The 54,506-nt window shown below is 73.5% G+C and carries 54 protein-coding genes and 4 pseudogenes (2 of these 58 only partly in view); 25 read left to right on the top strand and 33 right to left on the bottom strand.

Features of this window, described 5'->3' with window-relative positions; genetic code table 11:
• The 4 genes from ACZ4V1_RS09700 to ACZ4V1_RS09715 all read left to right on the top strand — a co-directional run.
• Positions 1 to 341, top strand: partial view of an RNA polymerase sigma factor gene (locus ACZ4V1_RS09700; RefSeq protein WP_468332022.1) — the 3' portion only. Its footprint begins 256 nt before the window's first position; the window shows 341 of its 597 coding nt (coding positions 257-597); its start codon lies beyond the left edge, outside the window; the stop codon is at positions 339 to 341.
• Between the two features lie 53 nt (positions 342 to 394).
• Positions 395 to 1,105: a hypothetical protein gene (locus ACZ4V1_RS09705; protein WP_468332025.1), complete on the top strand. Its 711-nt coding sequence runs from the start codon at positions 395 to 397 to the stop codon at positions 1,103 to 1,105.
• 92 nt (positions 1,106 to 1,197) lie between these two features.
• Positions 1,198 to 2,775, top strand: a complete 1,578-nt coding sequence (locus ACZ4V1_RS09710; protein WP_468332028.1) for an ABC1 kinase family protein — start codon at positions 1,198 to 1,200, stop codon at positions 2,773 to 2,775.
• 43 nt (positions 2,776 to 2,818) lie between these two features.
• Complete coding sequence (locus ACZ4V1_RS09715) at positions 2,819 to 3,697, top strand: SAM-dependent methyltransferase (protein ID WP_468332031.1); 879 nt, start codon at positions 2,819 to 2,821, stop codon at positions 3,695 to 3,697.
• Between the two features lie 58 nt (positions 3,698 to 3,755).
• Here the strand turns inward: ACZ4V1_RS09715 and ACZ4V1_RS09720 are convergent, their stop codons facing one another.
• From ACZ4V1_RS09720 to ACZ4V1_RS09760, 9 genes are all read right to left on the bottom strand, one after another.
• Positions 3,756 to 4,997 (bottom strand): wax ester/triacylglycerol synthase domain-containing protein, encoded by a 1,242-nt coding sequence (locus ACZ4V1_RS09720; protein WP_468332034.1) that lies wholly within the window; start codon positions 4,995 to 4,997, stop codon positions 3,756 to 3,758.
• Between the two features lie 91 nt (positions 4,998 to 5,088).
• Complete coding sequence (locus ACZ4V1_RS09725; protein ID WP_468332037.1) at positions 5,089 to 6,411, bottom strand: NAD(P)/FAD-dependent oxidoreductase; 1,323 nt, start codon at positions 6,409 to 6,411, stop codon at positions 5,089 to 5,091.
• Complete coding sequence (locus ACZ4V1_RS09730) at positions 6,408 to 7,007, bottom strand: flavin reductase family protein (RefSeq protein WP_468332040.1); 600 nt, start codon at positions 7,005 to 7,007, stop codon at positions 6,408 to 6,410. Before ACZ4V1_RS09730 ends, ACZ4V1_RS09725 begins: the two co-directional genes overlap by 4 nt.
• Positions 6,979 to 7,446, bottom strand: a complete 468-nt coding sequence (locus ACZ4V1_RS09735) for an aromatase/cyclase (RefSeq protein WP_468332043.1) — start codon at positions 7,444 to 7,446, stop codon at positions 6,979 to 6,981. The genes ACZ4V1_RS09730 and ACZ4V1_RS09735 overlap by 29 nt, the downstream gene beginning before the upstream one ends.
• A gap of 81 nt (positions 7,447 to 7,527) precedes the next feature.
• Positions 7,528 to 8,931 (bottom strand): aspartate aminotransferase family protein, encoded by a 1,404-nt coding sequence (locus tag ACZ4V1_RS09740; protein WP_468332046.1) that lies wholly within the window; start codon positions 8,929 to 8,931, stop codon positions 7,528 to 7,530.
• Positions 8,928 to 10,049 carry an SDR family oxidoreductase gene (locus ACZ4V1_RS09745; RefSeq protein WP_468332049.1) on the bottom strand — a complete coding sequence of 374 codons (1,122 nt, stop codon included), beginning with the start codon at positions 10,047 to 10,049 and terminating at the stop codon, positions 8,928 to 8,930. Before ACZ4V1_RS09745 ends, ACZ4V1_RS09740 begins: the two co-directional genes overlap by 4 nt.
• Positions 10,050 to 10,105: 56 nt before the next feature.
• A complete protein-coding gene (locus ACZ4V1_RS09750; RefSeq protein ID WP_468332052.1) occupies positions 10,106 to 11,239 on the bottom strand; it encodes an acyl-CoA dehydrogenase in 1,134 nt (377 codons plus the stop codon).
• Between the two features lie 72 nt (positions 11,240 to 11,311).
• Positions 11,312 to 12,274: a bifunctional lysylphosphatidylglycerol flippase/synthetase MprF gene (locus ACZ4V1_RS09755; protein WP_003977544.1), complete on the bottom strand. Its 963-nt coding sequence runs from the start codon at positions 12,272 to 12,274 to the stop codon at positions 11,312 to 11,314.
• A complete protein-coding gene (locus tag ACZ4V1_RS09760) occupies positions 12,258 to 12,764 on the bottom strand; it encodes a hypothetical protein (RefSeq protein WP_403557280.1) in 507 nt (168 codons plus the stop codon). Before ACZ4V1_RS09760 ends, ACZ4V1_RS09755 begins: the two co-directional genes overlap by 17 nt.
• Before the next feature lie 158 nt (positions 12,765 to 12,922).
• Between ACZ4V1_RS09760 and pdxR the strand changes: the two genes are divergently transcribed.
• The 4 genes and pseudogenes from pdxR to ACZ4V1_RS09780 all read left to right on the top strand — a co-directional run bounded on the left by pdxR (position 12,923) and on the right by ACZ4V1_RS09780 (position 18,625).
• Complete coding sequence (pdxR, locus tag ACZ4V1_RS09765) at positions 12,923 to 14,368, top strand: MocR-like pyridoxine biosynthesis transcription factor PdxR (RefSeq protein WP_468332056.1); 1,446 nt, start codon at positions 12,923 to 12,925, stop codon at positions 14,366 to 14,368.
• 206 nt (positions 14,369 to 14,574) lie between these two features.
• Positions 14,575 to 16,161 (top strand): alkaline phosphatase D family protein, encoded by a 1,587-nt coding sequence (locus tag ACZ4V1_RS09770; RefSeq protein WP_468332058.1) that lies wholly within the window; start codon positions 14,575 to 14,577, stop codon positions 16,159 to 16,161.
• 129 nt (positions 16,162 to 16,290) lie between these two features.
• Positions 16,291 to 17,148 (top strand): annotated as a pseudogene (locus tag ACZ4V1_RS09775) (DUF7825 domain-containing protein); the annotation flags it as partial.
• Between the two features lie 139 nt (positions 17,149 to 17,287).
• Positions 17,288 to 18,625, top strand: a complete 1,338-nt coding sequence (locus ACZ4V1_RS09780) for a GNAT family N-acetyltransferase (RefSeq protein ID WP_468332061.1) — start codon at positions 17,288 to 17,290, stop codon at positions 18,623 to 18,625.
• Between the two features lie 92 nt (positions 18,626 to 18,717).
• Here ACZ4V1_RS09780 and ACZ4V1_RS09785 read toward each other — a convergent pair whose 3' ends face one another.
• A complete protein-coding gene (locus ACZ4V1_RS09785; protein WP_468332064.1) occupies positions 18,718 to 19,941 on the bottom strand; it encodes a trans-sulfuration enzyme family protein in 1,224 nt (407 codons plus the stop codon).
• A gap of 60 nt (positions 19,942 to 20,001) precedes the next feature.
• Between ACZ4V1_RS09785 and ACZ4V1_RS09790 the strand changes: the two genes are divergently transcribed.
• Positions 20,002 to 20,493: an Lrp/AsnC family transcriptional regulator gene (locus ACZ4V1_RS09790; RefSeq protein WP_468332067.1), complete on the top strand. Its 492-nt coding sequence runs from the start codon at positions 20,002 to 20,004 to the stop codon at positions 20,491 to 20,493.
• Between the two features lie 78 nt (positions 20,494 to 20,571).
• On the top strand, positions 20,572 to 22,260 hold the full coding sequence (locus ACZ4V1_RS09795; protein WP_468332070.1) for a DUF885 domain-containing protein: 1,689 nt from the start codon (positions 20,572 to 20,574) through the stop codon (positions 22,258 to 22,260).
• A 10-nt stretch (positions 22,261 to 22,270) separates the two neighbouring features.
• Here the strand turns inward: ACZ4V1_RS09795 and ACZ4V1_RS09800 are convergent, their stop codons facing one another.
• The 3 genes from ACZ4V1_RS09800 to ACZ4V1_RS09810 all read right to left on the bottom strand — a co-directional run bounded on the left by ACZ4V1_RS09800 (position 22,271) and on the right by ACZ4V1_RS09810 (position 24,228).
• Positions 22,271 to 23,116, bottom strand: coding sequence for an SDR family oxidoreductase (locus ACZ4V1_RS09800; protein WP_468332073.1), 846 nt, complete (start codon positions 23,114 to 23,116; stop codon positions 22,271 to 22,273).
• Positions 23,117 to 23,196: 80 nt separating this feature from the next.
• Entirely contained in the window at positions 23,197 to 23,715 is a 519-nt protein-coding gene (locus ACZ4V1_RS09805) for an immunity 21 family protein (protein ID WP_468332076.1), read from the bottom strand.
• A gap of 21 nt (positions 23,716 to 23,736) precedes the next feature.
• Positions 23,737 to 24,228 carry a rhodanese-like domain-containing protein gene (locus ACZ4V1_RS09810; RefSeq protein WP_468332079.1) on the bottom strand — a complete coding sequence of 164 codons (492 nt, stop codon included), beginning with the start codon at positions 24,226 to 24,228 and terminating at the stop codon, positions 23,737 to 23,739.
• A gap of 127 nt (positions 24,229 to 24,355) precedes the next feature.
• Between ACZ4V1_RS09810 and ACZ4V1_RS09815 the strand changes: the two genes are divergently transcribed.
• Complete coding sequence (locus tag ACZ4V1_RS09815) at positions 24,356 to 24,802, top strand: Lrp/AsnC family transcriptional regulator (RefSeq protein WP_468332082.1); 447 nt, start codon at positions 24,356 to 24,358, stop codon at positions 24,800 to 24,802.
• Positions 24,803 to 24,810: 8 nt separating this feature from the next.
• Here ACZ4V1_RS09815 and ACZ4V1_RS09820 read toward each other — a convergent pair whose 3' ends face one another.
• The 4 genes from ACZ4V1_RS09820 to ACZ4V1_RS09835 form a co-directional block, all read right to left on the bottom strand.
• Complete coding sequence (locus tag ACZ4V1_RS09820) at positions 24,811 to 27,804, bottom strand: AAA family ATPase (RefSeq protein WP_468332085.1); 2,994 nt, start codon at positions 27,802 to 27,804, stop codon at positions 24,811 to 24,813.
• Positions 27,801 to 28,964 (bottom strand): exonuclease SbcCD subunit D, encoded by a 1,164-nt coding sequence (locus ACZ4V1_RS09825; protein ID WP_468332088.1) that lies wholly within the window; start codon positions 28,962 to 28,964, stop codon positions 27,801 to 27,803. Before ACZ4V1_RS09825 ends, ACZ4V1_RS09820 begins: the two co-directional genes overlap by 4 nt.
• Before the next feature lie 103 nt (positions 28,965 to 29,067).
• Entirely contained in the window at positions 29,068 to 29,694 is a 627-nt protein-coding gene (locus tag ACZ4V1_RS09830; RefSeq protein ID WP_468332091.1) for a YigZ family protein, read from the bottom strand.
• Positions 29,695 to 29,910: 216 nt separating this feature from the next.
• Positions 29,911 to 30,627, bottom strand: a complete 717-nt coding sequence (locus ACZ4V1_RS09835) for a hypothetical protein (protein WP_468332094.1) — start codon at positions 30,625 to 30,627, stop codon at positions 29,911 to 29,913.
• 148 nt (positions 30,628 to 30,775) lie between these two features.
• Here ACZ4V1_RS09835 and ACZ4V1_RS09840 point away from each other — a divergent pair, with 148 nt between their 5' ends.
• Positions 30,776 to 31,183 (top strand): CoA-binding protein, encoded by a 408-nt coding sequence (locus ACZ4V1_RS09840; protein ID WP_468332097.1) that lies wholly within the window; start codon positions 30,776 to 30,778, stop codon positions 31,181 to 31,183.
• 36 nt (positions 31,184 to 31,219) lie between these two features.
• Here the strand turns inward: ACZ4V1_RS09840 and ACZ4V1_RS09845 are convergent.
• Positions 31,220 to 31,400 (bottom strand): annotated as a pseudogene (locus ACZ4V1_RS09845) (DUF2201 family putative metallopeptidase); the annotation flags it as partial.
• Between ACZ4V1_RS09845 and ACZ4V1_RS09850 the strand changes: the two are divergent.
• Positions 31,401 to 31,559, top strand: a pseudogene (locus ACZ4V1_RS09850) (4-hydroxybenzoate 3-monooxygenase); the annotation flags it as partial.
• Positions 31,560 to 31,568: 9 nt separating this feature from the next.
• Here the strand turns inward: ACZ4V1_RS09850 and ACZ4V1_RS09855 are convergent.
• Positions 31,569 to 31,928, bottom strand: coding sequence for an ArsR/SmtB family transcription factor (locus tag ACZ4V1_RS09855; protein WP_468332100.1), 360 nt, complete (start codon positions 31,926 to 31,928; stop codon positions 31,569 to 31,571).
• Positions 31,929 to 32,070: 142 nt separating this feature from the next.
• Between ACZ4V1_RS09855 and ACZ4V1_RS09860 the strand changes: the two genes are divergently transcribed.
• Complete coding sequence (locus ACZ4V1_RS09860; protein ID WP_468332103.1) at positions 32,071 to 33,180, top strand: cation diffusion facilitator family transporter; 1,110 nt, start codon at positions 32,071 to 32,073, stop codon at positions 33,178 to 33,180.
• 4 nt (positions 33,181 to 33,184) lie between these two features.
• Here ACZ4V1_RS09860 and ACZ4V1_RS09865 read toward each other — a convergent pair.
• Both ACZ4V1_RS09865 and ACZ4V1_RS09870 read right to left on the bottom strand, forming a co-directional pair.
• Positions 33,185 to 33,391, bottom strand: a pseudogene (locus ACZ4V1_RS09865) (YbaK/EbsC family protein); the annotation flags it as partial.
• 39 nt (positions 33,392 to 33,430) lie between these two features.
• Complete coding sequence (locus ACZ4V1_RS09870) at positions 33,431 to 34,234, bottom strand: acyltransferase (protein ID WP_468332330.1); 804 nt, start codon at positions 34,232 to 34,234, stop codon at positions 33,431 to 33,433.
• Positions 34,235 to 34,341: 107 nt separating this feature from the next.
• Here ACZ4V1_RS09870 and ACZ4V1_RS09875 point away from each other — a divergent pair, with 107 nt between their 5' ends.
• On the top strand, positions 34,342 to 34,890 hold the full coding sequence (locus ACZ4V1_RS09875) for a gamma carbonic anhydrase family protein (protein WP_468332106.1): 549 nt from the start codon (positions 34,342 to 34,344) through the stop codon (positions 34,888 to 34,890).
• An 85-nt stretch (positions 34,891 to 34,975) separates the two neighbouring features.
• On the opposite strand, the gene ACZ4V1_RS09880 is transcribed toward ACZ4V1_RS09875, so the two are convergent.
• Both ACZ4V1_RS09880 and ACZ4V1_RS09885 read right to left on the bottom strand, forming a co-directional pair.
• A complete protein-coding gene (locus tag ACZ4V1_RS09880; protein ID WP_468332109.1) occupies positions 34,976 to 35,611 on the bottom strand; it encodes a DedA family protein in 636 nt (211 codons plus the stop codon).
• 109 nt (positions 35,612 to 35,720) lie between these two features.
• Positions 35,721 to 36,158 (bottom strand): DUF4442 domain-containing protein, encoded by a 438-nt coding sequence (locus tag ACZ4V1_RS09885; RefSeq protein ID WP_468332333.1) that lies wholly within the window; start codon positions 36,156 to 36,158, stop codon positions 35,721 to 35,723.
• Between the two features lie 85 nt (positions 36,159 to 36,243).
• Between ACZ4V1_RS09885 and ACZ4V1_RS09890 the strand changes: the two genes are divergently transcribed.
• Together ACZ4V1_RS09890 and ACZ4V1_RS09895 are read left to right on the top strand one after the other, a co-directional pair.
• Positions 36,244 to 37,182 (top strand): DUF8017 domain-containing protein, encoded by a 939-nt coding sequence (locus ACZ4V1_RS09890; protein WP_468332112.1) that lies wholly within the window; start codon positions 36,244 to 36,246, stop codon positions 37,180 to 37,182.
• 83 nt (positions 37,183 to 37,265) lie between these two features.
• Positions 37,266 to 38,285 (top strand): DUF8017 domain-containing protein, encoded by a 1,020-nt coding sequence (locus tag ACZ4V1_RS09895; RefSeq protein ID WP_468332115.1) that lies wholly within the window; start codon positions 37,266 to 37,268, stop codon positions 38,283 to 38,285.
• Between the two features lie 37 nt (positions 38,286 to 38,322).
• On the opposite strand, the gene ACZ4V1_RS09900 is transcribed toward ACZ4V1_RS09895, so the two are convergent.
• The 3 genes from ACZ4V1_RS09900 to ACZ4V1_RS09910 all read right to left on the bottom strand — a co-directional run bounded on the left by ACZ4V1_RS09900 (position 38,323) and on the right by ACZ4V1_RS09910 (position 41,406).
• Positions 38,323 to 39,168: a spermidine synthase gene (locus tag ACZ4V1_RS09900; RefSeq protein WP_468332118.1), complete on the bottom strand. Its 846-nt coding sequence runs from the start codon at positions 39,166 to 39,168 to the stop codon at positions 38,323 to 38,325.
• Between the two features lie 73 nt (positions 39,169 to 39,241).
• Entirely contained in the window at positions 39,242 to 40,411 is a 1,170-nt protein-coding gene (tuf, locus tag ACZ4V1_RS09905) for an elongation factor Tu (protein ID WP_468332121.1), read from the bottom strand.
• A gap of 272 nt (positions 40,412 to 40,683) precedes the next feature.
• Positions 40,684 to 41,406, bottom strand: a complete 723-nt coding sequence (locus ACZ4V1_RS09910) for a DNA alkylation repair protein (RefSeq protein WP_468332124.1) — start codon at positions 41,404 to 41,406, stop codon at positions 40,684 to 40,686.
• Between the two features lie 49 nt (positions 41,407 to 41,455).
• On the opposite strand from ACZ4V1_RS09910, the gene ACZ4V1_RS09915 reads away from it, so the two are divergent.
• Complete coding sequence (locus ACZ4V1_RS09915; RefSeq protein WP_468332127.1) at positions 41,456 to 42,244, top strand: TVP38/TMEM64 family protein; 789 nt, start codon at positions 41,456 to 41,458, stop codon at positions 42,242 to 42,244.
• Positions 42,245 to 42,251: 7 nt separating this feature from the next.
• Here ACZ4V1_RS09915 and ACZ4V1_RS09920 read toward each other — a convergent pair whose 3' ends face one another.
• Entirely contained in the window at positions 42,252 to 43,421 is a 1,170-nt protein-coding gene (locus ACZ4V1_RS09920; protein WP_468332130.1) for a thiolase family protein, read from the bottom strand.
• Between the two features lie 143 nt (positions 43,422 to 43,564).
• Here ACZ4V1_RS09920 and ACZ4V1_RS09925 point away from each other — a divergent pair, with 143 nt between their 5' ends.
• The 3 genes from ACZ4V1_RS09925 (at position 43,565) to ACZ4V1_RS09935 (ending at position 45,332) form a co-directional block, all read left to right on the top strand.
• A complete protein-coding gene (locus tag ACZ4V1_RS09925; RefSeq protein ID WP_468332133.1) occupies positions 43,565 to 44,044 on the top strand; it encodes a winged helix-turn-helix transcriptional regulator in 480 nt (159 codons plus the stop codon).
• Positions 44,045 to 44,213: 169 nt separating this feature from the next.
• Positions 44,214 to 45,089, top strand: coding sequence for an undecaprenyl-diphosphate phosphatase (locus tag ACZ4V1_RS09930; protein WP_468332136.1), 876 nt, complete (start codon positions 44,214 to 44,216; stop codon positions 45,087 to 45,089).
• Positions 45,090 to 45,152: 63 nt separating this feature from the next.
• Complete coding sequence (locus ACZ4V1_RS09935; RefSeq protein ID WP_073731417.1) at positions 45,153 to 45,332, top strand: hypothetical protein; 180 nt, start codon at positions 45,153 to 45,155, stop codon at positions 45,330 to 45,332.
• A gap of 13 nt (positions 45,333 to 45,345) precedes the next feature.
• On the opposite strand, the gene ACZ4V1_RS09940 is transcribed toward ACZ4V1_RS09935, so the two are convergent.
• Positions 45,346 to 46,086: an SDR family oxidoreductase gene (locus tag ACZ4V1_RS09940; protein ID WP_468332139.1), complete on the bottom strand. Its 741-nt coding sequence runs from the start codon at positions 46,084 to 46,086 to the stop codon at positions 45,346 to 45,348.
• A 180-nt stretch (positions 46,087 to 46,266) separates the two neighbouring features.
• Here ACZ4V1_RS09940 and lnt point away from each other — a divergent pair, with 180 nt between their 5' ends.
• A complete protein-coding gene (gene lnt, locus ACZ4V1_RS09945; RefSeq protein ID WP_468332142.1) occupies positions 46,267 to 47,844 on the top strand; it encodes an apolipoprotein N-acyltransferase in 1,578 nt (525 codons plus the stop codon).
• Here the strand turns inward: lnt and ACZ4V1_RS09950 are convergent.
• Together ACZ4V1_RS09950 and ACZ4V1_RS09955 are read right to left on the bottom strand one after the other, a co-directional pair.
• Entirely contained in the window at positions 47,768 to 48,673 is a 906-nt protein-coding gene (locus tag ACZ4V1_RS09950; RefSeq protein ID WP_468332145.1) for a Gfo/Idh/MocA family protein, read from the bottom strand. The two genes, lnt and ACZ4V1_RS09950, sit on opposite strands and share 77 nt — an antisense overlap.
• Positions 48,674 to 48,686: 13 nt before the next feature.
• Positions 48,687 to 49,868 carry an FAD-dependent monooxygenase gene (locus tag ACZ4V1_RS09955; RefSeq protein ID WP_468332148.1) on the bottom strand — a complete coding sequence of 394 codons (1,182 nt, stop codon included), beginning with the start codon at positions 49,866 to 49,868 and terminating at the stop codon, positions 48,687 to 48,689.
• Between the two features lie 97 nt (positions 49,869 to 49,965).
• Here ACZ4V1_RS09955 and ACZ4V1_RS09960 point away from each other — a divergent pair, with 97 nt between their 5' ends.
• The 3 genes from ACZ4V1_RS09960 (at position 49,966) to ACZ4V1_RS09970 (ending at position 51,761) form a co-directional block, all read left to right on the top strand.
• On the top strand, positions 49,966 to 50,574 hold the full coding sequence (locus ACZ4V1_RS09960; RefSeq protein ID WP_468332151.1) for a TetR/AcrR family transcriptional regulator: 609 nt from the start codon (positions 49,966 to 49,968) through the stop codon (positions 50,572 to 50,574).
• A gap of 43 nt (positions 50,575 to 50,617) precedes the next feature.
• Positions 50,618 to 51,130, top strand: coding sequence for a DinB family protein (locus ACZ4V1_RS09965; protein WP_468332154.1), 513 nt, complete (start codon positions 50,618 to 50,620; stop codon positions 51,128 to 51,130).
• Positions 51,131 to 51,242: 112 nt separating this feature from the next.
• On the top strand, positions 51,243 to 51,761 hold the full coding sequence (locus ACZ4V1_RS09970) for a hypothetical protein (RefSeq protein WP_468332157.1): 519 nt from the start codon (positions 51,243 to 51,245) through the stop codon (positions 51,759 to 51,761).
• Between the two features lie 71 nt (positions 51,762 to 51,832).
• Here ACZ4V1_RS09970 and ACZ4V1_RS09975 read toward each other — a convergent pair whose 3' ends face one another.
• The 3 genes from ACZ4V1_RS09975 to ACZ4V1_RS09985 all read right to left on the bottom strand — a co-directional run.
• Entirely contained in the window at positions 51,833 to 52,414 is a 582-nt protein-coding gene (locus ACZ4V1_RS09975; protein WP_468332160.1) for a hypothetical protein, read from the bottom strand.
• 118 nt (positions 52,415 to 52,532) lie between these two features.
• The gene (gene ung / locus ACZ4V1_RS09980; RefSeq protein ID WP_468332163.1) at positions 52,533 to 53,216 is read right to left on the bottom strand and encodes a uracil-DNA glycosylase; all 684 of its coding nucleotides are present in this window, start codon (positions 53,214 to 53,216) and stop codon (positions 52,533 to 52,535) included.
• A 92-nt stretch (positions 53,217 to 53,308) separates the two neighbouring features.
• Positions 53,309 to 54,506: the 3' portion of an ABC transporter substrate-binding protein gene (locus ACZ4V1_RS09985; protein ID WP_468332165.1), read on the bottom strand. Its footprint extends 389 nt past the window's final position; only the last 1,198 of its 1,587 coding nucleotides appear in the window; its start codon lies off the right edge, out of view; the stop codon is at positions 53,309 to 53,311.

Genomic DNA, 54,506 nt, shown 5'->3' on the forward strand with positions numbered 1-54,506 from the left:
GTGCCTTTCTGACGTCCGTGGCGCTTCGCCTCTGCATCGACTTCTACCGAGACATGGAGCGTCGCAGCAGACTCCTCCAGCGTGCGGCGCTCGCGGACACTCCGGGTACGACAGAGGAGGACGTCTGCGACGAGGACTTCGGCAGATGGCTTCTGGGCCAGGTACAACACCTGCGGGGGCGTGAGCAGGAAGTCATACTCGCCCGCGCCAAGGGTATTTCCACTGCGGAATTCGCCCGCATACACAACATCTCCGTCAAGGCGGCCGAAGCCGCCTTCACCAGGGGCCGCGCGCGATTGAAGAACGTCTGCGCGAAAGCCTTGGAAGGCTGCGCCCGATAACACCCGAAACCCGCACACCTCCCATCGCAGAGAAACGGAAAGGGACCCCACTCATGGGTAACAGCAAGAACGTCCAGGACATCTTCAAGGATTTGGTCGGTGATATGACCGACAGCTGGAAGGAGGCTTTCGACGACCTCCTGAACCGAGACGACGACGACTCAGGGTCGTCGCGCGGCTCCGGCAACGCCGTCAGCACACTGGCCGGGCTGCCCCCGAACGCCCTCGCCGCACTGGCCGGGGCCGTCAACCCGGCGACCGCGCTCGCGGGTGTCACCAATCCGCTGGCTGCCCTCGGCGCAGCCGGCAACCCGCTCGCCGGCCTCGCCTCGGGGGCCGCGGGCCCGCTGGGGAACGTCGCAGGCGCAGCACAGAACCCCCTGGCCGCGCTCACCGGTGCCGCGGGCGGCGGCAACCCGCTCGCGGCCGCGCTGGGCGGGGCGGGCAACCCCCTGGCCGCGCTGGGCGGGGCGGCCAATCCGCTCGCCGCGGTCGGCGGCGCGGCCGGCGGGCTCGGTCAGCTGGCCGGAGGCCTCGGACACGCGGCGAGCGGGGCGGGCGACCTGATGGCGCTCCCGACCCAGCTCACCCAGCTGCTCCAGGTGCTGCCCAAGCTCCTCGAGGCGGTCCAGAGCCTGCAGAACCTGACCAACCTGCCGGCCCAGACCGGTCAGCAGGGGCTGGCGGCCCTGCAAGGCCTGACCGGTCAGCAGGGGCAGGGCGGAAAGCCGTCCCAGGGCGGACAGTCCTCGACCTCGGGCTGACCGGCCGTGCCACCGTCCCGCCCGGCCGTCTCCGCGATGCACGCCGACCGCCGTTCCGTACCCGGGTCCCGATCTGAGGAGGATCACACACGATGACGTCTGTCGTCGGCGATCGGCTGCGTCTCGTGGTCAGGGTCCTGGGCAGTCTCGTGGCCGACGAGGTGGGACAGGCGACCCGGCTGCGGAGGCGTACGAAGCGGGACACGCGGTCCCCGGCGGAAGGCCTCGTTGGCTCCGCCGGGTCCGCGGCCGAGGCCACCGCCGGGGCGGAGCAGCGCCGCGCCAAGGCGGTACGGCATGCCCTGGAGAGCCTCGGCCCCTTCTATGTGAAACTCGGCCAGGTCCTCTCCACCCGGCCCGACATGGTCCCCCAGTCCATCCGGGACGAACTGCAGAACCTGCACGACGAGGTCGACGTCCAGCCGTTCTCGGAGTTCGAGCCGGTACTGGCCCGGGACCTCGGGCCGAACTGGAAGCTGCGCTTCGACGACATCGAGACCGTCGCCCCGCTGGGGGCGGCGTCCCTCGCCCAGGTCTACCGCGTGACGCTGCCCGGCGGGCGCGCGGCCGTGGTGAAGATCCAGCGCCCCGGCATCCGCGAGGGCGTACTCGCGGACATGGCCCTGATGCGCCGGGCGTCGAAGATCGTGGCCCGCGTCGCTCCCCGGTTCAACGAGGTCATCGACATCGAGGCGATGCTCGGCTCGGTCTTCGACGCCATGGAGCCGGAGCTGGACTTCAACGGCGAGGCCCGCAACATGGACGAGGCACGCGAGCAGGTCCGGTCGTTCCGTTCGCTGGAGGTGCCCCGGGTACTGCACGCCAGCCCCCGGGTCCTCGTCCAGTCGCTGGCCGACGGGAAGTCGGTGCGGCACGTCGACCGCGCCCACTTCACGGACGACGAGCGCGTGGAGATCGGCAAGGACCTGCTGCGGTTCATGTACCACGGGTACTTCGTCCATCGCTTCTTCCACGCAGACCCGCACGCCGGCAACGTCTTCGCCGCTCCCGGCGGACCCGCGACGCTGATCGACTGGGGCATGGTCGGCCGCCTGGACCGCAGGACCAGTCTTCAGCTGCTGCCGCTGTTCATGACCTTGGCGCAGAACGACGGGGCCGGGCTGGCGCAGCACTGGGCGGAGATGGGCCGGATGACGCCGTGGGCCAACATGCCCGCGTTCGCCGCCGACATGGCCGCGTTCGTGCCCAAGGTCTCCCATCTCTCACTGGAGGACATGAACTTCGGCATCGCGCTCACCACCGTGCTGGGCAAGGCGACCAAGCGCGGGATCGGTTCGCCGCCGGCCGTCTCACTGCTGGGCAAGTCCTTCGCGAACCTCGACGGTTCGGTGCGGTGCCTGGCTCCCGAGATCACGCTGCCCGAGGTGTTCCAGGGGGAGGTGCCGAAGATCCTTTTCGCACTGGGCCGCGAGTTCCTCGGCCGCAACCAGTTCGCCCGGAACTCCATGGAGCTTCTGCTGGCCGCCGTCACCAGTCCGGAACAGGTCCGGGGCGTCCTCTCCGACGTGGCCAACCGCCAGTTCGCACTGAACGTCCACGAGCCGCGCACCCCCGCCGCGATGGGCGGCCAGCGGCCCACCCGCCCCTCCGGAAGTCTGCTCGCGCTGGGTGCCGCGGCCTTCCTGCTGGGCCGTCGCCGCTCCGGATGATCCGGGTCCGCACAGCCACCCCGCCCCACCTCAAGGAGATCCCATGCCGGAATCCACCCGTCCGCAGTCACCGTTCGCGCCGGCCGCCGCAACCCCGCACGGCATTCCCCGCGCGGCGCTCTGGACGGCCGCCGCGCACGCGGCGGAGTACCTCCGGCCCGCGCCGCTCGTCCGCGACGCGTGGGCCGCCGACTTCCTCCACGCGGCCGGGTTCGACGGGGGCCCGCCCGGCGACGGACCGATGCAGCGCCTGCTGCCCGACTATCAGGTGGTACGCACCCGCTTCTTCGACGACTACCTCCTCGCCGCGACCCGTTCGGGCTGCCGCCAGGTGGTGCTGCTCGGCGCCGGCCTGGACACCCGTGCCTTCCGGCTCGACTGGCCGACCGGGGTGCACGTCTTCGAGGTGGAGGACACGGCCGTACTGGCCTTCAAGGAACGCGTACTGGACGGGAGCCGGCTCTCCTGCGGACGCCGCACCGCCGTCGGGGCCGACGGCACAGCATCCTGGAAGGAGGAACTCAGGGCGGCGGGATTCGATCCCGGCAGGCCCACCGCATGGCTCTGGGAGGCACCCCTGTACTTCCTTCACCCCCCGGAGGTGGAGGCCGTCGTCGCCGCGATGACCGAACTCTCCGCCCCCGGCAGCATGTTCGGCGCCGAGTGCGTGAACTCCGCCACCACGTCCTCTCCGTTCGTCGCGCCCTTCATGGACGCCCTGTCGACGATCGGACTGGCCTGGAACTGGCAGATTACCGAGCCGGAGCGCTGGTGGGCCGAGCACGGCTGGGACGCGGCGGCCGCCGACCTGTACACGCTGCCGTACGCGGTCCAGCGCCTCTCCCCGTATCTGCCGCTGATCGGCACGGCCGCCGCGGAGAGCGTCTTCCTCACCACCGGAACGCTGCGCGGCACTCCCTGACACGGCACCACGCGCAGGCCCCGAACGGTGCGTCCGGGGCCTGCGCGTGGTGCCGTGGCTACGGCCGCTCCAGCTCCAGCAGCGCCGCGAGCCACAGGTCGGGGAGTTCGTCCGCGGTCGCCAGGGCCTCGTCGTGAACGACGGTCAGGCACACGGTGTCGTGCTGGCTCGTCAGCGTCGTCACACACCGGATGCCTGACGCGACGCCGGCGAAGGCGGCCGCGCGACGGGCCGCGACCCCCTGGTGGACCAGGGCCGTGCCGAAGTTCACGCTGCTCACCGGGCCGGCCACGAACGCCCCGCGGACCAGGCGGGTGCCGACGGTGGCGCCGAGCGTCCGCGGGGCGGCGGACAGCAGCAAGCGCATGGCGTCGCGCCGCCGGCTCTCCCGCAGCCGGCCCGTGCGGGCGACGACCCGGGCCAGGGCCCGCTGGGGTGACTCCTCGTCGCAGGGCAGCAGGAGCCGGGCGGTGACCATGCGGTTGCCCGGGGCGTACTCCTCTCCCGCGGCCCGGACCGACATCGGGATCGACACGGGCAGCGGCGGATGGGCCGAGCCGGTGTCCTTCAGGTACCAGGTGCGGACGGCGTGGGACAGAGCCGCGAGGTAGACGTCCGTGACCGTGCCGCCGTGGGCGCGGGCGATGGCGCGCAGCCGGGCCAGCGGGGTGTCGGCGTGGCAGACGTCGACGCGGCCCGTGGATTCTCCGTCGAACGCGGGTTTCGGGGTGGGCGCGCGGAAGGCGGCCACCACCTCGCCCAGGGCATCCGCGAGGCCGTGGGCGGTGGGCCGGGCGGGATGCTGCGGGGCCGGTCCGCCCTCGGGGTGGTCTCCGAGGAGAGCGCGGGCGGTGTAGGCGGCGCCCATGCCGTCCTGGAAGGTGTGGTCGGTTCGGTAGACCAGGGTGTGGCGGTCCGCCGGGCCGTGGACCAGCCACACGTCCCAGGGCGGCCGGTCGTCCGTGCTCATCGGCCGGGACAGCATCAGGCGGCTGGTCGCCGACCCGTCGGTGTCCTCGGGCAGCCACGCCTCGTGCACATGCCGGTCCACCGCGATCCGGTCCACTCGCCGGAATTTCCTGCGGTCCCGTGCGATGCGGTAGCGCAACGTCGGGACGCGGTGGACGCGTTCGGCGACCCGCGCGCGTACGGAGTCCAGAGTGGGGGCACGGCCTTCGAACCCGAACGAGAACGCGATGGGCACGGGGCTTCCGCCCGTCGCCAGGTGGAAGGCGACATCTACGGTTCCCATGGACAGGGACGGCGGCAGGCGGCCGTCCGTACCGAAGTCGGGTCGCATGGTGGAACCTCCTGGTCGGGTTCTGAGGGTCTGCGGGGCTGCGAGGCTGGGGTCTGCGGGGCTGGGGTACGGATGCGGGCCGCGTCCGCCGTCAGCATGTATGCCGCGCGATTCGCCCCATTGCGTCCACGTACGCCCGCAGCAGGGGCCGGACGGGGCCGCGTGCGGGCAGCCGCGGGGCCCGGGAACGGTGCCACGGGAGCGGTTCGCCGGGGTCCGGCTCACCCAGCAGGGCCGCGGCCACGTGCGCGCCGTGCGCCACGGACAGGGCGAGTCCGTGCCCGCAGCAGCCGCCGATGTACCAGACGTCGTCGAAGCCCGGCACCGGCCCCACCACCGGCAGGTCGTCGCCCGTCATGCCGATGCGGCCGGACCAGCGGTGGGTGACCCGTACCCGGGCGAGGTCCGGATGCAGGGACCGCAGCCACCTCTCCAGCCGGGCCCAGGCACGCTCCCTGACGGCCTGGAGACGGGGAGCGCCGATACCCGCCGGGACCGTGGCGGTACCGCCGCCCGCCACCAGGCCCTGGTCCGGGAGCAGCCGGAAGTACGGCGCCAGCGGGACGGCGTCGACGACGGAGTGTCCGGCGCGCCCGCCCAGGGCCTCGTAGGCCGGGGCGCTCAGCGGTTCGGTGGCGACGGCGTACACCTCGAGCGGCAGGACGGTGCCGACCGGCAGGTCCAGTGCCTGCGCGGCTGAGTTGACGGCCAGCACCGCCTGACCGGCGTAGAGCCTGCCGTGCGGGAGGACCAGCTCGGGGCCGACCAGATCGCCGGGGCGAAGGGCCAGCAGCGGGCTGCGGCCGTAGAACCGCACGCCCTTGTCGGCGCAGGCACGGGCGAGGGCGCAGGTCAGGGCGGCCGGGTCGAGGGTCGCGGCGGGGCGGTGCAGGAGTGCCGCCCGGTAGGGCACGCCGACCCGGTCGCGGATGCCGGCCGGGGTGAGGACGGGGACGTCCAGACCGAGTTCGCGGCAGGCGCGGGCCTGGCGGGCGAGTGCCACCAAGCCCGCGGACGACCGCGTGGCCACCAGCTGCTCGCCGGGCCGCAGCCCGCACGGCACGTCGAGCCGGGCGCACAGGTCGAGGACGTCCCGCACCGCCCGCTCGCTGGCCCGATGCATCCTGCGCGCCGTCTGCGGGCCGAAGCGGCGCACCGCACGGTCGACCGCGGGGCCGGCCCGGGGGCCCAGCAGACCGGTGCCCCGGCCGCTGGCGCCGGCGGCCGGGTACTCGGCGTCCACCACCGCGATGTCAAGCCCCGGGGCGCGTTCCGCCAGGTGGTAGGCGCAGGACAACCCGGCCAGGCCGGCCCCGACGACGGCCACGTCGGCGGTGACCACGCCGTGCAGCTGGGGCTGCGTCGGCAGTTCCGCGGGGTCCCAGTACGGCGTCCCGGCCGATGGCCTGGTCATCCGGCGGCGTCCGGCACCGGCTCGGTCAGCGCACCGAACCGGCGGTCGTGCCACAGCAGCGGGCGTCCGCCGCCCACGTGCACGGCGGCGACCCGGCCGACGACGAGGTGGTGGTCGCCGTAGCGGCGTACGTCCTCGGTCAGGCACACCGACCAGGCGAGCGCGCCGGCCAGCACGGGGACGCCCAGCACCTGCCGGGTGTCGGTACCGGCGAACCGCTCCGCCGCGGTCGTGGTGGGGGACGCGAACCGGCCCGCGAGCTCCCGCTGTTCCTCGCGCAGCAGGTGCACGGCGAAGGCCCGGCGGGCGCGGACGGCGGCGAGGGTGCGGGAGCCGTCGCGCAGACAGGCAAGGAGCAGCGGCGGGCGGGCGGAGAGCGAGGTGACGGCGGACACCGTCATGCCCAGCGGGCCGTCCTCGCCGCGGGCGGTCACGACCGTCACGCCGGCGGCCAGCTTGGCGTACAGGCCGAGACAGCGGGCAGCGCCGGGCCCCGGTTCCTCGTGCAGCGGTTCCTCGCGCGGTGGGTCGGCGGCCGTCGGCGGGGCGCCCGCGACGGCCGCCCGGTCAGTCACGAGCCGCAGCCGCGCGCTCATCGATCACCTCCGCGCCCGCAAGGCCCCGCAGCACGCGGGCCATGTTGGTCCGCACGGCCGACTCGGCCACCGGGTCGAGGATCATGGCCAGGGAAGGGATGCCGAGGTCGAAGGCCGCGGTGAAGACGACGAGCGTGCCGCCGCCCCTCGCTTCGCAGCGCCAGCTCCCCTCGAAGGTCCGGAAGTCGCCGCTGAGCTGTTCGAAGGCGATGGAGTACGTCTCGGGCGAGTAGGTGTCGCGTTCCCGCCACCGCATCAGGCCTCCCCGGAACTTGACGGTCCAGTCCGAGACCGTGGAGCCGTCGGGCAGCGGAGGCGCGACGTGCACCTCACGGAAGGTGTCGCTGTACTCGGGATAGCGGCGGAAGTCGCTGATGCGGTCGTAGACGTCGGCGGGTGCCAGTCCGTCGGCCAGGGCGTGCAGGACCACGTGGCGCATGGTTCGTTCGGTTCCTTCCCGGAGGGTTTCCGGACGCTGGTGTCCGGAGCTGGTGGCTGGCGCCGGCGCCAGGAGCCGGTGTCAGCTGGTCATACGGTCGGCCGTGCTGCGCAGGGCCGCGCCGAGGGTGGTGAGGAACAGGTCGAGCGCGGAGTCCTCGACCACGGCCGGCGGGGTCAGCCGCAGGACCCGGGTGGAGTTGAGGGAGTTGTTGACGAGCACACCGCGGGAGATCAGTTCCAGCAGGAGTTCGCCGACCGCCTGTTCTTCGGCGAACTCGATACCGATCAGCAGACCCCGGCCGCGCACTTCGCGGACCAGTCCGCCCTGGTACGGCGCGCACACGTCCCGTACGGCGGTGAGGATGCGCAGGCCGAGCGCGGCGGCCCGGGCCACGGTGTCCTCCTCCTCCATGGCCCGTACGGTGGCGAGGGCGGCGGCGCAGGCGATCGGCGAGGCGCCGAAGGTGGAGGTGTGCAGGTAGGGGTCGCGGCTGAAGGGGGCGTAGGCCTCCGCGGTGGCGACCATCGCGGCGACCGGTACGACACCGCCGCTGAGTCCCTTGCCGACGAGCAGCACGTCCGGACGAACGCCCTCGGCGTCGGCGCCCCACCAGGTGCCCAGCCGTCCCATGCCGGTCTGGATCTCGTCGACGACCAGAAAGGCGCCGTACGCCTGGCACAGCGCCCGCACCTGGCTGAGGTAGCCGTGGCGGGGGATGCGTACGCCGCCCTCGCCCTGGACGGGTTCGACGATGACGCAGGCCCGGTCGCGGCGGGCGGCCAGCGCCTGTTCGAGGTCGGCCGGGTCGTCGTAGGCCACCTGGGTGACGTCCGGGAGCAGGGGCTTGAAGGGCGTCTGGTACGTGGCGTTGGCGGTGACGCTCAGCGCGCCGAGGGTCTTGCCGTGGAAGCCGCTGCGGGTGGTGATCACCGAGGTGAGTCCGTGGGCGCGGGCCAGTTTCAGGGCCGCCTCGGTGGCCTCGGTGCCGGAGTTGACGAAGTGGACGTAGTCGAGGCCGGGCGGGGTGTGGGCGGCCAGGGCCTGGGCGGCCAGGGCGGCGACGGGTTCGAGGAGGACGCGGCTGGCCAGCGGGTGGGTGTCGATCTGCCGGTGCACCGCTTCGACGACGGCCGGGTGGCGGTGGCCCATGATGAAGACGCCGTAGCCGCCGAAGTCCAGGAAGCGGCGGCCGTCGTCGGTGTGGATCCAGACCCCCTCGGAGCGGACCTCGGCCATGCCGCCCATGACACGGCCCATCACGGCACGGCCGGAGCCGATGTGCTTGAGGTAGAGGTCCACGATGTCGGGCCGGTCGGTCGGCGCGGCGGTCCCGGAGTGCGGGGCGGAGGTTCCGGAGGACGCGGCGGCAACCCCGGAGGACGGCGTCGCGGTCTCAGAGGACGGCGTCGCGGTCTCAGAGGACGGCGTCGCGGTCTCAGAGCGCGGCCCGGCGGGCCCGGTGGACGGGGGCGATACGGTCATGACGCCACCTCCATCGCAGCGGCCGCGGCGGTCCGGTTCCGGGTGAGCAGGTCGGCCCTGTCCCCCGCCCAGCTCTCCGCGTTGCGTACGAGCGCGGCCCTGATGTCGGTCCGGGTCAGGCGGGTGCCGCAGTCGGGTTCGCCGAGGGATGTGTCGAACGGCAACTCCCGCTGGAACACCAGCAGCAGTTCCGCGTAGTACTCCAGCCGCCGCCGGAGGGACGCGGGCAGCGAGGTGCCCTCCAGCATGGGCAGGAGCAGCCGGTGCACGGCATCGACGGGGATGAGCCGGGGCCGCTGGGGCCGGGGGAGGCCGTGGCGTACGGCGACGTCCGCGCAGACGTCGGCGAACTCCCGCAGGTCGATGGCCTCCTTGCCGGCCGTCAGCCAGTATTCGCCGTCGGCCACGCCGCCCCGGACCAGGTCGCCGATGGCCCGCGAGACGTAGTCCTGGGGCACCATGTCGATCCGGGTCTCGAGGGCTCCGGGCAGCACCGGGGCCTGCCCCAGGACCATCGAGCCGATCGTCTTGGTCAGCCCCTGCCGACCGGCGATCCGCCCGCTGACGGAGTCGCCCATGACGACCGAGGGCCGGACGATGGCGCCGGGCACGCCCGCCTCGCGTGTCATCTGTTCGGCCCTGGCCTTGGAGTCGAGGTAGGCGGCTGCACCCGGGAAGCGCCGGCGGTCCTCCTCGGTGGGGGTGTTGGCCACGAACGCGGTACTCACCAGGTACAGCGGGGCGTCGGCCCGGGCCGCCAGGTCGAGCATGTTGTCGGCACCGCGCAGATTGGTGCGCGTGATGTCCTGTGGCGGGGCATGCCAGTTGGTCTCGGCGGCGCAGTGCAGCACCACGTCCACCTCAAGGGCCAGTTCGTGCCAGGCCAGTGGGCTCAGGCCGAGCCGGGGAGCGACCAGGTCGCCCTGGAGCTCGCGCACCCGCGGATCGCGCAACGGTGTGTTGCGGCGCAGGCACAGCAGGTCGAAGTCGGGTGACAGCTCGTCGATCAGGGCACGCCCGAGCACTCCGGAACCGCCGGTGAGCAGCAGGGAGGGGCGGTCGCGCCGTCCCGTACGGCCGACGGGCAGGAGGGCGAGACGCTGGTTGTCTGACGGCATGGGGGGTGTGTTCTCCCAACGGGTCTCGGCCCACCGATGGACGGTGGGGGGCGCGGTCAGGCGATGGCGAGTGGCCGGTCGGCCAGGTACGCGGAGAACGGGGCGGTCATCCGGGAGCGCGACGGCGGGTGCAGGGAGAGTCCGTTGGCGCAGGCGGCCAGGTGGCCCACCTCGTCGGACGTCATGAAGTTGAGGCCGCCGAGGAGTTCGACCGCGCGCGGGACGACCCGGGCGATGGCGTCCTGGACGCCGTAGCGCACGTACAGCGCCTGTGCGAGCGCCGGCTCGTCGAGGTCACCGGCGTCGATACGCCGGGCGACGCCCTCGGCGGTGGCCATGGCGGCCTCGGTCTCGACGAAGAGGCGTACGCGCTCGTGCTCGGGGATGCGGTCGTTCAGCAGCACCCGCTCCACCAGCGCGCTCGCGGCGCCGAGGTAGCTGCCCGTCATCAGCGTCTGGAACCAGATCAGACCGGCCGTCTGAAGTTCGTCGAGCTGTTCACCGGAGGTCGTCCCGGTGCGCAGCAGGAGTTCCGGCGGTACGAGGACGTCGGTGAGCGTGACCTGTTCGCTCTCGGCCCCGGCGAGGAAGGCGCTGGACCAGAAGCCGCTGACGCTCATCCCCTCGCTCTCCGCGGGCACGAGGGCTACGGCGAGTTCGTCGCCCTGCCCGTTCTCGCGCGGGATCAGCACGCTGGCGGTGAGCACGTCCATGGAGTGGGCCAGGCTGCACGGCCGTTTGACGCCGTTGATCCGGACGCCGTCCGCGGTCACCGTGGCGGTCATCGACGGGTCGAGGATGCCCGCGCCGCTGCGGCCCTCGGCGAAGCCGGAGGCGATCACGCGGTTGGACGAGGCCACGCCCTCGATCAGCATCCACTCCAGGCCGTCGCCGAGGCCGCCGATCCCGACCAGGGTGGCCATGGAGAAGTGGTGCATGGTGGTGGCCACGGCCAGGGACGGCGAGCGGCTGCCGATGGCCCGCTGCACGCGCAGGGCATCGAGCGCGGTGGCGCCCCGGCCCTGGTGGGACTCGGGGACGAGCAGTCCTGGCCCACCGCTGTCCCGGAAGTGCCGGATGCCCGGGCTGCCCGGCCGCTCCAGTTCCATCAGCGGGGCCTCGCGCAGGGCGGGGTCCAGTTCGGGCAGCAGCTTCGCGAGGGTGGCGCGTTCACGCTCTAGGAATCTCATGGGCGTGCGGTCCTCCAGGGTGGGATGAATGCGGAATCGGCGCGGCGCTCGCGCGGCCGTGGACGCGGTGGCTCAGAGGGCGTTGGTGGCGCGCAGCAACTGCCAGACCGCGCCGGGGCGGGGCCTGCCGCGGAAGGCGATGTACTCCGGCAGGACCACGTGCGGGGCCCACTTCTGCTTGTACTCGAGCTGGGAGGCCGCCGGGTAGATCACATCGCCGCGCTCGGCCAGGAGACGGGCGAACCGGGTGAACATACGGCTGGCACCGGGTAGTTCGTGCTCCGGGTCGAGCCCGGTGAACGGGGTGAAGCCGAAGTGCAGCCAGCCCGCTCCCTCGGCGGTCAGCCGTTCCATGACGGTGGCGTTGAGCGCCTCCATCACGCCGGGCGGTGCGTCGGGGCGGCGCCGGCTGAGGTCGTGCAGCCAGCCGGAACGGCTGCCGTAGACCGGCGAGTAGTTGATGTAGCCGGCCGTCTCGCCGTCGATCCGGCCGACGAACAGACGGCGGTGCCTCTGCAGGCTCCCGTTGCGCTGGCCGACGAGGAAGCGCAGCTCCTTGACGTGCCGGCCCTTGTCCCGCAGCCAGCACTGGTCGATCCGGTCCAGTTCGGCGCAGTCGTCGCCGGCCATCACCTCGGCGACCTCCAGGCCCGCCCGCCGGGCGCGCGAGATCTTGTTCCGCAGCCGGACGAACCGTGAGCCGCGCAGCGTGAAACGGCTCAGGTCCACCGCGTACGACGCCCCGAGCTGGTTGACCGTGAAGCCGTGCGCCGCGTACAGCTCGGCGTCCGCCCGCTGCAGTTGCACGGCGACCAGACGGCGGCCGGCGTGGGCGGCGAACGCGTCCAGCAGGCGTGCACGGTGTTCCGGCGCGGTGAACGGGCCGCCGAATTGCAGTACGTAGCGGCCCGAGGTGCGATAGGCGCAGGCGCCGTCGAACCCGCCGTCGTGGAAGTACGCGTTCCCGCTGTTGAGGGCGAGAAAGGAACTGGGGTTGTCGCTGTGCGCGGCGAGTGTGTCAAGCACGGACGGCATCGGCGTCCTCCACGGAAGTCCGCACGGCGGCGCTTTCACCGGAATCCGCCGCCGAGTGGTACCGCTGCTCGAACCTGCGGAACTCCGGGGTGGTTTCCGGCTCGAAGGCGACACCGAAGGGTTTGAGGGAGTTCCCGAAGAGGGCCCGGTCGCCCATGAGGTGGATCGGGAGGGCCAGCAGTGCCCATTCCGGCCGGACGAACAGCGCCCACGCCCCGGCCAGGACACCCGCTGTGACCAGGCTGTGCATCGTGTTGTAGGCCACGTAGCAGCCGCGCGGAACGTGTCCGTCCGGGCTGCGCCGGAAGGCGATCGCGCCGGGCAGGTATCCGACGACGTCGATCACCGCGAACAGCAGCACGAAGACGGCCCAGCGGATTTCCGTGAGGTGCTGGAATGCGAGCACGAGCGATACGGTGAGAAAGCCCAGCCATTCGAGTCGGGAGAGAGCGAAGGTGGTCTTCGTCTCGAAACGGTTCTTGGCGTCCACGGGCGCTCCTGGATTGCGCGTACGATTCCGGGGCGCGACCTCGGCCTGCCCCCTCGCTGTGGTCTGTCACTTCGGTTTACGCACCAGTGGGTCCAACCCCTCGTAAAGTGGGGGCGATTGGTGCCTGGAGGAAGACGTGACACACGGGGGAGCTCTTCATGACGCCGTCGACCGGCCCGGGTGGCCGTCCGGGCTCCGCCGACCGCAGCGCCGCCTGGGAGTTGCTGCTGCCCGCCGCCTCGGCACCGGCACGCGCGCGTGGCCGCGCCCTGCGGGAGGCGCTGCGGGACGCGGTCCGCTCGGGCCGGCTCGCGCCGGGCACCCGCCTCCCGTCGAGCCGGGACCTGGCGGCCGACCTCGGGGTGTCGCGGGGGCTGGTGACGGAGGCGTACGAGCAGCTGACGGCCGAGGGCTATCTGCGCAGCGGGCGGGGCGCCGGGACCTGGGTGGGGGACGCGGTGCGGGCCGCCCGTCCGCGCGCGCGTGACCTCGCCCCGCGTTCCCCCGCCGACCGCGTCGACTTCGTACCGGGGACGCCGGACCTGTCGCTCTTCCCCCGCTCGGCGTGGGCCGCCGCGCAGCGGGGCGTGCTGACGGAACTGCCGCACGAGAGCCTCGGTTACCCCGACCCGCGCGGGCTGCCCCGGCTGCGGACCGCGCTGGCCGAGCTGCTCGCGCGGCGCCGGGGCGTGGTGGCCGACCCGGAGCGGATCGTGGTGGTCTCCGGGGTGGCGCAGGCGACGGCGCTGCTCGCGAGCGTGCTCCACGCGCGCGGGATACGCACCGCCGGTGTCGAGGACCCCGGCAGCCCTCAGCACGACGCCCTGTACGCGTCGGCGGGGGTCGGCACCGTGCCGCTGCCCCTGGACGGCCAGGGACTCGCCGTCGGACCGCTGCGCGCCTCGGGGGTACGGGCCGTCGTGACGACTCCGGCACACCAGTTCCCCACCGGGATCGCCTACTCCGCGCGGCGGCGCGCCGAGCTCCTGGACTGGGCGCGCTCCGTGGACGGTCTCGTCCTGGAGGACGACTACGACGGCGACTTCCGATACGACCGTGCCCCCGTGGGCGCACTCCAGGGGCTCGATCCGGAACGCGTCGCCTACACGGGTTCGGTCAGCAAGTCACTCGCCCCGGGACTGCGGCTGGGCTGGCTGCTGGTCCCGGAGTGGCTGGCGGACGACGTGGTCGAGCGCAAACGCACCACCGACCTCGGGCATCCCGCCCTCGACCAGGCACTCTTCGCCCGTTTCGTGGAACGCGGCGACTACGACCGCCAACTGCGCGTCTGTCAGCGCGCCTACCGCGAGCGGCGCGACGCGCTGGTCGCCGCGCTCGAGGAGCACTTCCCCGGCGCCCGGGTCTCCGGCATCGCCGCCGGGCTCCACGCCATCGCCGCACTCCCGGAACGGTACGGCCCCGAGGAGCGCTTCCTCGCGCGCGTGACGAAGGCCGGAGTCGCGGTGCGTTCACTGGCGGAGTACGGGCACGGGGCGGGCGGTGACGAGGCGGCGGCGAAGGAGGTGCGGCTGGTACTGGGGTACGCCCACCTGACGCCGGGGCGGATTCGGGCGGGGGTGGGGATGATGGCGCAGGACGCGTGACGCCCGGGAAACCGGCGGGGGAGACTCCCGACGCGGGGTGGGCGGGCGCGCGGGTCGGCGTCCACGCACGCGGGCGGCCGGTTGTTCACCCGGAATTGGCTTGGCCGCCGCGCCGCACCAGTAGGTCTGGCTCTGCACACTGGCCCGAACGCTGGCCCGAACACTGGCCCGAACACTGGCCGGATCCCGTCCCTGGAGGCGCATCCATGTCACACCGTCCGTTGCCCGGTCGCCGCAGCGTGCTGCGCGGATCCCTCGCCGCGTCGGCGGCCCTCACCCTGCCCACCGCCCTCGGGGCGGCACCGGCGTTCGCCCGTTCCGGGCGGCCGGGAGCGGGCTGGGGCGTGCAGACCGGAGACGTGACCTCCCACTCCGGACTGGTCTGGGTGCGGTCCGACCGGCCGGCCCGGATGGTCGTCGAGACGTCCGCGACCGAGTCGTTCCGCAACCCGCGCAGATGGCGCGGCCCGCTGCTCGGAGCGGACACGGACTTCACCGGCACGACCAGGCTGCGCGGCCTGCCGCCGGGCGAGCAGATCCACTACCGCGTGCTCCTCGCCGACCCGGACGACCCGCGCCGCACCGGCGAGCCGGTCGCCGGCACCTTCCGCACGGTGCCGGTCCGCCGGCGCGAGGGAGTGCGTTTCGTGTGGTCCGGTGACCTGGCGGGCCAGGGCTGGGGCATCAACCCCGACCTCGGCGGCTACCGCATCTACGACGCCATGGGCGCCCTGGACCCGGACTTCTTCCTGTGCAGCGGCGACAGCGTCTACGCCGACGGACCCATCGCGGAGACCGTGGCCCTCCCCGACGGCAGCACCTGGCGGAACATCACCACCGAAGAGAAATCCAAGGTCGCCGAGACCCTCGCCGAGTTCCGCGGCAACTTCCGCTACAACCTGCTCGACGAGAATGTGCGGCGCTTCAACGCCCAGGTCCCCTCGGTCGTCCAGTGGGACGACCACGAGGTGCGCAACAACTGGTACCCGGGCCAGGTGATCGCCGACACGGACGCCCGCTACACCGAGAAGAGCGTGGACGTACTGGTCGCCCGGGCCCGGCGCGCGTTCGGTGAGTACTTCCCGATCTCCACCCTGCGCCCCGGCGCGCGCGAGGGGCGTGTACACCGGGTACTGCGCCAGGGCCCGCTCCTCGACGTGTTCGTGCTGGACATGCGGACGTACCGCAACGCCAACTCCCCGGGCGGTCAGGCCGTGGACCCGCAGGGCATCCTGGGCCGCGAGCAACTGGAGTGGCTCAAGCGGGAGCTGTCGCGGTCCCGTGCGGTGTGGAAGGTGATCGCCGCCGACATGCCGATCGGCCTGGTCGTGCCCGACGGAACCGAGGGCAAGGCGAACATCGAGGGTGTGGCGCAGGGCGATCCCGGCGCGCCGCTGGGGCGCGAACTGCAGATCGCCGAACTGCTGCGCTTCGTCAAGCACCGCCGGATCACCGGCACGGTGTGGCTGACGGCCGACGTGCACCACACCTCGGCCCAGCACTACCAGCCCTCACGGGCCGCGTTCACCGACTTCGAGCCGTTCTGGGAGTTCGTGTCCGGGCCGCTCAACGCGGGTGCCTTCCCGGCCAGCTCCCTCGACGGCACCTTCGGCCCGGAGAGGGTGTTCGTGAAGGCTCCGACCGCTTCGAACGTCTCGCCCGCGGAGGGTTACCAGTTCTTCGGCGAGGTCGACATCGACGGCGGCAGCGCCGAGATGACCGTGCGGCTGCGCGAACAGGACGGCACGGTGCTGTATACGAAGGTGCTCCAGCCGGGCAGGGTCGGCCAGTAGTTCCCGTAGCCTGTCGGGTGTGCCGCGCACCGGCGTCATCCCCTGGTGCGCGGCTCCCGCCCCGCCTGCCTCCACTCGCCTCGCGCCTGCCCCGACTCCCGGCCGTGCGGCACTGTGTCCGCAGTTCGGGCAGGCGCTGCTGCGGGTACGGCGTCGGCGCTGGGCACCGAGGAGGGTGAGCGGCTCGCGCGGTGGCTGACCGCCGAGGGGTCGGGGCTGCCCGCCTCACGGCGGACGGCGAACACCCGCGTCCTGGTGGAGCTCGGCGAGGTGCCGGAGCTGCGGGACGATCTCCCGGCCGCTCTGCGGCCGTTGGGGCAGCCGGTGAGTGCGTACCGGGAGCGCTGGTACTGCCCTCACTGGAACGGCGAGATACGGCAGCACTGGCTCGCCCTGCTGCCCGAGAGGCCGGAGCTGGTGGCGGCGCGCCTGCTGCGTGAGGTGTCCACGGTGGCCGTGGACGACGGCCGGGGCGCCACCGCCGTACTGCCGCGCCTCGCCGAGACGGACGGCGAGGCGGGCGAGGCCGTGCACCTGTGCGTCGCTTACGGGCTCGGGGCCCGGCACGCGGAGGACCGGCTGGCCGCGGTGGACGCCCTGCTGGTGCTGGCGGCGCGCGGCCGGCTCGACACCGACCGGCTGGGGGCGGACCTGGGCCAGTTGGTGCGAGGCGGCGCGGTGAAGCCGGTGCGGCTCGCCGACGCGGTGCGGACCGCGGCGGCGACGGGGGCGAACGCCACCATCTGGGGCGTGCTCCGCCAAGCACTGCCCCTCCTGCTCGCCGATCTCACCACCGGCGCGGCCGGCCCCTCCGCCCGCGGGCTCGGCGAGCTGCTCGCCGTGGCCGCCGAGTGCGCCGAGCGGACGGGGGCCCGTGGCGACCTGCCGCACCTGTCGGTGGCGGCGGACCGGCGCGGTTCGTCCCGGCTGGTGACGCAGGCCCGGCGGCTGCGCGGCGCACTGGCGCGGGAGGGGGACGCGGCCTGAGAGCCCACACTGGCAGGACCCTGACACCGCACTGGTGAAAAGAGCAACAAATGCCCCAGAAGCCTTCTTTACCCATCGGTCACAGAGCGTTCGTGATCACGCAACACCGTTCCTTCACAGTAGCGGCATGAGTCGAGACATGTCTGATGTGACGGGCGCCGCGGCGCACCTCGTGGAGCACGGCTCCGCAGTACCCGCCCTGCTGCTGGCCTCGGTGGCCGCCCTGGTCGTCACGGCGGGCTTCCACGCCTGGTGGTCACGCCGCCACGGACACGCCCCGCCGGCGGACGATACCGGCACCCGGCCCCCGGCCGCCCGGCGGCAGGCCGGGCCGTCCGGCCGGGAGGACGGGGCGGCGGCGGAATCCGGCGCGGCGGCCGGGGACAGCGCGCTGTGGCGGATGCGGACGACCGTACGGGACACGCCGGGGTCGCTGGCCGTGCTGTGCGCGGCCCTCGCCGACCGGCGGGTCGACATCCTGAGCCTGCAGACGCACCCGCTGGCCGAGGGCACGGTGGACGAGTTCCTGCTCCGCGCCCCGGGTGACCTGACGGGTTCCGAGCTGGCCGACGCGGTGTCGGCGGCGGGCGGTGACCGCACCTGGACCGAGCGGGCGGACGCCCACGACCTGGTGGACGCGCCGACCCGGGTGCTGGGCCTGGCCGCCCGTACGGCCCTGGACTCGGCGGAACTCCCGCTGGCGCTGCGGCAGTTGCTGGGCCGTTGCACCATCCGGTCGCTGCCTCCGGCCGCCGGGGCAGACGCCGCGGACGGTGTGCCGCCGGAGGGCGCACTGGAGGACACCGTGCTGCGGCTGCGCGCGCCGGAGGGCGGGGTGATCAGCGTGGAGCGGCCGTATCTGCCGTTCACCCCGGCCGAGTTCGCCCGGGCGCGGGCGCTGGTCGAGCTGGACGCCCGGCTCGGTCCGCGCCTGCCGCACAGCCGGGACGTACTGACGTTGTCCGAGGGGCACGACATCACGGTCCGCCGGGCCGACACCCGCGACGTTCCGGCGGCGAAGGCGATGCACGAGCGGTGCTCGGCGCGGACGCTGAGCATGAGGTACCACGGCCCGGTCGGCGACGCCGACCGGTATCTCAACCACCTCCTCGGCCCCCGCCACGGCCGCACCCTCGCCGTGCAGACCGCCTCGGGCCGGATCGTCGGGCTGGGTCACCTGCTGTGGGACGGGGACGAGACGGAGGTCGCGCTGCTGGTCGAGGACGCGTGGCAGCGGCGTGGCGTCGGCGGCGAACTCCTCGGCCGGCTGGTGGCGATGGCGGCGGAGACGGGCTGCGAGAGCGTGTACGCCGTGACGCAGGCGTCCAACACCGGCATGGTGGCCGCGATGCGCGGCCTGGGCCTCCCCCTCGACTATCAGATCGAGGAGGGGACCCTGGTCGTCACGGCCCGCCTGGACCCGGCGGCCCGGGCGGCGGCGCGGCTTCCGCACGGGGAGCCGGTCGGCAAGGAGTGAGCCGGCGGGCGGGTGCGGCGCGGGCGGGTGCGGCGCGGGCGGCAGGCCGGCCGGCCGGCCGGCCCTCGAGGGTCGGCCGGCCCGCGCGCCGGTCAGTCCGCGCGCGACAGTGCCTCCCGCAGCGGTATCGCCCCGGCCGCCCGCTCCCCCAGCGCCTGGTCCAGGTCGCCCCACAGGTCGTCGACGTCCTCCAGGCCCACGGACAACCGCAGGAGCCGGTCGCCCACCCCGGCCTCCCTGCGGTCGTCGGCGTCGACGATGCGGTGGCTGATGGACGCCGGGTGCTGGATGAGCGTGTCGACGCTGCCGAGGCTCACCGCCGGGGTGATCAGGCGGACGCGGCCGATGACCTCGTGCGGATCGCCGTGGACCTCGAAGGAGACCATCGCGCCACCGATGCGCGGATAGTGGACGCGGGCCACTCTCGGGTCGGCGGCGAGGCGCCGGACGAGTGCGGCGGCGTTCGCGGAGGCGGCCCTGACCCGCACGGGCAGCGTCGACAGCCCGCGCAGCAGGAGGTATCCGGCCAGCGGGTGCAGTACGCCACCGGTGGCGAAGCGGACCTGCCGCAGCCGCCCCGCGAACTCCTCGTCGCAGGCCACCACGCCGGCCAGCACGTCGCCGTGCCCGCCGAGGTACTTGGTGGCGCTGTGCAGCACCAGGCGCGCGCCCTGTTCGGCAGGGCGCTGGAGCACGGGCGTGGCGAAGGTGTTGTCCACGAGCAGCGGCACCGATCCGCAGGCGTGGGCGACGGCCCGCAGGTCGGCCTCGGCCAGCGTGGGGTTGGCCGGAGACTCCACGAGCACCAGGCCGGTGTCCGGGCGCAGCGCGTCCGCGATGCCCGCCGGGTCGGTCCAGGTGACCTCCGACCCGAGCAGTCCGGCGGTCAGCAGGTGGTCACTGCAGCCGTACAGGGGGCGAACGGCCACGACGTGCCGCAGCCCCATCGACCCGCGGACCAGCAGCACGGCGCTCAGCGCGGCCATGCCGCTGGCGAAGGCGACCGCGGCCTCGGTGCCCTCCAGCCTGGCCAGGGCCGTCTCGAAGCGGGCGACGGTGGGGTTGCCGAGACGGCCGTAGACCGGCGGTCCCTCCGGGTCGGCGCCGGTGGTGGCGAACGCGTCGATGCGGGCGGCCTCGCCGCGGCTGTCGTACGACGGGTAGGTCGTGGACAGGTCGATGGGCGGGGCGTGCAGTCCCTGGGCGGCGAGGTCGTCGCGGCCGGCGTGCACGGCCTCGGTGGCCAGCGCCCTGCCCCCGGGTGCGGTGGTGCGTACGTCGTCGGATGGTGACGTGTGCGTGCGCGCAGAGTCCATGACCCGAAGAGTGAACACCGACCGGCGCTTCAGGACGGGAGGCCGTGCTACGTTCGGCCAATGGCCGAATCCGTCGTACTGGATCCGGTGGACCTTCATCTGCTGCGGCTGCTGCAGAACGACGCCCGGGCCACCTACCGCGATCTCGCCGCCCAGGTCGGGGTGGCCCCGTCGACCTGCCTGGACCGGGTGACCCGGCTGCGGCGTGCGGGGGTGATCCTCGGCCATCGGCTGGAACTGGACCCGGCCAAGCTGGGGCGGGGGCTCCAAGCGCTGCTGTCGGTGCAGGTGCGCCCGCACCGGCGGGAACTGGTCGGCCCGTTCGTGGAGCGGATCCGGGCGCTTCCCGAGTCGCGCACCGTCTTCCATCTCACCGGCCCGGACGACTACCTCGTCCACGTCGCGGTCGCGGACATGACGGATCTGCAGCGGCTGGTCCTGGACGGGTTCACCTCCCGGCCGGAGGTGGCCCGCGTCGAGACGCGGCTGATCTTCCAGCAGTGGGAGTGCGGCCCCCTGCTGCCGCCCGCCGCGCCTGCTGCCACGCCCTGAGCGAAATCCGGCCGCCCGCGGCAGCGGACCCGGCGAACCGGGCTGACGCGGCACCGGTATCCGTATGAGTATGTCCGCATGTCAGAGACCATGAGCCCGCTGCCCCGCGAGGTCGCCGACGCCTACGTCGACGATCTCATCGCCCTCGACCCGGTCACCGGTACCTTCCTCGGCGTGCAGGCAAGTTCCAGCCGTCTGCCCGACTTCTCACCCGCGGGGCAGGAGGCCCTCGCGGAGCTGGCGCGGGCCACGCTCGCCCGGCTGGACGAGGCGGAGCGCCGGCCCGGCGGGGACAGCGACGTGGAGCGGCGCTGCGCCCGGCTGCTGCGCGAGCGCCTCACCGTCGAACTCGCCGTGCACGAGGCCGAGGAGGGCCTGCGGTCGGTCGGCAACATGGGCACCGCCGCGCATTCGGTGCGCGAGGTCTTCACCGTGACGCCGACGCAGACGGACGAGGACTGGGCGCGGATCGCCGAGCGGCTGCGCGCGGTGCCGGCCGCGCTCTCGGGCTACCGCGAATCCCTGGCCCTCGGACTGGAGCGCAAGCTCTACGCGTCTCCGCGCCCGACCGCCACCTTCGTCGGGCAACTCGGCGAGTGGGCGGACACGGGTGCGGGCCGCGGCTGGTTCGAGGACTTCGCGTCGGCCGGCCCCGACGCGCTGCGCGCGGAGCTGGACGAGGCCGCCCGGGGCGCGACCGCCGCCGTGGTGGAGCTGCGGGACTGGATGCGCGACGTGTACGCGCCGGCGATCGAGGGCGCCCCGGACACGGTGGGCCGCGAGCGCTACGCCCGCTGGTCGCGCTACTACAACGGCACGGACCTCGACCTGGACGAGGCGTACGCCTACGGCTGGGCCGAGTACCACCGGCTGCTGGGCGAGATGAAGCTGGAGGCGGAGAAGATCCTGCCGGGCGCGGAGACGCCGTGGGTGGCACTGGCGCACCTGGACGAGCACGGCAGGCACATCGAGGGCGTCGACGAGGTCCGCGACTGGCTGCAGGGCCTGATGGACCAGGCGATCGAGGCGCTGGACGGCACCCACTTCGAACTCGCCGAGCGGGTGCGTAAGGTGGAGTCGCGGATCGCCCCGCCCGGCAGCGCGGCCGCCCCCTACTACACGCCTCCCTCGGAGGACTTCTCCCGTCCCGGCCGCACCTGGCTGCCGACGATGGGCCTGACCCGCTTCCCGGTCTACGACCTGGTCTCCACCTGGTACCACGAGGGCGTCCCGGGGCACCACCTGCAGCTCGCCCAGTGGGCGCACGTGGCCGACGACCTCTCCCGCTACCAGGCCTCGGTCGGCATGGTCAGCGCCAACGCCGAGGGCTGGGCGCTGTACGCGGAGCGGCTGATGGACGAGCTGGGCTTCCTCACGGACGCGGAGCAGCGGCTCGGCTACCTCGACGCCCAGATGATGCGGGCCGCCCGGGTCATCGTGGACATCGGCATGCACCTGGAGCTCGAGATCCCGGCCGACTCCCCGTTCCACCCGGGTGAGCACTGGACGCCGGAGCTGGCACAGGAGTTCTTCGGCTCGCACAGCAGCCGTCCCGCGGACTTCGTGGAGAGCGAGCTGACCCGGTACCTGACGATCCCGGGCCAGGCGATCGGCTACAAGCTCGGTGAGCGGGCGTGGCTGCTGGGCCGTGAGAACGCCCGCAAGCGGCACGGTGACGCCTTCGACCCGAAGGCCTGGCACATGGCGGCCCTGTCCCAGGGTTCGCTGGGTCTGGACGACCTGGTGGACGAGCTGTCGCGGCTGTGAACCGGGCCGCTCACCGCCGGAAACCGCCCTCCGAGTCGACGACCTGACCGGTGACCCACTCCGCCTCGTCCGTGGCCAGCCACGCGATGAGGCGGGCCGGGTCGTCGGGCATGCCCCACCGTCCGGCGGGGAAGAGCGCGGCGATGGCCTCGTAGTCCTCGCCGGTCATGTAGTCGGTGTCCACGGGCCCGGGGTTGACCGCGTTCACGGTGACGGCGTGCTCGGCGAGGGTCGTCGACAGGGAGCGCGTGATGGAGGCGAGGGCGCCTTTCTGCAGCGCGTAGGCGATCTCACCGGGCATGCCGGCGGCGATGTCCTGGCCGGAGGTCATCATCACGACGCGTCCGCCGGGGGTGCGGGGCGGCAGCGCGGCCCGCAGCCGGGCGTAGGCCTGGACGAGCAGCAGAACCGAGCGGGTGTCGACCTGCCAGTGCGCGTCGAGCATGGCGGCGTCGATGGTATCGAGGGTGCCGTCGGAGCCGCTGAGGGCGTGGTTGGCGACGAGGATGTCCAGCCGTCCGCCGAGCGCCTCGGCGGCGGTGGTGATCAGTTCGCCGGGGGCCGCGGGTTCGCCGAGGTCCGCGGGGCCCGCGAGCACGGTGGCGTCCGGGTCGCCGAGCGCGGTGCGCACGGAGGCGACGACGTCCTCGGTGCGGTCGGCGCCCCAGGGCATGGCCGCGTCGTGTGGGACGTGGTGGTGCAGGTAGACACTGGCCCCGTACGCGGCGAGCCGCCGGGCCACGGCGTGGCCGATGCCGCCGCGCCGGCTGGCCCCGGTGACGAGGGCGGTCCGGCCGCGCAGGGGCAGGGGGTCGCGGCGGAGTTCTTCGGGGGCGGGGTGCGGAAGTCGTGGCATGGGCAACCATGATGGGCGGCCCGCCACCGCCTCGCACTCCGGTTTCTTTCCGCCGTCGCGAGGCCCGGCCCGGCGGTCGGCTACCGGTCCGCGAGCCGCCGCAGTTGTACGACGTTCAGCCAGGTCTCCGGCCCGGGGCGCACCTCGGCCGCGCGTACCGCGTACCGGCCCGGGTCGAGGGCGACCCGCACGTGGTCGGCGCGGTCGCAGGCGGTGCCGGGCCAGGCCGCGTCGAAGAGGAGCACGGGGCCGGGCACCCGCCAGCACACCTCGGGTTCCCACTCGGCCGCGTCGAGGGCCGCGGGGACGCCGGCCAGCACCTCGTCCTCGGTGTCCGCGGCGCACCAGCGGACGAAGGCGGCGTGGTCGGGCAGGTAGGCGGTGGAGGCGGGTTCGTCGCCGAGCACCAGGGCCGCGCAGTCACCGACGGGGAGGAGCCCCACCTGACCGTCGACCTCGCAGGCCCGGTCGTAGTCGGAGGCCGTCTCCTCGCCGTCGGCGCCGCTCCAGAACGGCAGGACCGTCTCCGGGACCGCTATGAGCGGACCGCCGCCCGACTCGACCCACTCCACCGCGCCCGGCTCCGCGTATCGCACCATGCGGCAGAACCTACACGCCCGTCAGCAGCCGCAGTCGGCCGCGTTCACCGGCGCGGTGAGCCGGTCGGCGGGGCGGCGCTCGGTGCCCTGCCGGGTCTCGTACGCGAAGCCCTCGCGCGCCCAGTACTCGAAGCCGCCGAGCATCTCCTTGACGGGGTGACCGAGTTCGGCGAGGGCGAGGGCGGCACGGGTCGCGCCGTTGCAGCCGGGGCCCCAGCAGTACGTCACGACCGGCACGGCCGGGTCGAGGAGCCGGCCGGCCTGTTCGGGGACGAGCGCGGTGGGCAGGTGGACGGCGCCGGGGATGTGGCCCTGGTCCCAGGACTCGGTGGAGCGGATGTCCACGAGGACGAACCCGGGGCCGTTCCCGTCCGCCAGCGCGGCGGCGACGTCGGAGACGTCGGCGTGGAAGGCGAGGCTCGCCCGGAAGTACGCGGCGGCCTCGGCGGGGGCCGCGGGGGCGACGCGCAGAACGGGGTTCACGGTGGTGGGGTTCACGGTGGTGGGGTTCATGGTCCGGTCCGGCCTCTCCTCGGTGGATCTCCTGACCGGAAACCTATGGTCGGCGAGCGCCTCCCCAGAAGGGGGATTCCCCGGCCCCCCTCTTGTTTCGCCGGGGATCGCCTGCTATCCATCCCGGATGACGACGTTTTCCCCGGACGCCACCGACTGGCTCATCCTCGACGTCCTCCAGCGGGACGGACGGGCCAGTTTCGCCGAGCTGGCGCGCGCCGTGTCGATGTCCGCGAGCGCGGTGACCGAGCGGGTGCGGCGGCTGGAGGAGGCGGGGGTGATCCAGGGGTACGCGGCGGTCGTCGACCCCGACCGGCTCGGCCTGCCGGTCCTGGCCTTCGTCCGGCTGCGTTATCCGACCGGCAACTACAAGCCCTTCCACGACCTGGTCGCGGTCACGCCGGAGATCCTGGAGGCGCACCACGTCACGGGGGACGACTGCTTCGTCATCAAGGTCGCCGCGCGGTCCATGCGGCACCTGGAGGAGGTGTCGGGCCGGATCGGCGCGCTGGGCTCGGTCACGACGAGCATCGTCTATTCCTCGCCGCTCCCGCGGCGCCCGCTGGGCCGCTGAGGGCGGGCTCAGCCGTCGCCCCGCTGCCGCAGCACCGAGCCGGACCGGCCCTTCACGACCTCCAGTTGGGCGTGGATGCGCCGCCGCAGGTCGGGGACGTGGCTGACGATGCCGACGCTGCGGTCCCGCTCGCGCAGTGCGTCGAGGACGTCGAGGACCTCGTCGAGGGTCTGGTCGTCGAGGCTGCCGAAGCCCTCGTCGATGAAGAGGGTGTCCAGGCGGACGCCTCCGGCCTCGTCCGTGACGACGTCGGCGAGGCCCAGCGCGAGGGCGAGAGAGGCGAAGAACGTCTCACCGCCGGAGAGCGTGGCCGTGTCCCGCTCGCGGCCGGTCCAGGCGTCGACGACGTGCAGGCCGAGGCCGCTGCGGCCGCGCCCGGTGCGATCGTCGGAGTGGACGAGGGTGTAGCGGCCGGAGGACATCCGCTGCAGCCGTGCGGTGGCCGCGGCGGCGACCTGTTCGAGGCGGGCCGCCAGCACGTACGACTCGAGGCGCATCCGGCGTTCGTTGTCCGCGGAGGTGCCCGCCGCGAGGGAGGCGAGGCGGGTGACCCGGCCGTGTTCCTCGCGCAACGGGGCGAGCCGGCGCACGGAGGTGGCGGCGTGCGCGGACAGCCGGTCCAGCTCTGCGCAGCGCCTGGCGGCGGCGTCACGCGACGAGGAGGCTTCGCGCAGGCGCCGGCCCGCGTCGGCCGCGGTGTGTTCCGCCGCGGCGAGGTCGGCGGGCGGCTGCTGGGCCGCGGCGGCGGTGTCGGCCTCGGTGAGGACCGCGCGGACGGCGGCCTCCTCGGAGTCCCAGGCGTCGAGCCGGCGTTGCAGCTCGCGGTGGGCGGTGTCGTCGAGCAGCGCGGCGGCGGCCTCCCGCGGGGTGTCGAAGCCGGCGCGGAAGGCGGCGTCGGCGAGACGGGCGTCGGCGTCCTTGAGCCGCTGGGCCGTGTCCTCGGCGACGCGGGCGGCGTCGGCGGCCTCCGTCAGCCGCGCGGCCCGGCGCTCCAGCTGCGCGGCCCGTGCGGCCACGCTGTCGGCGGCGCCGCGGGCGCGCGCCAACTCGTCCTCCAGCGCGGTCCGTTCACTCTCCAGTCGCTCCCGGTTGCCGACCCGGGAGGCGGCCCGGACGGCGGCCTGCTGCTGGGCGGCGATCCGCTGCTCCCGCTCGTGCTCCGCACGGCGCAGTTCCTCCTGCGCGGCATGCAGCCCGGAGGCGCTCGCCCGCGCCCGCGCGTACCGCCGCTCCAGCTCCTCGGCCTCTTCGGCCAGCCGGGCGGTGGGCGCGTCCCCGGCCTCCGCGGTGGCGGCGGCGAGTGCCTCCCGTACGGTGCCCAGGCGCCGTTCGGCGTCCGCGCGCCGCTCGTCGGCGTCTTGGTAGGCGGCGAGGGCGCGCTCCTCCGCCTGGCGGTCCACGTGCCCCGCGGTCCTGCGTGCGGGGGCGGGGTGCTCGGTGGCGCCGCACACGGCGCACGGTGCGCCTTCGCAGAGGCCTTCGGCGAGTTCGGCGGCGATGCCGTTCAGTCGCTGTTCTTTGAGGTCGAGCCACCGGGCGCGGGCCTCGACGGCCTGTTCGGCCGAGGCGAGGGCGTGCCGCTGGGCCTCTTCCGTGTCGGCGGCGTACCGGTCGCGTTGCCGGGCCGCGTTCAGCCGCCGCTGTGCCGGGTCGCGCTGTACGGCCAGCTGTTCGGCGCGGGTGGCCGCTTCCCGCGCGGAGTCGACGCGGGCCTGCAGTACGGTGCGGGTGACCTCCCAGTCGGCGAGCCAGGTCTCCGCCTCGTGCAGGACGTCCTCGTCGGCGCGTTCCTGCCGGTCGAGTCGGGTCCGCTCCTCGACCAGCTCGGCGAGGCGCTGTTCGGCCCGGCGGGCCGAGTCGAGCCCGCCCAGTTCCTCGGCGGTCCGGCGTGCGGCGGCGGCGAGTCCCGCGGCGCCGGCGTCCGCGAGGTCCTGGGGCAGCAGGGCACGCGCGTGTTCCTCCGCGACCACCGCCCGCCGGTGTTCGGCGTCGGCGGCGTCCCGCAGTTCCAGTGCGGGGGCCACCGCTTCGGCCTTGCGGGCGCGCTCCATGCGTAGCTGCGCGGCGCGGTGGGCGTCGGCCCGCTCGGCCAGCCGCGCGGCCCGCCCCCGTGCCTCGGCGAACCGGCGTTGCAGCCGGTCCAGTTCCCGTACGCCCGCCAGGTCGCGTTCGGCGGTGGCCTGGGCGGACTCGGCGGCCGTGAGCCGGCAGTCGGCGACGGCCAGCAGCTCGCGGGCCGTGCCGCGGGCGACGGCGGCGGCGGTGAGGACGGCCTCGGCGAGTCCGGGCTCGCCGGGCGCCAGCTCCGGAAGTTCCATGGCGTCGCCCGCGGCCTGCTGCATCCGGTGGGCGTCGGCCAGCAGCGTGGCGTCCCCCTCGCGCACCCGCGCCTCGGTGGTGCGGCGCCGCTCGGCGAGGCGTTTCTCGACCTCGGCGAAGCGACGGGTGTCGAAGAGCCGGCCGAGAAGCTTGCCGCGCGCCTCCGCGTCGGCGCGCAGGAAGCGCGCGAAGTCGCCCTGCGGCAGCAGCACGACCTGGCAGAACTGCTCGCGGCTCATGCCGAGCAGCTGGGTGATCTCCTCGCCGATCTCCTGATGGGAGCGGCTGAGGTCCTTCCAGGTCCCGGCGCCCGCGTCGTACTCCCGCAGCCAGGTCTGGGCCTTGTCGAGCGTCGTGCCCCTGCCGCGCAGCTTGGGGCGCTCCCAGGGCGGCTGCCGGGTGACCTCCAGCCGCCGTCCGGCGACGGTGAGTTCGAGGCGTACCTCGGTGCGCGTGCCGACGGCGGCGTGGTCGCTGCGCAGGTTCGTGCCCTGGCCGCTCTGGCGGGCGCCGGGTACCGAGCCGTACAGCGCGTAGCAGACGGCGTCGAGGACGGACGTCTTGCCCGCGCCGGTGGGCCCGTGCAGCAGGAAGAGCCCGGCGGCCGACAGGTCGTCGAAGTCGACGCCCTGCGATCCGCCGAAGGGTCCGAAGGCGGTGATGTCCAGCCGGTGCAGCCTCACCGGGCCACCTCCCGCGCGGTCTCGTCCGCGCGCACCGCGTCGAAGGCGTCCCGGAGCACGGTCCGTTCGTGGTCGTCGGGTCCGGCGCCGCGCACGTGCCGCACGAAGTCCTCCGCGATCTGCTGGTCGCCGCGGCCGGCGAGACGCCGGGCGTACGACACGGCCGGGTCGCCCGGGGCCCGCTCGGGATCGAAGAGGAGGCTCAGCGTGTGCGGGAAGCGGCCGGTGAGCCGGACCATGGGGTCGGCCGGACGGACCGGGTCGGTGAGGGTCGCCTCGACCCACGCCTCCTCGTGCGGGGTCAGCCCGGGATCGGCGAGCAGCTCCTCCAGGGTGCCGCGCAGCCGGGCCAGACCGCGCGGCACCGGGCAGTCGATCCGCTCGGCGGTGACCGAGCCGCCGGCGTCCAGGTCGACGAGCCACATGCTCTTGCGGTGGCGGTGCTCCGAGAAGGAGTACGGCAGCGGGGAGCCGGAATAGCGGACGCGCTCGGTGAGGGTCTGGCAGCCGTGCAGGTGCCCGAGCGCCACGTAGTCGACGCCGTCGAAGACACCGGAGGGCACGGCGGCCACCCCGCCGACGGTGATGTCCCGTTCGCTGTCGCTCTGCTCGCCGCCGGTGACGAAGGCGTGCGCGAGGACGACGGAACGCGTTCCCCGCGCGCGCGTGGCGAGGTCGGCGCGGACCCGGTCCATGGCGGCGGCGAGCACGGCCTCGTGGCCCGCCTTCTCGACGCCGAACTCGGTCTTCACCAGGGCGGGTTCGAGGTACGGCAGCCCGTAGAAGGCCACCTCCCCGTGCGTGTCCTCCAGCACGACCGGCGTCCCGCACCCCGCCGGATCGGTACGCAGGTGGATACCCGCCCGGTCGATGAGGCCGGCGCCCACCCCGAGGCGGCGGGCCGAGTCGTGGTTGCCGGAGATCATCACCGTCGGCACCCCGAGGCCGGCGAGGCGGTGCAGGGCGTCGTCGAAGAGCTCGACGGCGGCGAGCGGCGGCACCGCCCGGTCGTACACGTCTCCCGACACGACCACGGCGTCGACGCCGTGCTCGCGCACGGTCTCGACGAGGTGGCCGACGAACCCGGCCTGGGCGTCGAGCATGTTCACCCGGTGGAACGCCCGGCCGAGATGCCAGTCGGAAGTGTGCAGCAGTCGCATGATCCCCGAGACTAACCGCAGGGTCCGACAGCCCGGGTGGTATCTCCTGTTTCGCCCCTCATCCCTGCCACCCAAAGGCCGTTACGCCCCTTTTGTCGTGCTGTCACGTGTCCCCGTACGCCTCGCCACCCAGTTCGAACCCGGCCGATCCGGCGGTGGCGTCCGCGAGCCAGGCACGGAACGTGTCCACGTCGGCCTCCGGCAGGCCGATCTCGATGGTGACGGCCTCGGCGTACCGCACGTCGCGCACCGCGCGTCCCGCCGTGCGCAGGTCGTTCTGGAGCCTGCCCGCCCGCTGGTGGTCGACGGTCGCCGTGGCCAGGCGGAACCGGCGGCGGGTGAGGGTCCCCAGGTCGTCCAGGGCCTCGCCGACCGCACCGCCGTAGGCGCGGATGAGCCCGCCCGCACCGAGCTTGACGCCGCCGTAGTAGCGGGTGACGACGGCGACGACGTACCGCATGTCGCGGCGCAGCAGCATCTGGAGCATCGGGGCGCCGGCGGTGCCGCCGGGCTCGCCGTCGTCACCGGCCTTCTGCACGGCGGCGTCGGCTCCGATGACGTACGCCCAGCAGTTGTGGCTGGCGTCCGCGTGCTCCTTGCGTACGGCCGCGACGAACGCCCGGGCCTCCTCCTCGGTGGCTGCCGGGGCGAGGGCGCACAGGAAGCGGGAGCGGTTGACCTCGGTTTCGTGCACACCCGCGCGGGCGACCGTGCGGTACTCGTCCTGCATCCGGCCACCCTATGCGCTCACCGTCGCCCGCCTCCCGGCACGGTCATCGCGGCCGGCAGGGCCGCACCGGGGGGCGAGGGCGTACGGCGGCGGTGCGGTCGCGGCGGCCTCGTCCGGCGAGGGGCGGGGCGTGGTCGGCGACGCCGCCGGGTCGGGCCGACTCGGCGTACCGCGGCGCGGCCGGGCGGCGCAGCGGGCCCGGCCCCGGGCGGGCGATCACGCCGGGGCCCCGATGTCCCGGGCGAGGTGCAGGCCGAGGAACCGGTCGGCGTAGGCATAGGTCTCGAACCGGGCTCCGTCCGGAAGGTGCGGATCGGTCTCCACCCGGCGCAGGACCCGCAGCACGCCGGGGGCGTCCAGGTCGTCCTCCCAGGCGGCACGGAGTCGGTCGCGCACCTCGCCCGGGACGGGACGCGACGGCTCCCGCGCCCAGGCGGCGACCGCGCCGCGCCAGCGCGCGAGCGTGTCCCGGGCATCGTCCAGCACGGCCGCGTCGAGCCGCACGCGCGCGTGGTGGTGCCGCTCCAGCAGGGCGAGACGCAGGGCGTCGGGATCGTCGGGGCCCGGTTCGGCGGCGTCCACGCGGGCGACGGCGACCGTAGTCCCGTCCGGGATGGCCCCGCCCTCCCGCACCACGTGCACGGCCTGGCCCGCGCCGGGTCCGGTGCCCGCGGCGCCGCCGTCCTCGAAGGGGCGGATGCCGAGGGCCGCCGCGTCCGCACTCAGCCCCGCCCTCTCGTCCGCGCCGGTCAGCAGGGCCCACGTGGGCGTGCCGTCGAGTTCGAGGGCACGGACCATGAGGTCGGCGACGAGCAGCACGCGCAGTCCGGTCGTGTCGCGGCCCGGCGCGTGCGCCTCGACACGGGTCGGTCCCCGCCGGGCGGGGGCGGCGGGGACGGGCTCTGAGGTCCGGGCGTCGATGATGCGCAGCACGGGGCGAGCGTAGGCGGGGCCGGGCGGTGGCGCACAGGGGCGCGCTCACCGCCCTCCGCCGCCGCGGGGGAATCTCCGCATACCGCCGGCCGTTGACGGATCGGAGGACGCGACACCCGAGTCGCCCCAGGAGTTCAAGGAGGCCGCCGTGTACGGCGACGAGGCAACGGTCCGCAAGATCCTCACCGGGCTCGGCGACACCTGGGCCGTGGTGGGCCTGTCGTCCAACCGGGGGCGCGCCGCGTACGGCGTCGCCGAGGTGCTGGGGCGCTTCGGCAAGCGCGTCGTGCCGGTGCATCCCAAGGCGGAGACGGTGCACGGCGAGCGGGGGTACGCCTCGCTCGCCGAAATCCCCTTCGACGTGGACGTCGTCGACGTCTTCGTCAACAGCGACCTGGCCGGACCCGTCGCCGACGAGGCGGTCGCCAAGGGCGCCGGGGCCGTCTGGTTCCAGCTCGGTGTGATCGACGAGGCCGCGTACGAGCGGACCAGGGCCGCGGGACTGGAGATGGTGATGGACCGCTGCCCGGCGATCGAGATCCCGCGGCTCGGCTGACCCCGCCACGCCCCACCGGCCACCGGTCGGGGCCGCGCCGATCTCCACCGCGCGCCCAGTCGGGCGGTGAGCCGGGCACGTAGTCGGGGTGGTCCTCGCCCCGGGACTCGTGCGTGCCGTGCCGGGGGAACAGGCCCACCACCGTCCGGCAGGACGGCCGGGCGTCCGGCCAGGGCGTCTGCCCGTCGGTCAGGACCACGACGGCGTCCGGTGCGGGGAGTTCTCCGAGTGGCTCGCGGAGATGTGCCACGGCACGGCGTCGGGCGACCCGTACCGCGCGGGCGCCGCGCCGGCCAGGCTGCGGCGCCTGTTCGACTCACCCGCCGCGGCGGCGGCGTTCGCCGAGCAGTACCTCGGCACCCGCACCGACGGCTGAGGTTCCCGCTCAGTCGTGGAGCGGCCGGTCGCCGAGCCGGTGGTCGGCCACGTTCAGCGCCTCTTCGACCAGACGGCGCAGGTGCCCGTCACGCAGCGCGTACACGACCCGCCGTCCCTCCTTGCGGGTGCTCACGAGCCCCGCGAGCCGCAGCCGGGCCAGATGCTGGCTGACCGCGGGCCGGGCGGCCCCGCACGCCTCGGTGAGAGTGGTGACGTCGGCCTCCCCGGCGGTCAGTGAGTGCAGCAGGGTCAGGCGGGTGCGGTCGCCGAGCAGGGCGAGGATCTCGGCGGCGAGCGCGAACTGCTCCTCGCCGGGTGTGCGCGGGTGCGCATCGTCCGCAGATGACAGATGCATGCGTGCGCTCATACGCACATAATGGCGTGGTGGACACCCGGCGTCCACCACCGCGGACGAGCACGGCACAGGACCACCGCACGACACCGCACGCGAACCCGGCACAGGACCACCGCACCCGGCAACCGCACCGGACCACCGGAAGGGGCATCCCGTGAGCGACCCGCACCGGCATCAGCGCGACGATCGACCTCACCACCACACGCACCATCAGCACGGCGGGCACCAGGACGACGGTGCCCGCACTCCCGGGCACCACTCCCCCGCCCGCCCGTGGCACCGCCTCGGGCACCGGCTCACCCACCGCCTCGCCCCGCACTCCCACGAGAGCGCCGACAAGGTGGATCCGGCCCTGGAGTCCTCGGCCCGCGGACTGCGCGCCCTGTGGGTGTCACTGGCGGTGCTCGGCGCGACGGCGGTGGTACAGGCGGCCGTGGTGGTGGTCTCCGGGTCGGTGGCGCTGCTCGGCGACACGGTGCACAACATCGCGGACGCGCTGACCGCCGTGCCGCTGGGCATCGCCTTCCTCCTGGGCCGGCGCGCGGCCACCCGGCGCTTCACGTACGGCTACGGGCGGGCGGAGGACCTGGCCGGCATCGTCATCGTCCTGACGATCGCCGCGTCCGCGGTCCTGGCGGCGTGGACGGCGGTGGACCGGCTGCTGGACCCGCGTCCGGTCACGCACCTACCGGCGGTCGCGGTGGCCGCCCTGGTCGGTTTCGCCGGCAACGAGTGGGTGGCCCGCTACCGGATCCGCGTGGGCCGGGCGATCGGCTCCGCCGCGCTGGTCGCCGACGGACTGCACGCCCGGACGGACGGCTACACGTCGCTGGCCGTACTGCTGGGCGCCGGGGGTGCGGCGGTGGGCTGGCAACTCGCCGACCCGGTCGTGGGGCTGGCGATCACGGCCGCGATCGCGCTGGTCCTGCGGGACGCGGCGCGCGAGGTGTTCCGGCGCCTGATGGACGCCGTCGACCCGGCGCTGGTGGACCGGGCCGAGCGGGTGCTCGCCGGGGTGCCCGGTGTGCACGGGGTGGGTGAACTGCGGCTGCGCTGGATCGGGCACCGGCTGCGGGCGGAGGTGGCGCTGGTGGTGGACGGCGAGGCGACGGTCCGGCAGGCGCATCACATCGCCGTCGAGGCGGAGCACGCCCTGCTGCACGCCGTCCCCCGGCTCACCGCCGCGCTCGTCCACGCGGACCCGGCACCGGCCCCGGGCGAGACGGACCCGCATCTGGCGCTGGCCCACCACGCCACGGCCTGAACGGTCAGGCGACGCCCAGCCCCTCCAGCACCACGGCCGCCGGCAGCTCGGCGAAGGCCTCGCCCGGCACCAGCGGCTTGCCGCGCCGGCGTCCGCTGCCGACGAGCACGTACGGCAGGTCGACGACGGCCGAGTCGACCAGCACGGGCCAGTCGCCGGGCAGGCCGACCGGGGTGCTGCCGCCGTACTCCATGCCGGTCTCGCCGGTCGCCGCCGTCTCGGTGGACGGGCGGCACCGGGACCGCCGCGGTCAGTTCTCGGCGGCCGGCTCCGCGAGCCTGCCCGTCCCGCCCGTCCGGTCGCCCAGCTCGGCGAGCCGGGCCACCGCCTCGTCGTCCAGCTTCGACAGCGCCCGGAGCTGTCCCGGTGTGACGTCGTCGGGTACCGGCACCGGAGCCGGGGTCCGCAGCGGTGGCTGCCAGCCCTCGTCGGATGTCCAGCGCCGTACGACACGGGCGGGCGCGCCCGCCACCACGGCGTGGTCGGGGACCGTGCCGCGGACCACGGCACCGGCGGCCACCACCACGTTCCGCCCGATCCGCGCGCCCGGCAGGATCACCGCTCCGGTGCCGATCCAGCAGCCGGGGCCGATCTCCACCGGGTGCATCCGCGGCCACTGCTTGCCGATGGGCTGGTGCGGGTCGTCGTAGGAATGATTGGTGGAGGTGACGTAGACGTACGGGCCGAAGTAGCAGTCGCTGCCGATGGTGACCGTGGTGTCCGCGATGACGTGGCTGCCGCGGCCCAGGACGACCCCGTCGCCGATGCGCAGGATGGGCTCCGGGCCCAGGTCGAGGTCGGGCATGAGTCCGGCGGTCAGCGTGACCTGCTCGCCGATGATGCAGTGGGCGCCGACGTGGATCCAGGGCTCGCCGAAGACCGTGCCGAGCGGGAAGGCCAGCCGGGTGCCCGTGCCCAGGGCGCCGAAGCGGAAGCGGCCGGGACGCGCGGCGGTGACGGAGCCGGTGCGCTGGACCCAGGCCCAGCCCGCGTGGACGGCGCGCTGCGCGAGGCGGCTGGACCAGGACGAGAACGTGTTCTTGCGCTTCGGCACCCGCTCACGGTAGTCGGCGCGCGGTGCGGCCATGACCGCGGAGGCCTGTGATCTTCACCCCACCGGGTGGCGTACGGTGCCGTACATCACCCGAGCAGGAGGCGAAGATGACGCAGAAGGCGCTGATCACGGGCATCGGCGGCAAGGCTCCGAAGGTGGACGCGGAGGCCTTCGTGGCGCCGACGTCATCGGTCGTCGGGGACGTGACGCTGCACGCGGGGGCGAGCGTCTGGTACGGCGCGGTGCTGCGCGGCGACGTCGAGCGGATCTCCGTCGGCGCGAGCAGCAACGTCCAGGACAACTGCACGCTGCACGCCGACCCCGGCTTTCCCGTCACCGTCGGCGAGCGCGTCTCCATCGGGCACAACGCCGTGGTGCACGGCGCGACCGTGGAGGACGACTGCCTGATCGGCATGGGCGCGACGGTCCTCAACGGCGCGGTGATCGGCGCCGGTTCCCTGGTCGCGGCGCAGGCCCTGGTCCCGCAGGGGATGCGGGTGCCGCCGGGCTCGCTGGTCGCGGGGGTGCCGGCGAAGGTGAAGCGGGAGCTGACGGAGGAGGAGCGTCAGGGGGTCACGCTGAACGGCACGATGTACGCGGCCCTGGCCGTCGAGCACCGGGGAGCGTCGGGGGACGCGTCGGGGGACGTCCGGTAGGAGGCGGGCCGCGGGTCGTCCGCGGCCGGTCGCGGCCGCGTGGCGCACCCTCGGACCGGCACGGCCCCGCGCCGCTGCCGGGGCCTCACTCGCCGGCGGCCACCGGTCCGGCTCCCGCCCGGGCCTTGGTCGCCTTGCGCCGGACGACGAGCATCGAGGCGGCGCCGATGCCCACGGCCGCCACCAGGCCCAGCCAGGAGAACCGCTTGAGCCAGGACTCGGCGACGACACCGACGTAGTAGATGACGGCGGTGGTGCCGCCGGCCCAGACGATGCCGCCGAGGACGTTGGCGATCAGGAACTTCCAGTACGGCATCCGCAGCACGCCGGCCAGCGGACCCGCGAAGATGCGCAGCAGGGCGACGAAGCGGCCGAAGAACACGGCCCACATGCCCCACTTCCGGAAGGAGCGCTCGGCGGTGGCGACGTGCCCTTCGCTGAAGTGCCTGGGGAATTTCCCGCCCAGCCGGGCCAGGAGCGGCCGGCCGCCCTTGCGGCCGATGGCGTACCCGATGGAGTCGCCGGTCACCGCGCCGGCGCCGGCGCAGACGCCCAGCAGCAACGGGTCGACGCCGCCGTGCTGGGAGGAGAGCAGGGCCGCCGAGACCAGGATGATCTCGCCCGGCAACGGAATGCCCAGGCTCTCCAGACCGATGACCAGTCCGACGACGGCGTAGACGGCCGCCGCGGGCACCGTGCCGAGCCATTCCTGGACGTGCAAGGCCAGGCCCTCCGATCCGCGTCCCTGCTGCGTTCCGGGTGGGTCTCGCACCGCTTCCCGGGTCGCCTCCGAACGAGGCGACCCGGGAAGCCTACCGGTCCGAGGGGCGTCAGCTGTTGGGACGCAGGGTCCATATGACCGTCATCTCACCGGTCACGGCACCGTCCTCTCGCCGGATGGCGACGCGCACCGGGAACTCCGGGCGGCTGCCCTCGTCCAGCTCCGCGACGACGTCGGCGATCGGGCGGCCGAGCGTCGCGGTGGCCGTGACCGGGCCGAGGGCGATCTTCTTGAAGGCGATCTCGGCGGTGACCGGCAGCGGCACCGCCCGGGAGAGCTGGTCGCCGAAGGCGGCCAGCACGATCGCGCCGCTGGCCGACTCGCCCAGCGTGAACATGGCTCCGGCGTGCGGTCCGCCGACGTGGTTGCGGTACTCGCTCTGGTCCGGCATGGCCAGTACGGCCTTCTCCGGAGTGGTCTCCAGGTACTCGAGGTTCAGGGTCCGGACCATCGGCACCGTGGCGGCGAGCAACTCGCCGATCGACATCTGATCTGCGCTCATGACGGAAGGTTACCCATGAGTAGCATCCTGGGGCCAGGTGTCCGGGATGATCGCCGTATGCTTCCCGCCCATGTGGCCAGGAGAGCAGTCATCCGGCGGCGCGCCGGACCCGCGGCAGCCCGACCCGTACCAGCGGCCTGGCCACCAGCGGCAACAGCCGTACGCCGGGCAGCACCCCGCCCCCTGGAACGCCCCCACGGTCACGGCCGTACCGCCGCCCGGCCGGGGTCCCGGTGGCCGTACGAAGCTGGTGGCGGTCGTCACCGCCACGGTCGTCGTGGTGTCCGCCGCCGTGACCGGAACCGTCCTCCTGCGCGGCGCCGAGGACGACCGGGCGGAGCCCGGCCCCACCGCCGCTTCGGCGCCCACCCCGGCCGCCGACGACCCGCGGGGCGGGGACGACGCACCGGAGCCGACCGTCGCCGGCTGGCGCGTGGTGGCCAACCCCGGCCAGGGCATCGCTTTCGACGTACCGGCATCCTGGGCGCTCCGCTCGCGCGACTGGGTCACCTACGTCGCCGAGGACGACGACCCCGAGGAGAAGCCGCTGGTCGCCATGAAGGCCCCGGCCGTGCTCGAGGAGAAGTGGTGCGGGGCCGACGACGACCGGGACGGCTCGGTCGACTACACGCCGCTGGCGAGCGCGGGCACCCGCGGCAACAACGGTGCGCGGAGCACCGAGGCGATCGCCCGGGACGACTCGGCGGCCTGGGTCTACGGGGCCTTCGCCCAGCCGGCCCGCGACAAGGTCACCACGGGGCCGGTGACCTCCTTCACCACCGCCTCCGGCATCGAGGGCAGTGTCGCCACCTCCCGGTCGTCCGGGGTCGGGAAGAAGGGCGAGTGCGACGGGGACGGCAAGGCGACGACGTTCGCCTTCGAGGCCGCCGACGGCGACCTCGTCTCCTGGTCGTTCTTCGGTGCGGCGGACGTCGGCGACGAGGTGCCGGACGCCACCGTCGAGAAGATCCTCGCCACCGTCAGGGAGTTCACGCCGGCGGACTCCTGAGGAGCCACGTTCACGACTTCGGTACGTCCCTGACAAGGGCCGGTGACCGAATCGTGTCCTGGACGGCATTAGGGTGACTCCTCATGTGGCCAGGACAGCAGCCGCCCGGGGGCGAGCAGAACCCGCAGGACAATCCGTACCAGCAGCCGGGGTACCAGCAGCCGAATCCGTACCAGCAGCCCGGCTACCAGCAGCAGCCCGGCACTTACGGGCAGCAGCAGTGGGGTGCTCCGCAGCCTGCCGGGGCCCCGCAGCCGTCTCCGGGCGGTGGCGGGGGCGGCAACCGGACGAAGGTGGTCGCGATCGTCGCGGCGCTCGCCGTGGTGGTGGCCGCCGGTGTCACCGGGTTCCTGGTGCTGGGCGGTGACAAGGACGACCAGGCGGACGACGGCAAGGACAAGAAGCCGTCCGCGAGCGCGTCCGCCGACAAGTCCGAGACCCCGTCCGCCGATCCGAGCGCGTCCGGCGACGACGACAACCCGCGCGGCGGCGACGGACTGAAGGCGACCATCGACGGCTGGAAGGTCGTGGCGAACCCGCGCTTCGGCACCATGTTCGACGTGCCCGCCGACTGGGAGATCGACAGCACCGACACCAGCGTCGGCTTCGAGTGGGAAGAGAAGGGCAAGACCGACCGCACCACCGTCACCGCCCCGGCCTACCTGAAGTCCGAGTGGTGTACGACCGACGAGAACAAGGACGGCCGCAAGGAGAGCACCGCCCTCGCCACCACCGGTACGCGTGGTGAGAGCGGCGCGAAGGACACCGACATGGCGGCCGAGACGCGGGTGCCGTGGTGGATCTTCGGCGGTTACACGCAGCCGGACAAGAAGAGCGTGAAGTACGGCAAGCCGAAGGCGTACACCACCACGTCCGGGATCAAGGGCAGCGTCATCACGGCGCACTCCGAGGGCACGCCCCAGAAGGGGAAGTGCGACACCGAGGGCAAGGCGATCACCTTCGCGTTCAAGAACAGCGCGGGCGACTTCGTCACCTGGAACCTGTACGGCGCCAAGGGCGTCGACGACGAGGTCCCGGAGGCCACGATCCAGAAGATCCTGAGCACCGTCCGGCTGACCGAGGAACCGCCGACCGAGTCGTAGGCACATGGCACCCGGCGGGCGGCGCCGCGCGCGCCGCTCAGCCGATGCCGAACGCCCCGGCGGGAGGCTCGGGCGACGGTACGGCTTCCTCGTCCCGCACCGGCCGCGCGTCGCCCACGAAGTCCCGCAGGGCGGGCCCGTGTTCGACCCTGGCGGGGAAGGCGTCGGCGGCGGTGCGCCGGGCCAGCCCGGCCGTGTCGAGCGGACGGTGCGCGGCGACGAGGACGGCGTTGCCGAAGCGGCGTCCGCGCAGCACGCCCGGTTCGGCGATCAGCGCCAGCTCCTCGAAGAGCGTGGCGAATCCGGCCAGTTGCGGGCGCAGGAAGGGGAACGGCGCGGAGTCGGCCAGGTTGGCCACGTACACGCCGTCGGCGCGCAGGACCCGTGCCGCCTCACGGGCGTAGGCGACGGAGGTCAGGTGCGCGGGCACCCGTGAACCCCCGAAGACGTCGGCGACCAGGACGTCGGCCGAGTCCGCGGGGGCGGCCTCCAGCCAGGCGCGGGCGTCGGCGGCGTGCGTGGTGACGCCCGCGCCCTCCGGCAGCGGCAGGTGCTCGGCGACCAGGTCCAGCAGCCCCCGGTCGGCCTCCACGACGTCCTGCCGCGAGCCGGGCCGGGTCGCGGCCAGGTACCGGGGCAGGGTGAACGCGCCGCCGCCGAGGTGCAGGACGTCCAGCGCACGGCCCGGCTCGGCGACCGTGTCCAGGACGTGGCCGAGCCGGCGCGTGTACTCGAACTCCAGGTGCGCCGGCTCGTCCAGGTCGACGTACGACTGCGGCGCCCCGTCCACGGTGAGCAGCCAGGCCCGCTTCCGGTCGACGTCGGGCATGAGCTTGGCGGTGCCGTGGTCGGTGACGCGGCTGACGGGTATGGGCTCGTTCACCCCGCCATTGTGCCGGGTGAAGGACCGCGGCCCGGCCCGTCGGCCGCCCCGCCGTCTTCACCGTCGTAACCGTTCACTCCACGGTGGTCACCGTCCCCGCCCCAACGGTCCGGCCGCCCTCGCGGATCGCGAAGCCGAGCCCCGTCTCCAGCGGCACGTCCCGCCCCAGTTCCACCGTCATCGTGACGGTGTCACCGGGCCGTGCGACGGCCACCTCGCCGAGGTCGACGTCGCCGACCACGTCCGCGGTCCGGATGTAGAACTGTGGCCGGTAGCCGGTGGCGACCGGCGTCGAACGCCCGCCCTCACGTGCCGACAACACGTACACCCGCGCCGAGAACCGCCGCGCGGGCACGACACTGCCGGGGGCGGCGACCACGTGCCCCCGACGCACCGTGTCACGGGCGACACCGCGCAGCAGCAGCGCCACGTTGTCCCCGGCCTGGGCCTCGTCCATCGGCTTGCCGAAGGTCTCCAGCCCGGTGACGACGGTCTCGACGGACGCCCCGAGCACCTCGACCCGGTCGCCGACGCGGACGGTGCCGCGCTCGACCGCGCCGGTCACGACCGTGCCGCGGCCGGTGATGGTGAGGACGTTCTCCACCGAGAGCAGGAACGGCGCGTCCAGGTACCGCTCGGGCATGGGCACATAGGTGTCCACCGCGTCGAGCAGCGCCTCGACGGACGCCGTCCACCGCGGGTCGCCCTCGAGGGCCTTCAGACCCGAGACACGCACGACGGGCACGGCGTCGCCGCCGTAGCCGTGAGCGGTGAGCAGTTCGCGGACCTCCAGCTCGACGAGGTCGGTCAGCTCCTCGTCACCCGCGTCGGCCTTGTTGAGCGCGACCACGATGTGGTCGACGCCCACCTGCCGGGCGAGCAGGACGTGTTCGGCGGTCTGCGGCATGATCCCGTCCAGCGCGGAGACGACGAGGATCGCCCCGTCGAGCTGGGCGGCGCCGGTGACCATGTTCTTGACGTAGTCGGCGTGGCCCGGCATGTCCACGTGCGCGTAGTGCCGGGTGTCGGTCTCGTACTCGACGTGCGCGATGTTGATGGTGATGCCGCGCGCCGCCTCCTCGGGAGCGCGGTCGATGCGGTCGAACGGCACGAAGGTGCCGGCGCCGCGCTCGGCGAGCACCTTGGTGATGGCGGCGGTCAGGGTGGTCTTGCCGTGGTCGACGTGGCCCATCGTGCCGATGTTCAGGTGTGGTTTGGTGCGGACGTACGCCGTCTTGGACATGGCGGTACCTCGAAGCCTCGTGGCGGTGGATGGGGACCCCGGGGACCGGCCGACCCTCCCCCTGCGGGGTCCGCCGGACGATCCGGGGAGGGTCAGCTTCGGGCGCCGTCGACGGCGGCCGGCAAGAAGGGGACGGCAGCCTTCGGGGCATCCGCGACCGCGGATGCTGCGAGGTGGAAGGCATACCGGAACATGACGCCGATCCTTGCCGACGCCTCGCCCCACGTCGAATGGTTTTCATGGCACGGGCGGTCGACGATCGCGCCGGTCCGCTACGGGCCGATGTTCCGCAGGGCCTCCCGCACGGACAGCGGCGCGAGGCCCTGCCCGTGCTCGGCCACGAAGGCCCGTACGGCGTGCGGGTCGGTCTTGGCGTACTCGCGCAGGCACCAGCCGATGGCCTTGCGGACGAAGAAGTCGGTGTGGCCGGACTGGCGCAGGCAGTAGCCGAAGAGGCGGTCGGTGTCGGTGCGTTCCTTGTGGCGCAGTTGGTGGAGCAGCGCCGTGCGGACCAGCCACCGGTCCTCGTCCGCGATCCAGGCGTCCATGTCGGCCGTGAGGTCGCGGTCGGCCGCGACCAGCCCACCGACGACGTGCGCGGCGAGCAGGTCGACGGTGTCCCACCACGGCACCGTGGTGACCAGGTGCCGGACCACGGGCAGGAAACCGGAGGAGCAATGCGTCACATACCGGCGCAGGAAATCGACGGCGAAGTAGTGGTACTCGCGCTCGGGCAGCCGCCAGCAGCGCAGCGCGACCGCGGTGCAGTCCGACTCGCCCGGGCGGGGCAGTCCCGCGAGGACGGCGTGCGACAGGGAGCGGCGAACCGGGGAGGTCAAGCCCAGGAAGGGCGCCACGTCCTTCATGTACGCCCGCATCGCCACGGCCCGCCCGGGATCGGCCGCGGCGGCGTACACGTCGGTGAGCCGCTCCAGTACCGTGTCGGCGAGGGGGCTGCGCGGCACGTCCGGAATTCCCTTGGCTGTGACGCTCATGAGACGCACCATACGGCGATCACACACATTTGTCGGTTAGTGTCACCGGATGTTCGATGCCACCACCCGCTCTGGGGGCACCGCCGCGGCCTCTCCCCGGACCGCGGCGACGGAGCTCGCCGTCGCCACCGCCGCCGGGCCGGTCGCGCCGGTCGCGCCGACCGGCTTCGCCGCTCGCGTGACGAGAGTCCTGCTCTCTCCGTGGTCGCGTTTCTCCCTGCTCGTCGCCCTGCTCGCGGCGGCCGCGACCGCGGTTCTGCTGTTCCAGCCGCAGCAGTTGCTGACCAACGGCTGGCCGCCGCAGCTCGGGGGTGCCGCGGCGGCGGTCGCGTACGCGGTGGCGTACGGGCTGTGCACCGTCGCCTTCGTGCCGCGTCCGTTGCTGAACCTTGCCGCGGGCGCCCTGTTCGGTTCCCAGTTGGGTCTCGCCTCGGCGCTGGCGGGGACGGTGCTCGGTGCCGGGATCGCCTTCTGCCTCGGCCGGGTGCTGGGCCAGGAGGCCCTGCGTCCGCTGTTGCGGGGCAGGTGGCTGAAGGCCGCGGACGGGCAGCTCAGCCGGCACGGTTTCCGCTCGATGCTGGCGGCGCGGCTGTTCCCGGGGGTGCCGTTCGCCGCCGCCAACTACTGCGCGGCCGTGTCCCGTATGGGCCTGCTGCCGTTCCTGCTGGCGACCGCGCTGGGGTCGATCCCCAACACCGCCGCCTACGCCGTCGCCGGCGCCCGCGCCTCGACGCCGACCTCCCCCGCCTTCCTGATCGCGCTGGCCTGCATCGCCCTGCCGGGTCTGGCGGGTGCCGTCGTGGCCTGGCGCAAGCGGAAGCAACTGCGCGGGCGCTGACCGGGAGTCACCCGGCCTCCAGAATCATGGCGTTGGCGAGTCCGCCCGCCTCGCACATCGTCTGCAGGCCGTAGCGGGCGCCGCGCTCGTGCATGGCGTGGACGAGCGTCGTGGTGAGCCGGGTGCCGCTCGCGCCGAGGGGATGGCCGAGGGCGATCGCCCCTCCGTGCACGTTCACCCGGTCGAGGTCGGCGCCGGTCTCCTGCTGCCACGCCAGCACCACGCTCGCGAAGGCCTCGTTGACCTCGAACAGGTCGATGTCGGCGAGGGAGAGCGACGCCCTGCGCAGCACCTTCTCGGTGGCGGGGATCACGCCGGTCAGCATCAGCAGCGGGTCGGACCCGGTGACGGCGAAGCCGTGCAGGCGGGCGAGCGGACGCAGGCCGAGGCGTGCGGCGGTCTCGCCCGACGCGATCAGCACGGCCGAGGCCCCGTCGTTGACCGGGCTGGCGTTGCCCGCGGTGACGTTCCACTCGATCTGCGGGAAGCGCTCGGCGAAGGCCGGGTCGTGGTAGGCGGACCTGAGCCCGGCGAGGATCTCGACACTGCTGGTGGGGCGTACGCACTCGTCGCGCGCGACGCCGTCGAGAGGCGCGACCTCGGCGTCGAAGCGGCCGGTGTCCCAGGCCGCGGCGGCCTTGTGGTGGGAGGCGACGGCGAAGGCGTCCATCCGCTCCCGCGTGAGCGACCACTTGGCGGCGATCAGTTCGGCGCTGATGCCCTGCGGGACGAGTCCGTCCGGGTAGCGGGCGCCGACGCCGGGGCCGAAGGGGTCCGCGCCGGGCGGCACGTTCGACCACATCGGCACCCGGCTCATCGACTCGACCCCGCAGGCGACGACGAGGTCGTACGCCCCGGCCATGACCCCTTGGGCCGCGAAGTGGACGGCCTGCTGGGAGGAGCCGCACTGACGGTCCACCGTGGTCGCGGGGACGGACTCGGGGAAGCCGGCCGACAGGAGGGCGTAGCGGGTGGTGTTCATGGCCTGCTCGCCCACCTGGTCGACGGTGCCGCCGATGACGTCGTCGATCAGCGCCGGGTCGACGCCGGTCCGCTCGACGAGGGTGCGCAGCGTGTGTGCGAGGAGTTCCACGGGATGGACGTGCGCGAGGGCGCCGTTCGGTTTGCCCTTGCCCATGGGAGTGCGTACGGCTTCGACGACGACTGCGTCACGCATGGTGCGGACCTCCGATGGCCGGTGACTACCAGTGAGTAGGAAATCTGGACTCACTCTAGCGCGAAGAGTTTGGAAATCAAACCCACAGGCGTGCCCGGCCCGCGGCCGGGTTGGAAAACCGGACCCTCACCTAGACTTGCGCCATGGCCGCCGCCCCCAAGAACCCGCGCCCCTGCTCGATCGCCGACACCCTGGCGCTCGTCGGCGAGAAGTACTCCCTGCTCGTCCTGCGCGAGGTGTGTCTCGGCAACGGCCGCTTCGACCAGCTGGCGCGCAACATCGGCGCCCCGCGCGACATCCTCGCCACCCGGCTGCGGCGGCTCGTCGACGCGGGAATCCTGACCCGGCAGCCCTACAGCGAGCGCCCGCAGCGCTTCGAGTACCGGCCCACCACGGCGGGACTGGAGCTGGAACCGGTCCTGATGACCCTCATGTCATGGGGCGACCGGCACCTGCGTGGGGACGACGAGCGCCCCATGGTCATCGAGCACTCCTGCGGCTGCGAACTCGTCCCGCGGGTCGCCTGCGGGGCCTGCGGCGAAACCGTCCGGCACGAGGACCTGACCGCCCATCCGCAGGTCCCGGGCTGGACGGTGACGGGCCCGACGGCGGCCCAGGCCTGATCCGAGCGACACCTCCCAGGCACTCCCTTCACACCGTCCACCCCTGTCTCCTGGATTTCACCCAAGGGCGCTACGCTGCCCCTCGGCACGCCTGGTCCTGATCACCGCAGACGGCGGTTCGGCGTGCCCATCGCCCGTTTCTCGATCGGCACTTGGACTCCGTAACTTCATGTCTTGGTTCGAATCACTCATCCTCGGACTCGTCCAGGGGCTGACCGAGTTCCTCCCCGTGTCCTCCAGCGCGCACCTGCGCCTGACCGCGGCGTTCTCCGGCTGGCACGACCCGGGCGCGGCGTTCACGGCGATCACGCAGATCGGCACCGAGGCCGCCGTACTCATCTACTTCCGCAAGGACATCGGGCGGATCATCTCGGCGTGGACACGGTCGCTCACCGACAAGTCGATGCGCCACAACCCCGATGCGCGCATGGGCTGGCTGGTGATCGTCGGCTCGATCCCGATCGGCGTCCTCGGCCTGACGCTGAAGGACCAGATCGAGGGCCCGTTCCGCGACCTGCGGATCACCGCGACCATGCTGATCGTCGTCGGCGTGATCATCGGCGTCGCGGACCGGATGGCCGCGCGGGACGAGAAGGGCGGCCGGCACCGCGCGCCCCAGCAGCGCAAGGAGCTGGAGAACCTGAACATCCGGGACGGCCTGATCTACGGGCTCTGCCAGGCCATGGCCCTCATCCCCGGCGTCTCCCGCTCCGGCGCGACCATCAGCGGCGGTCTCTTCATGGGCTACCGCCGCGAGGCCGCGGCCCGCTACTCGTTCCTGCTCGCGATCCCGGCGGTGCTCGCCTCCGGCCTGTTCGAGCTCACGGACGCGATGGAGAGCGATCACGTGTCCTGGGGGCCGACGCTGTTCGCGACGGTCATCGCCTTCGCGACCGGGTACGTCGTCATCGCCTGGTTCATGAAGTTCATCTCGACCAAGAGCTTCATGCCGTTCGTCTGGTACCGCATCGCGCTCGGTGTCGTCATCATCGCCCTGGTCGCGACGGGTGCGCTCAGCCCGCACGCCGCGGAGTCGTCCGGCTGACCGCCACCGCTTCCGTAGCCGTCCGGTAGCGCACTGTCAGTGCTTGCCCCTAGGCTTGTCCGCATGTCCCCCGATTCCGTGACCCCTGGTTCCGTGCGGTCCGCCGCGGAGCTGAACGATCAGATCCGTGCGCTGTGGCGGCGTGCCGGCGGGACGCTGTCGGCCCAGGAGCGTGTGGAGTACGAGTTGCTGGTGGTCGAGTGGGCGACCGCGATCCGCGGCGAGGTCATCGAGGCGGCCTGACCGGCCTGGGCGGTCAGCGCCCGCCGGCCACCCGCAGCACCGCCCCCGTCGTGTACGACGCGTGCGGGGACATCAGCCAGGAGATCGCCGCGGCGATCTCCTCCGCCCGCCCCGCACGCCCCAGTGGAACGGCCGGCCCCATCACCCGCGCCCGGTCGGGGGCGCCCATCGCCACGTGCATCTCCGTGTCGACGATCCCGGGCGCGACGGCGTTGACGCGGACGCCGTCCGGGCCGAGTTCCTTGGCCAGGCCCAGGGTCAGGGCGTCGACGCCCGCCTTGCTCGCCGCGTAGTGCACGTACTCCCCCGGGCTGCCGATGGTCGCGGCGCCCGACGACACGTTCACGATCACACCGCTCCCCCGGGCGGTCATCAGCTGCGCGGCGCGCCGGGCGCACAGCAGCACGCCCAGCAGATTGACGTCGAGGACCCGGCGCAGGTTCGCGGTGTCGCTGTCGGCGAGGCGTCCCAGCGGGCCGGTCACCGCCGCGTTGTTCACCAGCCCGGTCACCGGTCCGAGCCGCTCCTCCGCGTTCTCGAAGAGCCGCTCGACGTCGGCCTCGACCGACGTGTCCGCCCGGACCGCGACACCGCGGCCGCCGGCCTCGCGCACCCCCGCGACGACCGCCTCCGCCGCCGCCGAGTCCCGCACGTAGCCCACGGCGACATCGTGCCCGTCCGCCGCGAGCCGCAGGCAGGCCGCCGCGCCGATCCCCCGGCTGCCACCGGTGACCACCGTGATGGGACGCTCCATGAGTACCTCCAGCAGAACATCGTCGCGGGATCGAGGGACCGATCCGCTCCCAGTTTGATCGATCATCGATCATTTTAGACGAGGTCGCGCTTCCCCGGGCCCGGTCATCCGATGTGATCAACTGCAATTCGCCCTCGTCGAGTGCGCACACTGGAGAGACCACGGGGTAGGGAGGCGCCCATGAAGACGATCGGCGGCTGGTTCGCCTCCCCGTGGCGGCGCTCGGGTGCCGCCACGCTCGCCGGCGCGGTGCCCGTGCTCGCCTTTCCGGGCCCGGCCCTGTGGTGGTGGGCCTGGGTCGCCCTGGTCCCCTGGCTGCTGCTGGTCCGGACGGCGCCGAGCGGGAAGCGGGCGGTGTACGACGGATGGTGCGGCGGGTTCGGGTTCATGCTGGCCATGCACCATTGGCTGCTGCCCAACCTGCACGTGTTCACGTTCGTCGTCGCCGCGCTGCTCGGCGCGCTCTGGGCGCCGTGGGGGTGGCTGGTGCGCCGGCTGCTGGGCGGGGCGCCCTCGGTCCGCCGGGTCGCCACGTCGCTTGTGGTGCTGCCGTCGGGCTGGCTGGCGGTGGAGCTGGTCCGCTCCTGGGAAGGGCTCGGCGGCCCCTGGGGCATGCTCGGCGCGAGTCAGTGGCAGGCGGCGCCGGCACTGCGGCTCGCCTCGGTGGGCGGGGTCTGGCTGCTGAGCTTCCTGGTGGTGGCCGTGAACGTCGCCGTCGCCGTGCTCGTCGCCGTCCGGCGGGCCCGGGTGCCCGCTCTGGCCGGGCTGGTCGCCACCGCCGCCGCCACCTCCGCGGTCTGGGTCTGGTCGCCGCGCCCCGATGCCGACGGCGAGAGGGCCGCGATCGCCGTGGTCCAGCCCGGCATCGTCGCCGGGGCGGCCAGTGCCGACCGGCGCTTCGACCGCGAGGAGGAGCTGACCCGCCGGCTGGCCGGCCGCGACCTCGACCTGATCGTCTGGGGGGAGAGCAGCGTCGGCTTCGACCTGGACGACCGGCCCGACCTGGCGCGGCGGCTCGCCGCACTGTCGCGGGAGACCGGCGCGGACATCCTGGTCAACGTGGACGCACGGCGCTCCGACAAGCCCGGCATCTACAAGAGCTCCGTGCTCGTCGGCCCCGACGGCCCGACCGGCGAACGGTACGACAAGATGCGGCTCGTCCCGTTCGGCGAGTACGTCCCGGCCCGCTCCCTGCTCGGCTGGGCCACCTCCGTCGGCGAGGCGGCGGGCGAGGACCGCAGGCGGGGCACCGAGCAGGTGGTGATGGAGGTCGCGGACGGGCTGCGGATCGGGCCGATGGTCTGCTTCGAGAGCGCGTTTCCCGACATGAGCCGCCGGCTGGCCGCCGACGGAGCCGAGGTGCTGCTCGCCCAGTCGTCGACGTCGACCTTCCAGCACACCTGGGCCCCCGAGCAGCACGCCTCGCTCGCCGCACTGCGCGCCGCCGAGACCGGCCGCCCGATGGTGCACGCCACCCTGACCGGCGTCTCCGCGGTCTACGACGCGAACGGCGCCCGGATCGGGGCGTGGCTCGGCACCGACGCGAGCGCGTCGCGGGTGTACGAGGTGCCGCTCACGCACGGCAGCACGCCGTACGTCCGCTACGGCGACTGGACGGTGCACGCGGCGCTGCTGATCCTCGCGACCTGGGCCGCCGCCGAGGGTGTACGGGCGGTGCGGCTCAGGCGGAGCGCTCCGCCACCGCCCGCACCACCCGCTCGCACAACGCATGGGTCTCCAGCGCGTCCCGGGCACTGAGCACCTGGCCGGCGCGCACGGCGTCGAGGAAGGCGAGCACCGCCTGCTCGATGCCGCGCTGACGGGCGACCGGGACCCAGTCGCCGCGCCGTCGCACGGTCGGCTGGCCCTTGTGGTCGATCACCTCGGCGAGGTTGACCACCTGGCGCTTGGTGTCCTGGCCGGACACCTCGAGGATCTCCTCCGCCGAGCCGCTGAGCCGGTTCATGACGCCGAGCGCGGTGAAGCCGTCCCCGGCGAGCTGGAGCACCACGTGGTGGAGCAGGCCGTCCTCGACGCGGGCGCGCACGGTCACGTCGTCGATCGGGCCGGGCGCCAGGAAGCGCAGGGTGTCGACGACGTGGACGAAGTCGTCGAGGATCATCGTGCGCGGTTCCTCGGGCAAGCCTATGCGGTTCTTCTGCATGAGGATCAGCTCGCGCGGGTGCTCGGCGCACTGCGCGTACCCGGGGGCGTACCGCCGGTTGAAGCCGACGGCGAGGCCGGTGCCGCGCTCCTCGGCGAGGGCCACCAGGCGCTCGGAGTCGGCGAGTTCGTAGGCGAGCGGCTTGTCGACGTAGGTCGGGACGCCGGCCTCCAGCAGCCGGGTCACGATCTCCGGGTGGGCGGCCGTCGGCGCGTGCACGAAGGCGGCGTCGAGTCCCTCGGCGAGGAGTGGGCCGAGGCCGGCGTGGCGCTGCCCGTCCGGGACGCGCAGTCCGTCGGCGACCCGGGTGAGCGTGGCCGGGGTGCGGGTCTGGAGGTGCAGTTCGACGCCGGGCAGGGTGGCGAGCACCGGCAGGTAGGCCTTCTGCGCAATGTCGCCGAGTCCGATGACGCCGACCTTCACGGGCTGTACTCCTCTAACGCTCGCCGACCTGGGTCTGCCGGGAAGCATACGGCGCTCGCGGGGGCCGCCAGTCCGCGATGCCGTCGAATCCGCGCAGGAAGAGCGCCGGTCCGGCCTTGGACAGCGCGGCGAGCGCGGTGTTCCGTACGGCGATCCCGGCGCGGTTGGTCATCAGGTTGAGCCGGGCGACCCCGACGGCCCGGCGTACGACCGCGGTCGTACGGGGCAGGCGGGCCGCGGTGTAGGCGGCGAGGTCGTCGTGGTGGTGGGCGAGCACGATCGCGTCCTCGATGGCCTGGTTGCCGCCCTGGCCGAGGTTCGGCGGCATGGCGTGCGCGGCGTCCCCGACGAGAGCGACCCTGCCCCGGTGGTGGGCGGGCAGCGGCTCGGCGATGTGGTGCACGTCGTGGCGCAGGACGTCCTCGGGGCGGGCTGCGGCGAGGATGGCGGGGATCGGGTCGTGCCAGTCGCCGTACCGGTGCAGCAGCTCCGCCTTCTCGTCGGCCGCGTGTCCGCCGGCCGGGGCGACGGCGGCGGCATAGGCGTAGACCCGGCCGTCCTTGAGCGGGTGCGTGCCCCAGATGCGGCCCCGGCCCCAGGTCTCGTGCGAGGCGAACTCGGCGCCGGGCACCGGGATCACCACCCGCCAGGTGGTGAAGCCGGAGTAGACGGGGCCCGGGTGGTGCGGGAACAGCGTGCCGCGTACGGCGGAGTGGATGCCGTCGGCTGCCACGACCAGGTCGGCCTCCAGTTCGCCGTCGGGTGTGCGCACCCGGGCCGGGCGGTCGCTGCCGCCGGGGTCGGCGAGCAGCGCGTCGGCGGCGGTGCGGACGGCGCCGGGCGGCAGCTGTGCCGCCAGGAGGTCGATGAGGGTGGCCCGGTGCAGCAGCACGAGCGGCCCTCCGAACCGGGCCGCCGCGGCCTCGGCGCTGGAGCGGGAGAGCCAGCGCCCGCCCGGGGTGCGCAGGCCTCCGTCGCCCTGCCAGGCGGCGAGGGCCCGGATCTCGTCGCCGAGGCCGATGACGTCCAGGGCGCGCAAGGCGTTGGGTGACAGGGAGATGGCCGCGCCGATCGGCTGGAGCGAGGGGGTGCGTTCCAGGACGGTGACCCGCAGACCGGCGCGGTGCAGGGCCGCCGCCGCGGTCAGGCCGCCGATTCCGCCGCCGATCACGACGGCCTGCCTTGTCCGTGTCATGGCTCCTCCTCGGACTCGTCAACGCGCACTACAGATGTAGTGAACCTCGTCGCCTCGACTGTACTACAGCCGTAGTGAGACAGGTAGGTTGATCTCCATGTCCGCACACACCGCATCCCCCGTGCCCGCCGCCGGCGCCTCCCGGGCCGATCTCGTCGCCGACGCCGCTCTCGCCCTGCTCGCCGAGCGCGGCATGCGCGGACTCACGCACCGTGCGGTCGACGAGGCGGCCGGACTCCCCCAGGGCTCCACGTCCAACGTCGCGCGGACCCGGCAGGCCCTCCTGGAACTGACGGTGCGCAGACTGGCCGACCGGGAGGCGCGGGTGCTGGCGCTCAACGAGCTGCCGGACCCGCGCCAGGGCCGGGCCCCCCTGGTGGACGCGCTGGCCCTGGCGACGCACCGCGCGCTGACCCGCAACCGCGAACTGACGCTGGCCCGGTACGAGCTGGCCCTCGAGGCCACGCGCCGCCCGGAGCTGCGGACCCATTTCGACGCGGCCGGCGCCCGCTTCCGGGAGCAGCTCGGTTCCCTCGTCACGGCGATGGGCTCGGCCGACCCCGCACGCCATGTGCTGTCGCTGGTCGCCTGGGCGGACGGACTGATGTTCAGCTGCGTGGCCGGGACCTTCCACGCGGAGCTGCCGAGCCTCCATGAGGTGCGGGCCGGCCTGCGCGAAGTGCTGGACGGCATGCTGGGCGGCTGAAATCCCCTGGTGGGCGTGGGTCTTCATCAGCGAGGATGCGGACATGACGACCGAACGCCGTGAACCCGCCGCCGACGCCGACGAACGCACCATGCTGGAGGGCTGGCTAGAGTACCACCGGCAGACCCTCGCGTGGAAGTGCGAGGGCCTCACCGACGCCCAGCTCAGGACCGCCTCCGTGGCCCCGTCCACGTTGTCCCTGATGGGACTGGTGCGGCACATGGCGGAGGTGGAGCGCAGTTGGTACCGCAGGGTGCTGGCGGACGAGGACGCGGACCCGATCTACTACACGGACGAGGACCCGGACGGCGAGTTCCGTCTCACCGAGGCGGACACCTGGCAGGAGGCGCACACCACCTGGCAGGCCGAGATCGAGGCCGCCCGGCGCAACGCGGCCGGCGTCCCCCTCGACGAACCGACCCGGGGCAGGCACCGGCGCACCGGTGAGCGCTACACGCTGCGCTGGATCCACACCCACATGATCGAGGAGTACGCCCGCCACAACGGACACGCCGACCTGATCCGCGAACGCCTCGACGGCGCCACGGGCGACTGACGTCAGCCTCGACGGCCCCGGAGCCTCCGTACGGGGCCGGAGATCACCCGTGCGGGGCAACCTCCGCTTGTCCGGCGCCGTGGCCGGAGCCCGACCCAGCAGAGTGGCGCGGGTGCATCGAACGACGACCACCGCAACGCTCCTGGTGACCGTGGCGGTCTCGGCCCTGACCGGTTGTACGACGGTCCACGGCCCGGCCGCGTCCGACCCGCCGGCGACCGGCGCCCGCTCGTCCGCGCCGCGCCCGGAGGGCCCGGCCGAGCCACGGGTCGTGCAGGCCCCGGCCCGTGAGGCGCTGGAGATGATCGGGCCCTCCCCGGCCCCCGGCCACACGTCCGGCGAGACGCGCCGTACGAAACCCGCGGAGGCGGACCCACCGCAGCGGAAACCCACCGCCGCCCGGTCCCGTCCCGAACGGCGACCGCGGCCCGCCCGCCCCGGCACACCGGAGCAGGAGAAGGAGCAGGAGCGGGGCCGGGAGCGACCTCGCGAAAAGGTCCCCGACGTGCCCCGGCCGACCGGCCGGGACACCGGCGGGAAAGCCGACGTCTGCTCGCTCGGCAAGAAGTACGGCGGCTGGCGTCCGGGCAGCCCGGAGGCGGTCATCTGCGAGCAGGCGTACGGCCACTGAGCGCTGACGCCCGCTGAGACCGGGAGCTGACGCCCGCTGAGACCGGGAAAGGACTACTGAACGGGCGCGGACTACGGCCACTGCCGTGGTGGTCCCCACCGCCCGTCGGGGCGGTCCGGCGGCCCGTCCGTGGTGGGGCCGGCGCCGCCGAACCGTAGTTCCAGTCGGTCGATGGCGGCGCGTACGCCCTCGCCGTAGCGGTCGGGGGCGAGGGAACCGGCCGCGCCGCGGGCGCGCCGCAGGTGTGCGCGGGCGGCCTCGCGGTGGCCGAGGCGGTCGTAGTCGGCGGCCAGGTTCAGGTGCAGCGAGGGGTAGAGGGCGCGGGCGGCGAGTGTGCTCTCGTGCCGGTCGGGGAGTGCGCTCTCCTGCCGGTCGGCGCCCCGGTCCCCGCACCGGTCCCGAGTGAGTTCCTCGGCGGCCGACAATGCCCGCAGGTCCCAGGCCAGTTCGTCCCCCGGGTCGTCCTGGGTGTCGGCCAGGTAGTGGGCCAGGGTGCAGCGGTGCAGCGGGTCGCCGTGCTCGCCGATCTCCGCCCACAGGCCGAGGAAACGGTGCCGGGCCTCCTCCCGGTCGCCCGCGTGGTGCAGCATGACGACCTGTCCGATCCGCGTCAGCACGGCGTCCGGCGCCGCCTGCTCCTGTCCCTTGGCCACCGCGTCCTCCGTGCCCGTCGTCGGCTGTTCCCGAAGACGCTAACCGCCCATACCGGTATTCCCGGTCAGGCGGCCCGTGACGCGCGCGGGCCGGTCGGTGGCCGGCCCGCGCGTCGGCTCAGCCGAGGTCGGGGATGGTCCAGTCGATCGGCTCGTGCCCCTGCCGCGCGACCGCCTCGTTGATCTGCGTGAACGGACGGGAGCCGAAGAACTTCTTCGCCGACAGCGGCGAGGGGTGCGCGCCCTTGACCACGACGTGCCGCGTCTCGTCGATCAGCGGCAGCTTCTTCTGCGCGTAGTTGCCCCACAGCACGAAGACGGCCGGATCGGCCCGGTCGGCCACCGCGCGGATCACCGCGTCGGTGAACAGCTCCCAGCCGCGTGCCTTGTGAGAATTGGCCTCGCCGGCCCGGACCGTGAGCACCGCGTTCAGCAGCAGGACGCCCTGCTCCGCCCAGGGCATCAGATAGCCGTTGTCCGGGATCGGGGTGTCCAGCTCCGCGTGCATCTCCTTGTAGATGTTCCGCAGGGACGGCGGCACCTTCACGCCGGGCCGGACCGAGAAGCACAGCCCGTGGCCCTGCCCCTCGCCGTGGTAGGGGTCCTGCCCGAGGACCAGCACCTTCACCCGGTCGTACGGCGTGGCCGCCAGCGCGGCGAAGACCTCTTCGCGCGGCGGGTAGACGGGGCCTGTCGCCCGCTCCTCCTCGACGAACTCCATCAGCTCCTTGAAGTAGGGCTGCTGCAGCTCGCCGCCCAGCACCTCGCGCCAGGACTCGGGCAGCATGGCGGTGTCGGTCACGTCAACTTCCTTACGCTGTGCGGTCGCTTCCAGTCCCGGAAAACCTACCGGCGACCACTGACAACCCAAGCGCCCACCCGCACGTACCGGCCCTACCAGCTGGTCTTCCGGTACAGCTGCCACATCATCATGATCGTCGAGGGGTCCATGGCCCGCTCCGCGCCCGAGATGTCCGCGCTGGCGGCCACGTACTGCTTGCCCTGCCACAGGGGCAGCAGCCGCGCGTCGTTCACGAGGATCTGCTGCGCCCGCTCGAACTCCTTCTCCACGTTGGCGCGGTCGCTCTCCCGGCGTGAGCGCGGGAGCAGCTCGCCGGTGATCTCCGGGGCGAGGTAGGGCGTGCCGAGGGCGTTCTGCTTGCCGACGAAGGGCGCGATGAAGTTCTCCGCGTCCGGGAAGTCGGGGGACCAGCCGCGCCCGAACACCGGGTACTCGCCCTTCTGGTAGCCCGTGACGTACGTCTTCCACGGACGGCTCTCGAGGGTGACCGTGAACAGCTCGGAGGCCTCGAGCTGACGCTTGATCTCCTTGAACTCCCGCGCCGTCTCGGAGCCGTAACGGTCGGTGGTGTACCAGAGGGTGAGCGGGACGGGCTCGGTGATGCCGGCGTCGGTGAGGATCTCGCGGGCCTTGTCGACGCTGGGGTCGCCGTAGTCGTCGAAGAAGCCCGTGGTGTGGCCGGTCAGGCCCTTGGGGACCATCGAGTACAGCGGGTCGACCGTGTCCTGGTAGATCTTGTGGGCGATCGCGGCCCGGTCGATCACCTGGGCGACGGCCTGTCGCACTTCCTTCCGGCTCGCCCACGGGTCCTCGGGGTTGAAGACGAGGTAGCGGATCTCCGTGCCGCTGCCCTCGACGAGCTGGAGGTTCTCGTCCTTGCTGGTCCTGCCCTGCAGCGTGATGATGTCGTCGGCCGCGAGACCGCGGTAGGTGACGTGGATGTCCCCGTCGCGCAGGGCCTTCACCATGCCGGCGGAATCCTCGAAGTAGCGGACGGTGACCGCGTTGTTGTGGCGGTCGGCGAAGCCCTTGTAGCGGTCGTTGCGCAGGAGTTCGGCCCGTTCGCCTTCCTGGTACGACTCGAGCGTGTACGGGCCGGAGCCGACGACCTCGCCGTCCTCGCGCAGGGCGTCGGCCGGGTAGCCGTCGGGCTCGACGATCGACATGGCCGGCGTGGCGAGCACGAACGGGAAGGTGGCGTCGGGCTTGTTGAGATGGAAGACCACCTCGCGTTCGTTCGGCGCCTGGACCCGTTCGAGGCTGCCCAGCAGACCGGCGGGACCGCCGTTG

This window comes from Streptomyces sp. NPDC028991 (genome assembly GCF_055564775.1).

Coding starts and splice junctions, on each gene's coding strand:
- ACZ4V1_RS09895 (WP_468332115.1), top strand. CDS start 37,266: ATGTGGCCAGGACAGCAGCCGCCCGGGGGCGAGCAGAACCCGCAGGAC.
- ACZ4V1_RS09940 (WP_468332139.1), bottom strand. CDS start 46,086: ATGGAGCGTCCCATCACGGTGGTCACCGGTGGCAGCCGGGGGATCGGC.
- ACZ4V1_RS09825 (WP_468332088.1), bottom strand. CDS start 28,964: ATGCGACTGCTGCACACTTCCGACTGGCATCTCGGCCGGGCGTTCCAC.
- ACZ4V1_RS09805 (WP_468332076.1), bottom strand. CDS start 23,715: ATGGTGCGATACGCGGAGCCGGGCGCGGTGGAGTGGGTCGAGTCGGGC.
- ACZ4V1_RS09965 (WP_468332154.1), top strand. CDS start 50,618: ATGACGACCGAACGCCGTGAACCCGCCGCCGACGCCGACGAACGCACC.
- ACZ4V1_RS09785 (WP_468332064.1), bottom strand. CDS start 19,941: ATGGACTCTGCGCGCACGCACACGTCACCATCCGACGACGTACGCACC.
- ACZ4V1_RS09930 (WP_468332136.1), top strand. CDS start 44,214: ATGTCTTGGTTCGAATCACTCATCCTCGGACTCGTCCAGGGGCTGACC.
- ACZ4V1_RS09960 (WP_468332151.1), top strand. CDS start 49,966: ATGTCCGCACACACCGCATCCCCCGTGCCCGCCGCCGGCGCCTCCCGG.
- ACZ4V1_RS09705 (WP_468332025.1), top strand. CDS start 395: ATGGGTAACAGCAAGAACGTCCAGGACATCTTCAAGGATTTGGTCGGT.
- ACZ4V1_RS09925 (WP_468332133.1), top strand. CDS start 43,565: ATGGCCGCCGCCCCCAAGAACCCGCGCCCCTGCTCGATCGCCGACACC.
- ACZ4V1_RS09780 (WP_468332061.1), top strand. CDS start 17,288: ATGTCTGATGTGACGGGCGCCGCGGCGCACCTCGTGGAGCACGGCTCC.
- ACZ4V1_RS09915 (WP_468332127.1), top strand. CDS start 41,456: ATGTTCGATGCCACCACCCGCTCTGGGGGCACCGCCGCGGCCTCTCCC.
- ACZ4V1_RS09815 (WP_468332082.1), top strand. CDS start 24,356: ATGACGACGTTTTCCCCGGACGCCACCGACTGGCTCATCCTCGACGTC.
- pdxR (WP_468332056.1), top strand. CDS start 12,923: ATGACGCCGTCGACCGGCCCGGGTGGCCGTCCGGGCTCCGCCGACCGC.
- ACZ4V1_RS09935 (WP_073731417.1), top strand. CDS start 45,153: ATGTCCCCCGATTCCGTGACCCCTGGTTCCGTGCGGTCCGCCGCGGAG.
- ACZ4V1_RS09770 (WP_468332058.1), top strand. CDS start 14,575: ATGTCACACCGTCCGTTGCCCGGTCGCCGCAGCGTGCTGCGCGGATCC.
- ACZ4V1_RS09810 (WP_468332079.1), bottom strand. CDS start 24,228: ATGAACCCCACCACCGTGAACCCCACCACCGTGAACCCCGTTCTGCGC.
- ACZ4V1_RS09720 (WP_468332034.1), bottom strand. CDS start 4,997: ATGCGACCCGACTTCGGTACGGACGGCCGCCTGCCGCCGTCCCTGTCC.
- tuf (WP_468332121.1), bottom strand. CDS start 40,411: ATGTCCAAGACGGCGTACGTCCGCACCAAACCACACCTGAACATCGGC.
- ACZ4V1_RS09920 (WP_468332130.1), bottom strand. CDS start 43,421: ATGCGTGACGCAGTCGTCGTCGAAGCCGTACGCACTCCCATGGGCAAG.
- ACZ4V1_RS09955 (WP_468332148.1), bottom strand. CDS start 49,868: ATGACACGGACAAGGCAGGCCGTCGTGATCGGCGGCGGAATCGGCGGC.
- ACZ4V1_RS09855 (WP_468332100.1), bottom strand. CDS start 31,928: ATGAGCGCACGCATGCATCTGTCATCTGCGGACGATGCGCACCCGCGC.
- ACZ4V1_RS09910 (WP_468332124.1), bottom strand. CDS start 41,406: ATGAGCGTCACAGCCAAGGGAATTCCGGACGTGCCGCGCAGCCCCCTC.
- ACZ4V1_RS09715 (WP_468332031.1), top strand. CDS start 2,819: ATGCCGGAATCCACCCGTCCGCAGTCACCGTTCGCGCCGGCCGCCGCA.
- ACZ4V1_RS09710 (WP_468332028.1), top strand. CDS start 1,198: ATGACGTCTGTCGTCGGCGATCGGCTGCGTCTCGTGGTCAGGGTCCTG.
- ACZ4V1_RS09740 (WP_468332046.1), bottom strand. CDS start 8,931: ATGACCGTATCGCCCCCGTCCACCGGGCCCGCCGGGCCGCGCTCTGAG.
- ACZ4V1_RS09885 (WP_468332333.1), bottom strand. CDS start 36,158: ATGTCGATCGGCGAGTTGCTCGCCGCCACGGTGCCGATGGTCCGGACC.
- ACZ4V1_RS09750 (WP_468332052.1), bottom strand. CDS start 11,239: ATGAGATTCCTAGAGCGTGAACGCGCCACCCTCGCGAAGCTGCTGCCC.
- ACZ4V1_RS09790 (WP_468332067.1), top strand. CDS start 20,002: ATGGCCGAATCCGTCGTACTGGATCCGGTGGACCTTCATCTGCTGCGG.
- ACZ4V1_RS09795 (WP_468332070.1), top strand. CDS start 20,572: ATGTCAGAGACCATGAGCCCGCTGCCCCGCGAGGTCGCCGACGCCTAC.
- ACZ4V1_RS09890 (WP_468332112.1), top strand. CDS start 36,244: ATGTGGCCAGGAGAGCAGTCATCCGGCGGCGCGCCGGACCCGCGGCAG.
- lnt (WP_468332142.1), top strand. CDS start 46,267: ATGAAGACGATCGGCGGCTGGTTCGCCTCCCCGTGGCGGCGCTCGGGT.
- ACZ4V1_RS09755 (WP_003977544.1), bottom strand. CDS start 12,274: ATGCCGTCCGTGCTTGACACACTCGCCGCGCACAGCGACAACCCCAGT.
- ACZ4V1_RS09725 (WP_468332037.1), bottom strand. CDS start 6,411: ATGACCAGGCCATCGGCCGGGACGCCGTACTGGGACCCCGCGGAACTG.
- ACZ4V1_RS09730 (WP_468332040.1), bottom strand. CDS start 7,007: ATGAGCGCGCGGCTGCGGCTCGTGACTGACCGGGCGGCCGTCGCGGGC.
- ACZ4V1_RS09875 (WP_468332106.1), top strand. CDS start 34,342: ATGACGCAGAAGGCGCTGATCACGGGCATCGGCGGCAAGGCTCCGAAG.
- ACZ4V1_RS09800 (WP_468332073.1), bottom strand. CDS start 23,116: ATGCCACGACTTCCGCACCCCGCCCCCGAAGAACTCCGCCGCGACCCC.
- ACZ4V1_RS09745 (WP_468332049.1), bottom strand. CDS start 10,049: ATGCCGTCAGACAACCAGCGTCTCGCCCTCCTGCCCGTCGGCCGTACG.
- ACZ4V1_RS09830 (WP_468332091.1), bottom strand. CDS start 29,694: ATGCAGGACGAGTACCGCACGGTCGCCCGCGCGGGTGTGCACGAAACC.
- ACZ4V1_RS09735 (WP_468332043.1), bottom strand. CDS start 7,446: ATGCGCCACGTGGTCCTGCACGCCCTGGCCGACGGACTGGCACCCGCC.